This is a genomic window from Streptococcus sp. E24BD (genome assembly GCF_041807825.1).
In the GTDB taxonomy this organism is placed as follows: domain Bacteria; phylum Bacillota; class Bacilli; order Lactobacillales; family Streptococcaceae; genus Streptococcus; species Streptococcus entericus.
The window spans coordinates 1-55,353 of the sequence record NZ_JBGTZB010000009.1 but is presented as its reverse complement, the minus strand read 5'-3'; the positions used below and the strand labels follow the sequence as shown (position 1 = coordinate 55,353).

The window sequence follows — 55,353 nt, the reverse complement described above, 5'->3', positions numbered from 1 at the left end:
GACGCAAACACATCATCGATGTCTTGATTGCCATCAATATCATGAACAAGATTTTTTGCACGATAATGTGCTAAAATCGGCTCTCCTTGAGCGATATTAACATCTAAGCGACGTTTGACCGTTTCTGGCTTGTCATCTTCGCGCTGGTAGTAATCGTCCTCGTTGTAGTCCCCAGCTGGTGGGTTGAATAGTTTGTGGAATGTGGCGCCCGTTTCTTTATGGATAATGCGCCCGCTGAGTCTCTCAACTAAGCTCTCTGGGGCAACATCAATGTTAACGACCCCATCCAAGCTTAAACCAAGCTCTGCCATGGCTTGATCAAGCGCTTTTGCCTGATCAAGTGTCCGAGGGTAGCCGTCCAAGAGAACGCCATGTTCCTTGATGTCCCCTTCTGCCAAACGCTCTTTGACAATACCGTTAGTTACTTCGTCTGGAACGAGGTCGCCTTTGTCAATGTAGCTTTTAGCTAACAGACCCAGTTCCGTTTTGTTTGCCATAGCCGCACGGAACATATCTCCTGTAGACACATGCTTAAGACCAAACGTGTCAACAATTTTAGCTGCTTGAGTGCCTTTTCCTGCACCAGGCAGACCCATGATTAAAAGGTTCATCTTGTCTCCTTTATTATTTTGTTTTCAGATGAATCTGCCTTTATTGACAAACTCATCTGAAAACAAAATAGAGAGCGGGACAAGAAGCAACTGCTTCTAGCAGCGCTATTGTCGTCCCGCTTCTATGCAAGTTTCACATTGTGACTGTCCAGTCTAACCCTAAACAATCTTTCATTTCTTGCACGATATTCTATTTTGAAATACCTCTTATTCAGCTGCGTTCATAAAACCAACGTAGCGCCGTTTGAGGAGATAGCCTTCCAACTGCTTCATCCCTTCAATTCCTGTTGAAATCAAGATCAGCAAACTCGTTCCCCCTAAGGCAATATTGGATGACAGACCGAAAATCTGTTGTGCCAAAATTGGACTGAGTGCTACAAAAGCAAGGAAAATCGCACCAATAGTTGCTAGTTTTTTCAACAAACTAGACATGTACTGTTCTGTCTCACGACCTGGACGTACGCCAATGATATAAGATGCACTCTTTTGCAGATTTTCAGCCGTCTTTTCAGGGTTCACCTGCACAAAGGTGTAGAAGAATGAAAAGACGACAATCAAGACAGCGTAGAGTGCCATACCAGTTGGCGACTGATAAGACAAGGCTTCACGTAGCTTGTCCATCCAAGGCACAATCTGGTTCCCTCTTTGAAAGAAAGGCAGGATAGTTGTTGGTAGGGTCGTAATTGAACTAGCAAAGATAACCGGGATGACACCAGCAGGGTTTACCTTAAGCGGCAAATAAGAGCTACTTGATGCCCCTTTTGTTAACTTGGTGTGCTGGATAGGAATCTTGTACTCGGCCTGTTGCACGAAAGTTGTAAAGAAAACAATCAACAAAGTCGCTAATGCAAAGGCACTAACATAAATGAGTGAGGTTTGAAGCTCATCTGATTTAACGTTGACAAAATAATCCTCATGGATCGTCCTAAAGGTGTTAGGAATAGATGAGATAATCCCTGAAAAGATAATCATGGACACCCCATTACCAAAACCTTTATCTGTGATTTGCTCCCCCAACCAAGTGACGACAACACTACCCGCTGTTAACAAGCTACCAATCATCACATAGGTTTGCCAGACGGGCTTGTCAATCAAGGCTACACTTGAAAGAGCATTAAAACCAGCAGTAATACCAATCGATTGAGCAAAGGCCACAAAGAGCGAAATGTAGCGAGTTGCTTGATTCAGCTTACGACGCCCTACTTCACCCTGTTTACCCCATTCTACAAACTTGGGAACGATGTCCATCTGTAAAAGCTGGACAACAATGGAAGCCGTAATGTATGGACTGACCCCCATCGAAAAGATAGAGAAATTCGTCAAGGCATTACCAGACACCAAGTTCAACATGTTCAGGAAGGGGAGATCTGCTAATTGCTCCAAGCTCTTGACATTGACACCTGGCACGGTGATGTGAGTTCCTACACGAAATACAAAGATGATAAAGAGTGTGAAGGCAATTTTCTTGCGAACATTCTTTAGCTTCAGGGCTTCAAAGAGTAATTTGAAAAACATAAGAAGTACCTCGCTTAGATAACTTCTACTGAACCACCTTTAGCAATGATTGCTGCTTCAGCAGATTTTGAGAATTTCGCTGCTTTCACAGTGAGTTTTTTGGTCAACTCGCCATTGCCGAGAATCTTAATACCTGATTTCTCAGCCTTAACGATGCCACGATCAATCAAGACAACTGGGGTTACTTCTGTGCCATCTTCAAAAACGTTAAGTACATCAAGGTTCACCAAGGCATACTCTTTTGCATTGATGTTGGTGAAACCACGTTTTGGCAAACGGCGGAACAATGGAGTCTGACCACCCTCGAAGCCTGGGCGAACGCCACCACCGCTACGAGCTTTTTGACCTTTTTGACCACGGCCAGAAGTTTTACCGCTACCTGATGAAGTACCACGACCAACGCGGTTGCGAATTTTACGAGAACCTTCTGCAGGTTTCAATTCATGAAGTTTCATTTATTTTTCTCCTTTTTTTAAATGCTAGCGCTTCTCATCTGTGAAGGATACGCAGACCAGAAACTCGCCGATAAAACGGACTTGAAGTCGCCAGAAATCCTAGCGACTGAGTCCTATATACATCGAGACGACTATTTTTATCAAAAATTGGTCGCCTCGCAAAGGGCATCGCCCTCAGGCTTTTTACTGATTAGATTTCTTCTACTGTCAACAAGTGAGAAATTGCAGTAATCATGCCACGGATAGCAGGGTTATCTTCTTTGACAACAGTGCTATGTAATTTGCCAAGTCCAAGAGCAACAGCTGTTTTACGTTGCTCAGGCTTGCGTCCGATTGGAGACTTGGTCAAGGTAATTTTAAGTTGAGCCATGATAATCTCCTTTCTTATGCTAAGTCAGACACTGAGATGCCACGAAGAGCAGCTACTTCTTCAGCACGCTTCAATTGTTTCAAACCTTCAACAGTCGCACGAACGATGTTGATTGGAGTGTTTGAACCAAGTGATTTAGACGTGATGTCCGCAATACCTGCCAATTCGACAACGGCACGTACAGCTCCACCTGCAGCAACTCCAGAACCTTCAGCAGCTGGTTTCAACAAGACACGAGCGCCTCCAAAATCAGAGTAAACTTCGTGAGGAATTGTTGTTCCAACCATTGGCACATCAATAAGGTTTTTCTTAGCGTCTTCAACAGCCTTACGAATTGCTTCTGGAACTTCTTGAGCTTTACCAGTACCAAAACCAACACGGCCGTTACGATCACCGACAACCACGAGAGCTGCAAAGCGAAGACGACGTCCACCTTTTACAGTTTTAGAGACACGGTTGACAGCAACCAAACGCTCTTCAAGTTCGGCTACGTTTTTTTCAAATGCCATTATTAAGTATCCTCCTATTTAGAATTTCAATCCGTTTTCACGGGCTGAATCAGCCAAAGCTTTCACACGTCCGTGGTAAAGGTATCCACCGCGGTCGAAGACCACTTCAGAAATACCTTTAGCAGCTGCACGTTCAGCAACGAGTTTACCAACAACAATGGCTTGTTCTGTTTTTGTTCCCTTAGAAACAGCTTTGTCAAGAGTTGATGCACTTGCGAGCGTTACACCCGCTACGTCATCAATTACTTGAGCGTAGATGCCTGTATTAGAACGGAAAACGTTCAAACGTGGGCGTTCTGCAGTTCCAGAGAGTTTTCCGCGAACGCGACGGTGGCGTTTTTGGCGGATTTTATTTTTATCTGGTTTAGAAATCACAATTTTCACCTCTTACATTTTTTGTGCCCTAGGGCATGTTTAATAGACATAGCCGAGCGATTTAGTCAAGAAGACTGACCACTCGATTAGGCTATTATTTACCAGTTTTACCTTCTTTAAGACGAACGTATTCACCAACGTAGCGGATACCTTTACCTTTGTAAGGTTCTGGCGCACGCAAGCTACGCACATAAGCTGCTGTTTGACCAACAACTTCTTTGTTAATCCCTTCAACAGAGATTGAGGTAGGGTTCGCAACAGTGAAAGTAATACCAGCTGGTGCTTCAACTTCGTCTTGGTGAGATTTACCAAGTGAAAGAACCAATTTAGTTCCTTGCAGTTGTGCACGGTAACCAACCCCTTTGAGTTCAAGATCTTTTTTGAAACCTTCAGATACACCAACAACCATGTTGTTAAGGTTGGCACGGCTAGTACCGTGGATAGTTTTCATTTCTTTTGAATCATTTGGACGGTGCAGGCTCACTTCGTTACCTTCAACACGAATCTCGATATTTGTGTTGAACTCACGAGTCAATTCACCTTTAGGTCCTTTAACAGTTACTAAGCCAGCATTTTGTGAGATTTCTACACCAGCAGGCAAAGTAATGATTTTTTTACCAATACGTGACATATTCTTTTATTCTCCTGTTAGATTATCAAGCCGCTCAACGCGACTAGTTTTCACGGGGGTGGATTAGAGTAAACCTAGCTTCTCTCTAAAAGCTTTGACAAACTCCTGATATTCTGTCAATACATCAATAGCAGCAGGACTATAGCCAATTTCACCTAAAAGAGACACGAGATCATCTTTTGATAATTCAGCCAAGGCGTCTTCTGCAACAACCAATTTTTCATTCAATTCAGTCGCTGTCATACTTTTCTTCAAAACCAATTTCCTCTCTATTTAGCTGACCTGTTAATCAGCTAAACTGAACACAAGCCACTACCTGTGCAAAAGTGATAAACTCTCCTAGAAACCAAGGTTTCTGCGTCAAGTTTCCTATTTTTGCTTTGGTAGCTTTATGCTCTTTGTATCTTGATTTTACCAAACGTAGGCAATCACTTCTCCACCAACGTTCTTTTGACGAGCTTCTTTATCTGTCAAGAGACCTTCTGAGGTAGAGATGATAACGATACCGAGTCCATTAAGGACACGTGGAATGTCGTCACGTTTTGAGTAAACGCGCAGACCTGGTTTTGAGATACGTTTCAAGTTTGTGATAACGCGCTCACCGTTAGCACCGTACTTCAAGAAGACACGGATGATGCCTTGCTTATCGTCTTCGATGATTTCGATGTTTTTCACAAAACCTTCGCGTTTCAGGATTTCAGCAATCCCCTTTTTGATGTTTGATGCAGGCACTTCAAGCACATCGTGCTTAGCCATGTTGGCATTACGAATGCGAGTTAAAAAGTCTGCAATAGGGTCAGTCATAACCATTTTATTTTTCTCCTCTTACTAGTAGTTTGCAAGACGCACTTGCTAGTTAATGATGCCCGATTGGGCAGGGGGTTAAATGCAGCTAGTGCTGTATTTAACTCAAGCAACAACCGATTTTTTTGTGGTTGTTTAACGCTCTCACATCATGTGATTACCAAGACGCTTTAGTGACACCTGGAATCTGACCTTTATGTGCCAATTCACGGAATGCGATACGGCTCAAGCCAAATTTGCCCATATAAGCATGCGGACGACCTGTCTCACGGCAACGATTGTGAAGACGAGTTGGAGATGCATTACGAGGTAATTTAGCTAAACCTTCATAATCACCAGCAGCTTTCAACGCAGCACGTTTTTCAGCATAGCGATCAACAATCTTTTGACGTTTTGCTTCACGAGCAACCATAGATTTCTTTGCCATTATTTTTACCTCCTATATTATTTAGCGAAAGGCATACCAAGGCCTTTTAGCAATGCACGTCCTTCTTCGTCAGTGTTTGCTGTTGTAACGATAACGATGTCCATACCACGAACTTTATCAACATCGTCAAAGCTAATTTCTGGGAAGATTAACTGCTCTTTGACACCAAGTGTGTAGTTACCACGTCCGTCAAATGATTTGGTTGGAACACCGTGGAAGTCACGAACACGCGGAAGCGAAACAGTTACCAACTTGTCCAAAAATTCGTACATGCGTTCACCACGAAGGGTAACTTTTGCACCGATGGCTACGCCCTCACGAAGACGGAAGCCGGCGATTGATTTTTTAGCTTTGGTGATCAGTGGCTTCTGACCTGAAATAAGTGCCAACTCAGCAGCAGCTTTCTCAAGGTTTTTAGCGTTAGAAGTCGCATCACCCACACCCATGTTAAGAACGATTTTCTCGATCTTTGGCACTGCCATGATAGATGGGTAGCTAAATTGTTCTGTCAAAGCAGGAACAACTTCTTTAAGGTATTTTTCTTTTAAACGATTTGCCATGTTACTTCTCCTTTCCTTCGTGATTAGTCAAGCAGCTCGCCTGATTTCTTGTTGTAACGAACTTTTTTGCCGTCAACAAACTTGTAACCAACACGACCAGCTACGCCGTTTTTGTCCAAGACTTGAACGTTTGAAACATGGATAGCTGCTTCTTTTTCAACAACGCCACCTTGAGGGAGGTCGTTGTTTGGTTTTTGGTGTTTTTTAACAAGGGCTACGCCTTCAACGATAACCTTGTTAACTTTTGGAAGTGCGCGAAGAACAACGGCTTCTTTGCCTTTGTCTTTACCAGCGATTACGCGAACTTTGTCGCCTTTTTTTACAAACATGTTTTTCTCCTATATTTTCTTACGCCCTAACGGGCACCCTGCGACTAGCGCAGGGGACTACGTTTGTTTGAAATTAAAGTACTTCTGGTGCCAATGACACAATCTTCATGAAGCCACCTTCACGCAATTCACGTGCAACTGGTCCGAAGATACGAGTACCACGAGGGTTTTTGTCCTCACGGATGATAACGGCAGCATTGTCGTCAAACTTGATGTATGAACCATCTGGACGACGGGCACCCGTTTTTGTACGTACGATAACAGCTTTGACAACGTCACCTTTTTTAACAGCGCCACCAGGAGTAGCTTGTTTTACTGAAGCAACGATAACGTCACCGATGTTAGCGAATTTACGACCTGAACCACCAAGAACTTTGATAGTCAAGATTTCGCGAGCGCCGCTGTTGTCTGCAACTCTCAGACGAGATTCCTGTTGAATCATTCCAATGTTCTCCTTTCAGGCTTAGATAATGACAGCTTCTTCAACAACTTCTACAAGGCGGAAGCGTTTTGTAGCTGACAAGGGACGAGTTTCCATGATACGAACGATGTCGCCTTCTTTAGCAACATTGTTTTCGTCATGGGCTTTGTATTTTTTAGAATAGTTGATACGTTTACCATAAACTGGGTGGTTACGTTTGGTTTCAACTACAACAGTGATGGTTTTATCCATTTTGTCAGACACGACACGTCCAACAAGAACTTTACGGTTATTGCGTTCCATTGACATACTCCTTCCCAATTTATTAGTTCAACTCAGATTGCACCGTTTTGATACGGGCAATTTGTTTTTTGACTTCTTTCAAACGAGCTGTTTTCTCTAATTGACCAGCTGCTGCTTGGAAACGAAGGTCAAATAATTCTTTTTTGAGTTCGTTTTCTTTTTTAGCAAGCTCTTCTTGAGAAAGACCACGAAGCTCTTTGACAAATTCTTGAATTTCTTTAAGTTTCATTGCCTTCTCCTTATTCTGCGTCGCGCTTGATAAATTTCACTTTAACTGGTAATTTGTGACCAGCAAGACGGAAAGCTTCGCGAGCGATTTCTTCAGAAACACCTGCGACTTCAAACATCACTTTGCCACGTTTCACGGGCGCTACCCAACCTGCAGGTGCACCTTTACCAGAACCCATCCGCACACCGATTGCTTTTTCAGTGTATGATTTGTGAGGGAAGATTTTGATCCAAACCTTACCACCACGTTTCATGTAACGGGTCATCGCAATACGAGCAGCTTCGATTTGGCGGTTGGTGATCCATGAGCTAGTTGTTGCTTGAAGACCAAATTCACCAAAGTCAACTTGTTTACCGCCTTTAGCTTCGCCGCGCATTTTTCCGCGGAACTCACGACGGTGTTTGACACGTTTAGGTACTAACATGTGTTATTTACCTCCCTTAGTGTTTTTGCGAGCTGGCAAGACTTCACCACGGTAAATCCAAACTTTAACGCCTAGTTTTCCGTAAGTGGTGTCAGCTTCTTCCCAAGCATAATCGATGTCTGCACGAAGGGTGTGAAGCGGAACAGTTCCTTCAGAGTAACCTTCGCTACGGGCAATATCAGCACCGTTCAAACGACCTGAAACCTGAGTTTTAATTCCTTTTGCACCGGCACGCATCGTCCGTTGGATAGCTTGTTTTTGAGCACGACGGAAAGCCACACGTTGCTCAAGTTGCTTAGCAATGTTAAGACCAACCAAGTGAGCATCAAGATCAGGTTGTTTGATCTCAATGATGTTGATGTGAACTTGTTTGCCAGTCAATTTGTTCAATTCAGCACGCAGAGCGTCAACGTTGCTACCAGACTTACCGATAACCATACCTGGTTTAGCAGTGTGGATAGACACGATAACTTTGTTCACTGCACGCTCAATTTCGATTGTTGAAATTGATGCTTCAGCAAGCTCTTTGTTGATGAATTTACGGATTGCAAGATCCTCGTGGAGGTAATCTGCGTATTCTTTATCAGCGTACCATTTGGCATCCCAGTCACGGATGATACCAACACGCATACCAATTGGATGTACTTTTTGACCCACGTTCTTACCTCCTTATTTTTCTGACACAACCACTGTGATATGGGTTGTGCGTTTGTTGATTGGTGAAGCTGAACCTTTGGCACGTGGACGGAAACGTTTCATTGTTGGTCCTTCGTTTGCAAATGTTTCAGAAATCACCAAGTTAGCTTTCTCTAAACCGAAGTTGTTCTCAGCGTTAGCGATAGCTGAGTTCAAGACTTTCAGGATGATACCAGCTGCTTTGTTTGGTGTGAATGTCAAGATAGCGATGGCATCCGCAACATGTTTGCCACGGATAAGGTCAAGAACAAGACGTGTTTTACGAGGTGAAACACGGACTGTACGAGCCATTGCTTTAGCTGAAGTAATTTCTGCCATTGTCTCCTCCTCCTATTATTTACGACGTGTTTTCTTGTCGTCTGCCGCGTGACCTTTGTAGGTACGAGTTGGTGCAAATTCACCAAGTTTGTGACCTACCATGTCCTCTTGGATGTATACAGGCACGTGTTTACGACCATCATATACAGCGATTGTGTAGCCGATAAAGCTTGGGAAAATCGTTGAACGACGTGACCAAGTTTTGATAACTTTTTTCTTCTCGTCGTTAGCTTGAGCTTCAACTTTTTTCATCAAATGCTCATCGACGAAAGGTCCTTTTTTAAGACTGCGTCCCATTTTGTAATGTTCTCCTTTAAAATATGTACCACAGCGGCCTGGGAACTGGGCAGAGTCACAAGACCATGTTCAATGTCCAGACGATGCGCAGTTGATTGGAAATTTCGACGTAGCGAAGCTACTAGAAACTGCAATCAACTACTGCGCCAAACTGGCATTTCAATCAAACGATAATCTTGGAACTTCAAGTCCAGTAGAAACCCTACCGAGCTGGCGGAAGTCCTGAGGTTGAGTTGTTCTTGTTGCTTTTTGGATAACCAATCAGTCTTTTCAAGCTCAACCCACAGCTAGATAACGGAATTAACTCTTAGCTTATTTTTCGTTGCGACGACGAACAATCAACTTGTTAGAACGTGCTTTTTTGTTACGAGTTTTAAGACCAAGAGCTGGTTTACCCCAAGGGGTAGATGGCGCTTTTCGACCAACCGGTGCTTTACCTTCACCACCACCGTGTGGGTGATCGTTAGGGTTCATAACAGAACCACGAACAGTTGGGCGGATGCCTTTCCAACGGTTACGACCTGCTTTACCGATGTTAACGAGTGAATGTTCACCGTTACCAACTGTACCAATAGTCGCACGGCAAGTTGACAAGATCATGCGCACTTCGCCTGATTGCAAGCGAACAAGGGTGTACTTACCTTCGTGACCCAATACTTGCGCAGAAGTACCAGCGGCACGAACTAATTCACCACCGCGACCTGGCTTCAACTCAATGTTGTGAATCACTGTACCAACTGGGATGTTAGCAAGCGGCAACGCGTTACCTGTTTTAATGTCCGCTTCGGGACCAGAAACGATGCGTTGACCTACTTCCAAGCCTTTTGGCGCAATGATGTAAGCTTTAATCCCGTCTGTGTAATGAACCAAAGCGATGTTTGCAGAACGGTTTGGATCATACTCGATGGTCTTAACAATTGCTTCAACATTGTCTTTGTTACGTTTGAAGTCAATCAAACGGTAGTGGCGCTTGTGTCCTCCACCGTGGTGGCGAACTGTGATGCGGCCAGCGTTGTTACGGCCTGCTGTTTTCTTCAGTGAAACAAGCAAGCTTTTCTCTGGTTTGTTTGTTGTGATGTCAGCGAAATCCAAAGAAGTCATGTTACGACGGCCATTTGTCGTTGGTTTATAAATTTTAATACCCACGTGATTTCCTCCTTAGATTATTCCGCTTCAGCAGCGAACAACTCGATCGCTTTTGAGTCAGCTGTCAACGTCACAATTGCTTTTTTCGTTTTGCTAGTGAACCCTGCGTAACGACCAACGCGTTTCGCTTTTGGTTTCACGTTAACTGTGTTGATAGTTGCTACTTTAACACCGTCAAAAGCAGCTTCAATCGCTTGTTTGATCAACAATTTGTGAGCGCGAGTGTCAACTTCAAAGGTGTATTTACCTGCTTCAAGAGCAACCATAGACTTCTCAGTAATCACTGGCTTTTTGATAACGTCATACAAATTCATTAGGCAAGAACCTCCTCGATGGTAGAGATTGCTTCTTTAGTAACAAGAAGTTTGTCTGCGTTAACGATGTCAAGCACGCTTGCTGTTTTAGCTGTTGCCACTTTAACACCTGGGATGTTACGAGCTGACAATTCAGCGAATTTGTTACCTTCTTCAAGGATAACAAGCACTTTTGAATCGATAGCAAGAGCTGCAAGCACGTTTGCAAATTCAGCAGTTTTTGGAGCTGCGAATGAAAGGCTATCTACAGCTACAAATTTCTCTTCAGCCACTTTAGCTGAGTAAACTGATTTCAAAGCAAGGCGACGCATTTTTTGCGGCAATTTATAGCCGTATGAACGTGGAGTTGGTCCGAAAACCACACCACCGCCACGCCATTGTGGTGAGCGGATTGAACCTTGACGGGCACGTCCAGTTCCTTTTTGGCGCCATGGTTTGCGACCACCGCCTGATACGGCTGCACGGTTTTTAACCGCGTGTGTACCTTGGCGAAGGCTAGCACGTTGGCTGATAATCACATCAAAGACAACTGATTCATTTGGCTCGATGCCGAACACCGCTGGGTTAAGCTCGATGGAGCTCAACTCTTTACCAGTTTGGTCGAATAATTTTACATTTGCCATGTTAACTGATTTCCCCTTTCCTTATTATTTAGCAGCTTTGACTGCTGATTTAACGATGATAAGAGATTTCTTAGCACCTGGAACGTTACCTTTAATCAAAAGAACGTTTTTCTCTGGAATAACTTGTACGATTTCAAGGTTTTGAATCGTCACACGGTTGCCACCCATACGGCCTGCAAGGTTTTTACCTTTGAAGACACGGTTAGGCGCTACAGGACCCATTGATCCTGGACGACGGTGGTAACGAGAACCGTGAGCCATTGGACCACGAGATTGACCGTGGCGTTTGATGACGCCTTGGAAACCTTTACCTTTAGATGTACCAGTAACATCTACAACATCTCCGGCAGCAAATTGCTCAACGGTGATTTCTTGACCAACTTCCAAGCCTTCAATGTTTTTGAATTCACGAATGAAGCGCTTAGGAGTCGTGTTTGCTTTTGCAGCGTGACCTTTGGCAGGTTTGTTGCTCAATACTTCGCGTTTGTCATCAAAACCAACTTGGACAGCTTCGTAACCGTCTGTCTCAAGAGTTTTCACTTGAAGCACCACGTTTGGTGCTGCTTCGATGACAGTAACAGGGATAAATTCACCAGTTTCAGTGAAGATTTGAGTCATTCCCACTTTTTTCCCTAAGATTCCTTTTGTCATGAGAACATGTTTCCTTTTCAGATTTTATTAAAAAGTTTTTAATGAGCGTTTTTCATGCTCAAAAAAGTTTTTTAGGAGCGTTTTTCGTGCTCCGTCTCATCAAATTAAAGTTTGATTTCGACATTTACACCACTTGGCAGATCAAGTTTCATCAAAGCGTCAACTGTTTTTTGAGTTGGGTTGATGATATCAATCAAACGCTTGTGGGTACGCATTTCGAACTGCTCACGAGAGTCTTTGTACTTGTGAGTCGCACGAATAATCGTGTAGAGGCTACGCTCAGTCGGAAGTGGTACTGGACCAGCAACTGTCGCACCAGTGCGAGTAGCTGATTCTACGATTTTTGCAGCTGCTGTGTCAAGAGTACGGTGTTCGTACGCTTTCAAGCGGATGCGGATTTTTTTGTTTGCCATCTTTGTCTCCTTTTCGTCTATATAAGATATAGGCTAGCTCCCCAAGAAAACCAACACGAGTTGCGTGGCAATGCAACCGAGCGTGTCGCAACCTCTTGGCTCAAGGCTAAGGCTGTTTTTTACAGCACTCCTAGTATTCTACCAGATATGCTAGGAGATTGCAAGAGTTTCGACTTGTTTTTTTACAAAAAATATAAAACAACCTGCTTCTAATTAAAAAAGACTCACTGACTAAGTCAGCAAGTCATTGTTTGACCTTCTCCCAACTAATCCTGATAAAACAAGATGGTACTAAGGTGCTTCACAAAGTGCGTTCTAAAGGCGAGTTGCAATCGGACAGTATCGTAACTAAGCTCTGGAAAATTATTCAGTAGCTCTGTAAGAACATACTGCCCTTCTGTGTCCCAGTCGCTAATCAGCCACAAGTTCTTAGCATATAAGGCTCGCATATGTTGGACAATCGCTTGAACCTTTGAATAATGGAGTTCTAAAGTAGAAATAGTAGAATAAGTGTAATGCATGATTTTCTCCTTTTGATGTTGATGGTTTAATTATAGCGACTGTTAAAAATAAAAAACAGGACAAAACCGTCCTGTTTAAACTGTTATGATTTATGACTCGTCATTTGCCATACGCTCTTTGATCTCATCATAGGATAAAGCATGTGGCGCCTCAACTTGTTCGTCCATATCCTTAGGCATACTGCCTGTTTCATAAAGCGATTTGATTTGGGTTGCATCTAAAGTTTCGTGCTTAATCAAAGCCTGAGCAATGATTTCCAACTTGTCTAAGTTAGCGGTGATAACCTCTGTCGCCTTATCCATAGCTTCTGTTAGAAGGTGACGGACTTCAGCATCAATGAGAAGTGCTGTCTCATCAGAGTAAGACTTATCTGGTACCCCTTGTCCTGGGAGGATAGCATGATTACCCTGATACTGAACAGGTCCAAGTTTGTCGCTCATTCCATACTCGGTGACCATCGCACGCGCCAGACCAGTCGCTTGTTCAAGGTCATTTGAAGCACCTGCTGTTTGGATGTTAAACTTGAGTTGCTCTGCTACACGACCACCCATGAGACCTGCCAACTGCTCTTTCATCTCGTCCTTAGAATGAACCATCTCATCTTCTTTAGGAAGAGCGAGCATATACCCACCTGCACGGCCACGAGGAACAATGGTAACCTTGTGAACATCGCGAGCATTGGACAAGACTAGACCGACAACGGTATGACCAGCCTCGTGATAAGCAACCACCTCATTTTGATGTTTAGAGCGCTGCCTATCTTTTTTAGATGGACCAGAAATGACACGATCTTCTGCTTCATCAATATCACTGGCATCAATTTTGGTCTTGTTGCGACGTGCGGCAACTAGGGCAGCTTCATTAAGGACGTTTTCTAGGTCAGCACCAACAAAACCTGGGGTATGTTGGGCAACAACTTTCAAATCAACATCATCTGCCAGAGGCTTGTTCTTAGCATGGACACGCAGAATAGCTTCGCGACCTTTGACATCTGGTCGTCCAACCAAAACTTTGCGGTCAAAGCGTCCCGGACGCAAAAGAGCTGGATCCAGCACATCTGAACGGTTGGTCGCTGCGATGACGATGATGCTTTCGTTCCCTTCGAAACCATCCATCTCAATCAAGAGCTGGTTGAGGGTTTGTTCACGTTCGTCATTACCACCTCCCATGCCTGCGCCACGTCGGCGACCGACCGCGTCAATTTCATCGATGAAAATAATAGCACGCTCTGCCTTTTTAGCGTCTTCAAAGAGCGAACGCACACGGCTAGCACCGACACCGACAAACATCTCAACAAAGTCAGACCCTGAGATTGAGAAAAACGGAACACCTGCCTCACCAGCCACCGCTTTGGCAAGCAGGGTTTTACCTGTTCCTGGAGGACCCTCTAGGAGAATACCTGCTGGAATCCGAGCACCTAAATCCTTGTATTTCTTAGGGTTTTTAAGGAAATCAACAACTTCAACCAGCTCTTGCTTTTCTTCTTCTGCACCCGCAACATCAGAGAAGCGGATTTTGACATCGCCTTTGTTAGCTGGTTTGATTTTGTTACGACCGAAGCTCATCGGATTGCGGCCACCGCCTCCTGCACCGCCACCCATCATGGTCGTTAAGAAAAACATCATGAGGACAAGTGGCAAGAAACTCATCAAAACAGAGACCCATGTTCCCGTAGAGCTTTCAGGAATAACCTTTAAGCTAGTTTCTTTACCCTTGGTCGCTTCCTGTATGGTTTGCAAGGAAGTCTCGCTGGTCAACAGGGTAGCAGAAAACTTTTCAACCGTAATAGTTGGACTTCCAAAAAAGGAAAGTTCGCTTGTTTCTTTGACCTTTTGCGGTTCCTTATAGGTTCCGGTGACCTTAATCACACTACCGGCAGGCTGATAGGTAATGTCTTTAACTTTATCTTCCTCAATCGTTTTAATCAAGGTTGAGTAGTCTATCTTCTGGCTTGTTGTTCCATTTCCTAAAAAGAAATACTGAAATCCAAAAATCAAGGTTACAATCGTGATGATGTAAAGAAATGGATTTCTGACAAAGCCATTTGGTTTTTTATTATTCATCTAAACACTTTCTATTACTTGTTATAAACATCTTCTTTCAAGATACCGATGTAAGGTAGGTTACGGTACTTTTCCTCATAGTCAAGCCCAAAACCGACAAGAAACTCATTGGGTACTCGGCAACCAACATAGTCAGCTTGGATATCAATGACCCTAGCTTCTGGCTTGTCGATCAAAGTCACAATCTTGATAGAAGCAGCTTTCCTATACTCAAACATATCACGCAGATACCTCAGCGTACGACCAGTATCAATGATATCCTCGACGAAAATCACATCACGCCCTTCGATATTAGTATCAACGTCCTTGATAATTTTGACTTCACCACTGCTAGACACGCCACCATGATAGCTTGATACCACCATAAAATCTAACTCAACATGGGTATCGATATGCTTAATTAACTCAGCCATAAAAGGAATGGCACCTTTTAGAACACCGACCAGAAGTGGCGTTTTGCCGGCATAGTCTTCGGTCAGTTGCTTCCCTAAGCGCTTGGCTTCCGCAACAATCTGCTCATTGGTATAAAGAACTGTTTTAATATCCTGCTCTAACATCTTTGTCTCCTTGTCTTACAATCGTTACACTGAACCTCATTATATCACGTTTCGGGTCTTTTCTCAAATAAGTTTTATCACTGGTCACAACGATTTCAATCTGTCCGTGTTGTTCTATCACGAGAGCCTTATGGCGGTCATTTAGCGGTAGCTTATCATCGATAAACAGTCGCGATAGTTTTTTGTGAAAATGGCCGAGCTGAATCTTATCCCCAGCCAAAGGCGACCGTATGAGCAAGGCCGATGAATCTGGCAACAAGTAAGTGGACTCTTGATTTTCAGAAAAAGCAATCAAAAAATCATTGAAAACCACTTCTTCTCCATAGTTTAACACGATGGGTGGCTGAGGCAAATCCGTCTCAGGATTGATTTTTTCGATTCGCCAATGGCTGTAATCCTTTATCAGCCAGTAGCCATTCTTTAATGGGGCACGGTAATTAGCTTTTGTTCTTAAAACAGTCAAGACTTGTTGGTACTGAGCCTTACTCAAGGCTAAATCAGCAAAAGACGATAGGTAATCTTGCAGCAGAAAATACTGAACGGCTGGTGTTTGCTGCCTGAACACCGACACCTCTGTCGCAGACAAACCCTGGGATAAATCAGACAGGGCTGTCAAAAGTAATAAACTCTCTCGACCTAGATCCAACAAGTGCTGGTCAAGTTTTGGACTTTCCTGCCGCAAATAAGGTAAATACTCCAAACGAACACGATTTCGGGTATAAGTAGACTCTTGATTAGACTGGTCTTCAAAGTGTTCGCTGTCTGGAAAATCTGACTTAGAAAAAGAAAGCAAGGGACGAATCAGTTGCCCGTACCCGAAGGATTGAACCTCTTTTATCCCGGATAAATGCCGCAGGCGGCTCCCCCTCAACAGCCTCATCAAAATCGTTTCAACCTGATCATCACGATGATGCCCCGTCACCAAAGCAGTATAGCCCTGCTCTGCCATGATATGAGAAAAAAAAGCATACCGAAAATCACGTGCTTTTTCTTCTGAAAAAGCTCCTGAAAAATGAGCGACAAAAATAGGCAACTGCAACCGCTCCGCCAAGCTACGCAGATGGTTTTCTTCGTCAGTTGACTCAGGCCGTTGCTGATGGTTGACATGAGCAATTCCCAGCTCAATCCCCAGCTCCTCACGCCAATCATAAAGAAGATTGAGCAAGGTCATGGAGTCCAATCCTCCCGAAACAGCAACCAATACCTGTTGATGATGAGTAAAATAGCCCTTAGCCAAGAAGTGCTTTAATAGTTTTTTCTTCATTTATTTCAATAGATTGTAAACGTCATTAGCAATGGCAGTGATCTCATCATAGGAACTATGGGCGGTCAGAATAGATAAAACAAAGGGACGCTCTGCATAGACGACGGCAACATCATGACGGAATTCATCGGCATCACCTGTTTTATGGGCAACAGGGACTGCGATGTCTTTTGAGATACGGCTATCATCAAAAGCTGTCTCTGTCATATAAGTCAGCGCCTCTCCACCCTGGTGATAAAGCTCTGCCATCATCTGTCCAGCTATCTTAGCTGATAACTCCCGCTTCACCATATCCCATTCATCACCAAGCAACAACCAAATATCCGTTTGAAAAGCCCTGTTCAGCTGATCTGCAACATAGTAACCTAGCATGTTACTTGCCACATTATCTGATTGCTTGGTCACAGCCTTTAACAAGTGCTCAACGGTATAGTCCTTGCCGTCTGGTATCTTGCTAATATTCCCAGCCCCTTCAGGGTCATAAAATCCTCTAGACCGATTGACCTCTGGTATGTACTTAAAGGTATCTGACAGCTTAATCGCACCGTCATTGAGCTGTCTTTGGGTCTCATAAATCGTCGCTAGTTTGGTGATGCTGGCACCATACATCCCTTGTTCAGCATTGACGCCTGCTTCTGCACCATCATCTAAACGCTGAATGTAAATAGACAAGTTGTTTTTTTGGTACTTGTCCAATAGCAGAGCTTGAACAACGTCAATAGGATCAGTGTACAGCTCTTCGCTCGATACCCAACCCTTACCAGCAATCAGGTAATAGACCCCATCATGGGTGGTGGCTTGTTCTGTGACGAGTAGCTGCTGACGGGCTACCAAGTCTGTTTTGACTTCCTTAGCCTCGATGACGTAGGGCTTATCATAGACTGTTGCCCCTGCTCTCAGCCAAACGGTCTGTGACACCTGTTCTCTACTCAACTCCACATCATCAAACACCACCAACTGACTGGCTTCGATAAAGTGACCATCGGCTAGCTTGAAAACCGGCAAGAGGTTGTCGTTGATGATTAACTCCTTAATGACAAGAGACTCATCAGCAGATACCAGCTGACCAAACTCGGTTAGGTTTTTATCCAGATAAGCCCGTGTCTCTTGAAAGAGGCGAGGATTCTTTGGAATCGTCGAAAAATCTGATGTCCGTGCTAGAAAACTCTTTTTTTCAGCCTCGGTCAAAACGAGCTCGTGCTCTGTGCTAATGATGGTCAGAGGTGCCAAAAAAACAGGCAGAACCATCAGTGCTAACAGTTTTTTCACAGCTCCTCCTTCCTATGTGTCAGTCTGTTCTCTCAGTGCTTGGTTCTTCTCAGCTAATTCTTCCAGCTTGTCATCTGAGTAAGCCAGAAATTTTTCAATTGTTTTAATTAAATCGTCCATTATTTTGGTAATAAATCAGGCAAGAGATAGACCGTCTCACCTTCTAGTGAATAATAGTATTTGGCGCGAGCGTATTTTTCAACATATTCTTCATTTTGTAGCCGCCGTGCCAACTCTTTTTGCTTGGCCGTCTCAGTTTGGACGTCTTTATAAGTCTGCTTGAGCGTCTCAATTTCAGCTTTTTTTTCATTGAGTTTGACGTAACTGGCCACCATATTGTAGGTTGGCAGGATAAAGAGCAGGACAATCAGCACCATGGTAACACCTAAGAAACGGTGGTGTTTTTTCGTCTCCTCAGCCTGATAACGCCTCTTTAGTTGCTCGTCTTGGATAAACTCATTATTGATTTGGACAACTTTAGACGTCTTCATGATCCTCTATCCTCGTTTCGCTGATGATGTCGTACATCTTGCTCGCGTCTTCTTTCTTGGTACTGTCCAGCATCTCCAGAACACGCACGGTCAAGAGCTTGTTCCCAAAGCGGATTTCCACCTCGTCATTTATTTTCAAGTCCGTTGACGATTTTGCCAAGATGCCATTGACCTTGATTCGTCCCTTGTCTGCGACTTCCTTGGCAACTGTCCGCCGCTTGATAATCCGCGACACCTTCAAATACTTATCTAATCTCATGGGTTCACCTCCCTAACTATCCTATTTTATCACTTTTTTGGAAAAATAGCAGAGCTAAACGCAGAAAAAGTGAGCCTAAACTCACTTTTACCAGAATAATAATGCCGACACAGCTGTACCTGCAAAGAAAATCAACCAGATGGAGAAAATCAATTTTACCGTGAACCAAATATCCCCACGAACACTGGGCTCATGTTTTTTCTTATTGTCCAAGAAGTTGAGAATATCAGCATAGGTTCTAAAATCTTGACTTTTCCAGATATGAAAAATCTGCGCATGTGCATGAATGACAGGAATCGCTAACAGGCTAATTAAAAGAGTAAATTGAGTACCTGTCAACAAAAATCTTGTGGGATAAGCGATAGAAAAGATAAAGAAGGAAATACCAGCAATAAACACCCATTTTTTGAATTGTTTTTGATTTACTTGATGCTTCATCTCATCAATGTCTCCTTTTACTAAATCATCCAAGGACACATCAAAATAGGTCGCTATCAAGAGCAGGCTATTGATGTCGGGATAGGTTTGCCCCCTCTCCCAGTTGGAAATGGTTTGACGTGACACATAAAGTTTCTCCGCCAACTCTTCCTGTGATAACCCCCTTTCTTTTCTAAGTTTTCTTTTCTAAGTGACACTAGTCTGCCTTGTAGTTCCATTGTGATGTCCTCCTTGGTGATACCAGATTACCGCTTTTCCTCCCAGTTTACCACAAAATTCCTTTGTCAGGGAGGCTTTTCTGTGACAAAAGGCTTTGACAAGGGCTGTTTTTAGTGACAAAAAGGTTTACAACCTTGACAATGTTGTAAACCTTTCTCACTTGTTAAAAATTAACCTCATCTGGATTGGACTGGCTCTTCACACCGTCCAATTTATCCAGTATAGCAATATCTGCTGCGCTGAGGGTCAGACCAAAGCAGTCGAGGTTGGCTGCGATGTTGGCTGGAGTAGCTGATTTAGGAAGAGGAAGGAAGCCTTTTTGCAGCGACCACGCCAAGGCAAGCTTACCAACAGGTACCTGGTAGCGCTCTGCCATTTCCTCCACAAGAGGGTTCCCAAAAAGCGTTCCAGTTCCAAAAGGACTATACGCCTCCAGCAAGATACCATGCTGCTGACAAAGGGCAACCAACTCCTCCTGAGTAGTGCCTGGCGCTAGGAGCACCTGATTGACATGAGGGATAATATCAGCCGTCTCAAGCAAAGCCTCAATGTGGTGGGGCATGAAGTTTGACACACCAATTGCTCGGATCTTACCTTCCTCATAGAGGTCTTCCAAAGCAGACCAGACTTGGGCGTTACGGTTCCGCCAACCCTCAGCATCCTGATCACGGAGGCTCTTAGGATTTGGCCAGTGGATCAGTACCATGTCCAGATAACTGACACCCAGCTTATCCATGGACTCTAGCACAGAGTCCCTCGCACTGTCATAGTCTTGCTTATCATTCCAGACTTTGGTCGTCAAGAAAATGTCCTCACGCGCCAGATTGCTGTCTGCAATGGCACGACCAACCGAGCGCTCATTGCCATAAATCTGCGCTGTGTCAATATGCCTATAGCCTACTGCAAGAGCATTTTTTACTGCCTCATAGGCAACCTCGCCCTCTGGAATCTGCCAGGTTCCAAAGCCAATCTTTGGAATAGCAACGCCGTTTGTCAATGTATAATGTTCCATCTAAAACCTCCTGTTACTGATAGGTCTATTATAGGTTAATTGCCGAGCAGAGGCAAGAAAGTGGTATCGTAAACGTTCTTGGAATGAGTGATAATTTTCTTTTCACCAGCTATCAACCGATTAAAATAGCTATTTTGCCTTCGAGATTAAGCTAGCGTTAGAACAGCTGACCGATTGCCTAACAGCCAATCAAAAAAACCATCTACCTGCAGGCAATCAACCACAAGATAAATGGTATAGATTAGTGCAAATTTAATACAAATCAAGGTAATGATCAATTTCCCACTGGGAAACAAAGCTGGCATAGCTTGCCCACTCGATGCGCTTGGCCTCATAAAAATCGGTAAAGATATGTTCTCCCAAGGCAGAGCGAACAGCATCAGCAGTTTATCATCCGAGTAATGTTTGATTGAGGCTAGCGAGCAATGCCTTTCATTTTTGCCCCCTGAACAATCAAGAAAAGACCTAAGCTAGCCACCAAAACAAAACTAATTTGAACACCCAACACCCCAGTAAATTCACTCAGGGAAACCATACTACCTGCAAGGATGTAACCAATTGGGTGAGCCATGGCAATAAAGCCCGAATAGGAGCCAATTTTATTCTGATCCATCATGTCTGCCCGTAAGACTTGACTAGCTGGAACATTGATCATCTCACCTACCGTATAAACGACAGCTGACAACAAAATCAACCAGAGGTTTTTGAAGGTAAAGGCCGAAAAGATACCCACCGCAAAAATCGTCCCTCCTAAGACCAACTGAGGAATCAGTTTCATCGGTTTAGTCCAACGGTTAGCTGTTGTCATCAGAAACACAATCATGATTGTGTTGATTAAAACTGCTAAGCTCAGCAATTTTGCCCCAGTTATCTCAATGCCAAAGACCACCGTCGGCTGGTAGATGGTTTTGTAATGAATGGGAATATAGTTGTCAATTTGAGTCCAGACCGCCGAAAAAAGGACGACTCCAAACGTGTACACTATAAACGCGCAATCCTTAACCACCTCACCATAGTTCTTGAAGGTGGAAAGTAGCCCCTGACCGTGATGAAACACAAAATCAGCCGGCCTGGTCTCCTCAAACTTCCAGAGCATGATGAGATAAGTGACAGCCGCAATACCTGTCATGGCCAAGAGCAATTCAAAGAAGTGTTTGTCATAAAAGGCACCAGCAACACCTGATCCCAGCATCACCGCCACATTGAGAATCCAATAACTAATGGTGTAAACAAAACGACGATTCCCCTCATTAGTTAAATCAACGATCATGGCATCATAGGCAGGATGGGCAAAGTTGGAAAAAACTTCCACCGTAAAAATCCCAACAAAGGTTAATAGCGGCTGAACCTGACCAGGAATATTAGCAAATAAGGTCACCAGGTAGCCAATCAAAACACCTAGATTGCCCCAATCCGTTACTGTTTTACGCCCCAGCGAGTCTGCCAAGTGGCCGCCATAAAGAATGGCGATAAAGCTGGCCGCCTGAGTGCCCATGACTAAAAGCCCCGTCACAAAAGCCCCAAAATACTGGACGTAATACATGGACATAAAGGGAAAAATAGCAGAGCCTAAGATAATGGAAACAAACCGCAAACCTTCTCGCCATTGGAGTTGCTTGGGTAAAGAGAAAAATTCTGTCATGGTTATCTTTCTAAACTATTGTTTCTTCCCATTTTAACACAAAAAGCGGCTGAAAGCCACTCCCGCCGATTATCCTATCGTTAATTGGTTAACTGGGTTTAATACAAATCGAGGTAATTATCAATTTCCCACTGGGAAACAAAACTGGCATAGCTTGCCCACTCGATGCGCTTGGCCTCATAAAAATTGGTAAAGATATGCTCTCCCAAGGCAGAGCGAACAACATCAGATGTTCGGAGTGCTTTTAGGGCATTGTGCAAGGTTGACGGCAAATCAATAATGCCTGCCGCACGTCGCTCCTCTCTGGACATGCCATAAATATTAGTCTCAACCGGCTTAGGTGCTTCAATCTGATTAACAATCCCATCCAAACCAGCCTCAAGTAAGACCGCCATAGCCAGGTAAGGGTTGGCTGTCGGATCAACCGAACGTAGCTCCAGCCGTGTCCCCATTCCTCGGCTAGCAGGAACACGAATGAGTGGTGAACGATTGCGACCAGCCCAAGCGATATAGACAGGCGCCTCAAAACCTGGGACCAGACGTTTATAGGAGTTCACCGTTGGATTGGTAATGGCAGTGTAGCTATAAGCATGTGCCATCAAGCCACCAAGGAAGTAATAAGCGTCTTGTGACAGCCCCATTCCCCTTGGGTCTTTTGGATCTTCAAATGCGTTGCCCTGCTCATTAAAAAGGGACATGTTGCAGTGCATTCCTGAACCAGCAATGCCGTATTTGGGTTTGGCCATAAAGGTCGCATACATGCCGTGCTTACGGGCGATCGTTTTAACAACCAGCTTGAATAACTGAATATTATCACAGGCTTTCAGGACATCGGCATACTTGAAATCAATCTCGTGCTGACCGACAGCACATTCGTGATGGCTAGCTTCGACTTCAAACCCCATCTGGGTCAAGACGTTGACAATCTCGCGTCGGGTATTGTCCGCCAAATCTGTCGGTGCTAAATCAAAATACCCACCCTTATCATTGACTTCCAGGGTCGGAGCTCCTTTTTCGTCTAGCTTAAAGAGGAAAAACTCAGGCTCTGGACCAAGGTTAAAGGAAGTGTAGCCTAGCTCTTTCATATGCGATAGCGCTCGTTTCAAATTGCCACGCGGATCTCCAGCAAAAGGCTCACCCTCGGCTGTATAAACATCGCAAATCAGACCTGCCACCGCACCATTCTCATCTCCCCAAGGAAAAACAATCCAGGTATCCAAGTCGGGGTAAAGGTACATGTCAGACTCATTGATCCGGACAAATCCTTCGATGGAGGAACCGTCAAACATGGCTTTATTTGATAACACTTTTTCTAGCTGTTCTGGCGTTGCAGGAATTTCAACGTTTTTCATCGTTCCTAGAATATCTGTAAACATTAAACGTAAGAACGTGACATTTTTTTCTTCAACTTGTCGGAGAATATCCGCTTTAGTGATGGTCATAACTACTCCTCTTTGAAAATCTAACCTCTATGAGAAAACGGTGTGGATGATGTCGAAAATCGACTCTGCGACTGCAATTCATCTCGCAAAATGCGCCGCACATCATCATCTGTTAGAGATGGTTTTAGTTGAACAAACTGCTGTTCACGCTGAGCATACTCTCTCTTTATGGCAGCAATATTTAACCCCTCAGCAATAAAATCCTTGATTTCCAAGAGCCTGTCCATATCGTTCAACGAATATAGTCGTCTATTGCTGTCTGTGCGTTCAGGCGTTAACAACTCCTGATCTTCATAATAACGAATCTGTCGTGCGGTCAGGTCCGTCAACTTCATCACACTACCGATTGGAAAAACAGCTAACGACCGGCGAAATTCCTTCTCTTTCATGATGTTCTCCTCCTTAACTCATTATAAAAGTATTGCCCAAAAATGTCAATAGACTCATGTTATAATTTATGACATGAGTCTATTTTTTAAGCATATTTTTCCATGTTGCCAAATCGCCATTTACCAAAATAGTAACAAAAACTCCAACAAAAGTCTGAAAAACTCTGGTAACAACGTAGAGCGACGTGCTACCAGCAGGTGCCGCCAAGGAGATAATCAGCAAAGCAGAGACTGAACCAATGACCCCTGACACGTTTGTCAGTGCGACATTTAACACAATCGTCAACATGGTTAACACTGGCAGCAAGATAATGCCAACAAGCGGATGGTGCCCAAACCAGCCACTCACCACATAAAACACCAAGGCTAACAGCCCACCTATGGTATTGCCCAAAATACGGGATGCCCCGAAGGACAGGCTCTTATCAAAGTCTTCACGCAGACTAAAGACAGCGGTCAAGGCTGCAATCTGAGCTCCTTCCCAGTCTAGCCAGCCAAAAATGGTCAACACTAAAAAAACCGCTAAACCAGTCTTAGCCGTGCGCATGCCAATTTTCAATTTACTTTTATCAAATTTGAACCTCATATGTTCATTATACCATAACTTGGTTGGCATTGATCGTTTAGGCGACCATCTCTCTCGAACAAAAAAAGACTTGCAACGTCAAACCTGTTGAAAGTCTTGTCGAGATTTTTCAGAAAATCCGTAATGTCTAATCAGACAGTTTGCAATGCTGAGGTCATGGAAACCCATCGGCACTAAACAAAAACAAGCTACTCAAACATTATGCTGTTGCCTTTGTTGCGATATGTTCAAGTTCTTCAAGGCTTAAAGGCGGCAAGAGTAGATGGGTATCTGTTGTCTACACAGCCATTTCCCTCAACAAGAGAAGGGCAGCCTGGAAGTCGATAATCCCAATCAGGTCGTCACGGCTGGTACTAATCAGGGCTAAGCGGTAATCACTGATGGACTGACCATCTACAGCATAACTGGTCTCAGGCGCATGAGGCAAGAGGGTCAAGGTCCCTTCTGTTAGCGCAAAGCTACCAAAGGTCTTGCTATCTTGGTCTTGATAAAACTGTGGTTGAGCTAGGTAAGGATCTACATTCTGATAATCTCTAGAAACTGAATCTGGTTCTGATTTTTTGAAAAAACGGTCAAACAATCCCATATTAAATTCCTCCTTACCAAATTATACCAACTAAAAACCTGCAATCGCAGGTTTTTAAGCCTCTCATTAATCCTTACGCGACTTTCTCGCGATATCTGCCAAGATGCTCTCCACAAAGCTGTCAAGGGCAACCGTTTCGGTTTCTTTTGAGCCGTAGCGGCGGACATTAACCGCACGGTCTGCCTGCTCCTTGTCCCCGACAATCAGCTGATACGGAATCTTGCTGGTCTGTGACGCACGAATCTTGTACTGCATCTTCTCATTGCGCTCATCGACCTCAGCACGGACACCGCGGTCTTTGAGGGCTTTTGCCACTTCCCAAGCGTAATCCGCGTGGGCGTCGTTGGAAATCGGAATCACTGTTACCTGTTGTGGCGCTAACCAAGTTGGGAAGGCACCTTTATAAGTTTCAATCAAGATAGCGGTAAAGCGTTCCATGGTTGAAATGACCCCACGGTGAATCATAACAGGGCGGTGCATTTCGCCATCTGCGCCGATGTACTTGAGGTCAAAGCGTTCTGGCAAAAGGAAGTCCAGCTGAATGGTGGACAGGGTTTCCTCGTTTCCAAGGGCGGTTTTAACCTGAATGTCCAACTTCGGCCCGTAGAAGGCTGCTTCGCCTTCGGCTTCAAAGTAGTCCACATCCATTTCATCAAGGGCAGCTTTCAGCATGCCTTGAGCATTCTCCCACATCTGGTCGTCGTCGAAGTATTTTTCCTTGTCCTCTGGGTCACGTAGAGACAGACGGAAGCGGTACTCGGTCAGGTTAAAGTCTGCATAGACATCAATGATGAGTTGCAGGGCTTTTTGGAATTCTTCCTGAATCTGCTCTGGAGTGACAAACAAGTGACCGTCGTTGAGGGACATTTCCCGCACCCGCTGGAGACCTGACAGGGCACCTGATTTCTCGTAGCGGTGCATCATGCCGATTTCGGCGATGCGGATTGGCAACTCGCGGTAAGAGTGCACATGGTGCTTGAAGACCTGAATGTGGTGCGGACAGTTCATCGGACGCAGGACAAACTCTTCCCCATCTCCCATGTCCATGACAGGGAACATGTCCTCATGATAATGATCCCAGTGACCTGAGGTTTTGTAGAGGTCAACGCTGGCAAGCGGTGGCGTATAAACATGCTGGTAGCCAGACGCCAACTCCTTATCCACGATGTAGCGCTCTAGCTCACGACGGATAGTCGCCCCATTTGGCAACCAAAACGGCAGACCTTGTCCGACTTCTTGGGAAATCATGAAAAGGTCCAATTCCTTACCAAGTTTACGGTGGTCACGCTCTTTGGCTTCTTCCCGCATTTGCAGGTAGCTCCTTAGGTCTTTCTTGTCAAACCAAGCTGTCCCGTAAACCCGCTGCATCATGGCATTGTCAGAATTGCCCCGCCAGTACGCACCAGCTACATTGAGGAGCTTAAAGACCTGTACACGACCTGTTGACGGCACGTGCGGGCCACGGCAGAGGTCGACAAATTCGCCCTGACGGTAAACGGTCAAGCCCTTGTCCGCATGTTCCTTAATCAACTCCAGCTTGTATGGGTCGTCCGCAAAGAGATCCAGCGCTTCTTCTTTGGTGATTTCCTCACGGATGCATGGGTGGTTTTCTTGAACAATCTTGGCCATCTCTTTTTCGATAGCTTCCAAATCTTCATTGGAAATTTGCTGCCCCTCACCATTGTCCGTGTCATAGTAGAAGCCATTTTCAATGGCAGGACCAATCCCCAAACGCAGGTTAGGGAAGAGACGGCGAGCCGCTTGGGCAAAGACGTGAGCGGCGGAGTGGCGGAGCAAGTCCAAGGCATCCTCGTGGTCAGCCATGACGATTTCAAGGCTGCCATCTTCCTCAATCGGACGCACGGTGTCAATCAAGATACCATTGTGCTTACCAGCCAAAGCTTTTTTCGCCAAACCAGGGCTGTTAGAGTGAGCAATGTCATAAGTTGTTGTGCCTTTGGCGTATTCACGCACCGCACCATCTGGGAAAGTAATATTAATCATCGTTTAAGATATAAAGGGTGTTAAACGGACTCAGAAAAATAGGAAATCAACCACATAAGCTAGCTTCTAGGGAGATTTATCTTTTTTCCGCCGTCAGTAACCCGTATTCAGTTAGAATGAATACGAGCTTGACCCTTCAGTTCCTTTCTATATTTTTTCATTCTTTTTTAGAGACGTGAGCATTTAAGCTAACGTCAAACTAAATAAACGACGCCCTCACAAAAGGACGTCGTAACGTGGTTCCACCTTCATTTATCCATGACAAATAGCCATGAACCTCATGTTTGGCGATAAGGGAACCACCCTTTTATGTTTGCATAAAATGATACCGAGTAGTGTCAGACCTATCCTCTGCGTACTTTCCAGCAACCGCACGCTCTCTCAAAGATTTCCTAGGAATGATATGTCTCTACCCAACAGTATAGCAGGATTCGCTGATGATTTCAAGCTCTTCTGCTCATTTTATGAAACATTCTTGCCTGCATGGCCGTCATAGATGCTTTTTCTTTGGTAAATGGCGGCTACACATCTCTTGGTGGGGCTGATGAGGAAGTCTTTAAAAATTAAGAAAACAATCAGTAGCCGTTATTCAACAAAGTGAGAGCCTGTATTTTTAATCACTGAATAGTGCATATTTTGTGCAAACCACCCATCGAGCATCTGATGATAGTGCTTTTGTCCGATAAAGCGCTGCGGTGACAGCTGATTGGGTCGCGTGGCGAAAACCATGCTCTTCTAGTGCAAGGACACCTGCAATAGTCGCTCCCCCTGGGGAGCAGACAGCATCTCGCAGCTGGGCTGGGTGGTCACTGCTTTCTAGGGTCAACTCCCCTGCTCCGACAAGGGTTTGTCCTGCTAGTTCCAGTGCCAGCTGTCTGGGCAAACCATGAGTCACTCCTGCATCTGCCAACGCCTCAATAAAGGTATAGACAAAGGCTGGACCACAGCCTGCGATAGCAGTCGCAGCATCCATCTGAGCTTCTGGCAAAGGGAATACCTTACCAGAAGCAGCCAGCAAGTCCTGCACGAGCTGCTGAGCTGCTGCATCGTGACTGGAAAGAGTGGTCATCCCTTGACCGATAGCGACAGGGGTGTTGGGCATGATGCGCACCAAACGTTGAGTGGGGAGGTAATCCGCAAGCTGTGCCAAGGTCAGACCAGCTGCCATAGATACCCAGATGACCTCTGGGCGTTTCTGAATGACCGCTTCTAACTCCTCCAAAACAGTCGGCACTTGCTGGGGTTTGACCCCAAGAAAAATGACGTCCGCTTGAGAAACAAGGCCACTATTGGTCATAAGCTCCCCACCAATGCTCGCCTGCACAGCCTTGGCTTTTTCCAGATTATGCTGGCTCAAAAGGACTGTGACATCAGGCACTTGAGCGACTGCTCGAGCCAGACTAGCTCCCATATTGCCCAAACCGATAAATCCAACCTCCATCTATCCCTCCTACTGCCTGATCTGCCCATTGCCACGAATAATGTACTTGTAGGTCGTCATCTCCCGCAAGCCCATAGGACCTCTGGCGTGCATTTTTTGCGTCGAAATCCCCAGCTCACAGTCCAGTCCAAACTGCCCACCATCTGTAAAGCGGGTAGAGGCATTGACATAGACTGCTGCGGCATCCACTTGCTGGGTAAAGCGCTCTGCTGTTGCTGTATCAGCAGTTACAACGGCTTCGCTATGACCCGTCGAGTGCTGGGCGATATGGGCGATGGCCTCATCGGCGTTTGCCACTACCTTGACCACTAAAATATAATCCAAAAATTCTGTATCAAAATCCTCGGCTTGTACAGGTTGAGTGAATTGTAGATAGGACGCAGCTTTTTCATCTGCCCGAAACGCGACCTGTCCTCCAAGTGCTCCTTCTAACTCAGGCAAAAAGGTTGCCGCAAGGTCTTGGTGAACCAACAGAACCTCCGCTGCATTGCAGACAGACGGACGACTGGTCTTAGCATTGGTGACAACCCTAACGGCCATCTCAAGATCAGCAGCCTTGTCCACATAGACACGGCAAATCCCTGTTCCTGTCTCAATGACAGGCACTGTTGCCTGCTCCACGACAGCTTGAATCAGCCCTGCGCCACCGCGTGGCACCAGCAAATCCAGCTTGCCCTTGGCCGTCATCAGCTCTAGCGCAGACTGACGACTGGTATCCTCTACCAGCTCAATAACTTCAGCCGGCAGTCCCGCCGCCACTAAACCTGCCTTGAGAGCTGTCACAATGGCTTTGGCAGACGCAAAGGTCTCCTTGCCACCACGCAGAATCACCGCATTGCCACTTTTGATCGCCAAGGCTGCTGCGTCAGACGTCACATTAGGACGGCTTTCATAAATCATACCAATCACACCAAAGGGCTGTGAGCGTTTTTCAATGATCAGACCATTGTCTAACCGTGTTTCTTCCAAGGTCAGACCGACAGGATCAGGCAGGGCAATCAAGGTACGAATCCCATCTGCCATCTCCTTAATCCGCTCCGCTGTCAGAAGCAACCTGTCCTGCATGACCGAGCTAATCTTGCCTTGGGCTGCTAGCATGTCCTTGGCATTGGCTGCTAAAATCTGATCCGTGTCTGCTTCCAATTGGTCAGCCATGGCAGCTAGAGCAGCGTTTTTTTGTGCGGTATCTGCTAGATTGATGGCCAGCTTGTGGTCCACTAACGAATCGAGTAATGCTTGTGTTGTGTGCATGATGTTCCTCCTACAGGGTTACCCAGTCATTGCGATGGATAAAGACCCCTTCTGCCTGTTTGGTGGTCAACGCCTGTGCAGACCACTTCACCCGACCTTTTCCGATGAGCTGCTCTTCGTTTTCTTGATAGACAGCGACGATGTCACCAACTTCAAAATGCCCTCTGACGTCTTGAATACCGGCGACCAATAAACTGCGCCCTTCCTCTACCATGGCTTGAGCAGCTCCGCCATCAATCACAACAGCTGCGTCTGTCCGAGCATAGAAAGCTAGCCATTGCTTGCGTTGGGTCATGGCATGCTCATCCGTTAAGAAGAGAGTGCCACGATTGGTCTGTGTGACCGCTTCTAAGAGAGCTGTATCCGTTTTGGAAGAGCAGATAAAGACAGGAACACCTGACTTGGTCGCTAACTAAGCGGCCTGCAACTTGGTCGTCATGCCACCTGTACCATTGGAGGAGCCTGCACCCGCTGCCATTTCAAAGAGTTCTTGCGTCACCTGATCTACGACGGGAATATGCTGGGCATGGGGATTGCTGGTAGGATTGTCTGTATAGAGAGCATCCACATCTGTCAACAGCACCAGCAAGTCTGCCTTGAGCAAGGACGCCACCTGCGCCGACAGGTTATCGTTGTCCCCAACCTTGATTTCCTCGATGGCAACCGTGTCATTTTCATTGATGATGGGAATGGCTCGCTGGCGCAATAAGACCTGCAGAGCTTTCGAAGCGTTCTGATAGCGTCTGGAATCTGCAAAATCATCCTGCGTCAGCAAGACCTGCGCCGACACAATCCCATCTTTCATGAAGTTTTGAGTATACTCTTCAATCAGCAAGCCCTGACCAACCGCTGCGCTGGCCTGTTTTTCCGCAATCTTGGTCGGACATTTATCAAAGCCCAAACGACGAAAACCCGCCGCAATCGACCCTGATGTCACCAAGACCACCTGATAGCCTTTTTGATGAAGCTGGGCCAACTGATTGGTTAAACGGGCAATTTTAATGCGGTCAATGGTTCCATTTTCTTGGGTAATGGAGCTGGTCCCGACCTTAAAAACAATCGTAGCGTCTGTCATTCTCATCTCTCTTCTTTCCTAGCATGTGTTAAACCAGTATACCATCTTTTTAGGGGTTTTTCTAGACCTGAAAAAGAGGAGATAATAATGAACTGCACCCCAAAAGTTAAATTTTTTCATCCAACTTTTGGGGTGCTATAACTATAGAAGGAATACTCATCATGATCGGGCTTAAAATGAGGAGATTAGACACCGCAAGACCTTTCAAGACCAGATAATCATAGGGTGCAAAACCGACAATCATCAACAGATGATAGATTTCCGATAACCAATAAGTGATGACCGGTCCAATCACATAAGGCAGATAGTAATAATAGTTTTTTCTCATCAGTCCCTCCCTGATAGCCAGCAAACACAAGCAAACTGGGCTATTCCAAGAAATCCTTGATACTTGTAATCACTTTAATCGGTGCCTTGAAGACCTTGGCAGAAGTCGTTGCTGTCTTTTTGACAAGCGTCACCGGCAAGACTGCCGTTTGCTTGACAAGCTGAAGGGAGCGGTCTGCTGGACTGCCTTCCATTGTCAGAGAATACTTGTACTGGCGACAGGCTGCTTTAGCGATAATCGCATCAAGGTAGAAGCTATAGACAGCTTTGCCGAATTGCTGAGCTGAGATAGCGTTTAGTTTTTGAGTTAAATGCTTCTGTGTCATCTCTGGCGTGCTGACAAGTGCATCAATAATCGCAGCAGGCAAATCCCTCGCATCGTAGTAGAGTGTGCCAAACATCTTGTCTGTGATGAGGTCATCAAGATAAGGATTGCCGTGAGCGATGACTGGTTTACCAGAAGCCAAGGCTTCCGTATAAGTTAGCCCCTGTGTCTCACTAGTCGAAGCTGAGATAAAAAAGTCACAAGCCTTATAATACAAAGCAACCTGATTATGGTCAATCATGCCAGTAAAAATCACCGATGCCTCTAAACCTAGTTGGGTCGTCAGTTGCTTGAGGGTTGTCAGGTAAGGCCCATCTCCAACCACAACCAGCTTAACATGCGGGTACTCGCTTAACACCTCTGGCAAACTAGCTAGGATAGCCTGAATATTTTTTTCAGAAGAAATACGAGACAGGCTTAAAAGCATGGTGTCGTTCGGCTGAAACCCTAAATCCTGTCGCAAGCGGTCAACATCTTCTTGTGAAATGTCGTCGCGAACAAACTGATCCAGTTGAATGCCTGTAGGAATCGTCCGCTTCACAGGCTTAACCTCATAGCCCTCTAAAAGATTGGTGACGATACGACTTGGACAAATGATACCGTCCAAATTATTGAGATAGCCTCTAACGATATATTTGACCATCCCGGGGCGAATAATCTTGCCCTTGGCAATATAGTCAACGTAGTCCTCATACTGGGTATGGTAAGTATGAACGACAGGAATCCGCAGGGCTTTGCCAATCAATTTCCCAAGGTTACCCATCCCAAACTCCGTCTGGGTATGAATAATGTCTAGTTGGTAGGCCTTGGCAATGCGATAAGATGTCATCAACCCGCGATAGACCACACGACGATCCATGAAGGACACAAAAGGTACACTGGGCAGACGAATAATCGTCGGATCCTCGTAGCGACCGACTGCCTTATCTGTTGTCGTAAAGATATAAACCTCATGCCCTAGTTCTTCCAACTCTTCTTTTAGGGTCCGAATACTGGTCGCAACACCAGAAACCTGAGGAAAATAAGTGTCTGTAAACAAACCGATACGCATAACCTCTCCTTTATAGAGGTCAATCTGTAAAATCTAAGACCTCTTGATAAACTGCTTTTAACGCTTCACCGATACGATTGATGGCGCGGGACTGAGCGACAGCATAACCTGCCTCTCTTTTGTCTGTTTTTCCTGATAGAATAGCTGTCAACGCATCCACAAAGCCGTCCACATCTGATGCTAAATGAACCGCTTGGTGATCAGCCCACCCCTTGTAAACAGGGATGTCTCTCAAAACAGTATGCTGGCGACTAGCTAAAGCCTCCAAGACAACAATCCCTTCCGTCTCCTCCTTACTTGGGAAGAAAAACGCATCACTCCCGGTCATCGCGCCTTCAAAGATATCTCCTTTGATGTAACCTGCGAACGTCACATTTTCTGGGTGATGTTTTTCGACAATCCGTCTGACTGACCAAGGGATTACCCACTTGTTGGTCTCTCCGAACCAGATAAAACGAACATGTGGCAATCGCTCTGCCACTTTGACAAAGTCCTCAATCCCCTTACGTTTGAAGTAAAGACCTGCACACATCACCACAGGCTGGTCATCTGTCAAACCAAAATACTGACGAAAAGCTGCTTCCTTAGCAGGATCTGCTTGGTAGCGAGCAAGGTCAATCCCATTGGACACGGCATAAATCGGACGAGTAATCCCATAACGCTCAATCAAAGACTTGGAATAGGTTGTCGGCGTGATAATGGCATCAGCTTTCTGATAAAACTGGCAGAGATACCACTTGAATAGAGGACTGACCAGGTTTGAACCGATAAAAGAATCCCGAAAATCCTCCTCTGTCGAGTGCCCATGCATGATGACCTTCTTTCCAGCCCCTTGGGCACGAGCCATCAACAACCAGCTCTTGTAACCATAGGTATTGATGTGCACCAAATCATAAGAATCTTCCGGATTTTTGGTATAAGGCACACCAGCCAAATCCAGCGCGCGCTCTTGGTGCTTGATGGCACGACCAATACCTGACTTTCTGAGGTAGTGTTCGGCTTCCAAGTAAAGTAAAACATTCATAACTGTCATTATACCTCATTTAAGGTATTTTTTCACCAATTAGCCTGAAAAAACTCTCGAAAAGACCTTACAAACTTGTTCGTTTACGGAGAAATAGCAGAGCTTTTCAGCTGCGTCACACTCATTTTAGAAGATGGCAAATTATTTTTGAGGTTTGTCTTGACATGTGTATTATTTTTATATATAATCAATTTATATATAAAAATTTTATACAAGGAGGTGACAGGATGTATTTTCCAACATCAGCCACAGTCATCGAATTCTTGATTCTGGCGATTGTGTCAGACCATGATTCTTATGGTTACGACATCAGTCAGACAATCAAGCTGATTGCCAACATCAAGGAGTCGACTCTCTACCCGATTTTGAAACGCTTGGTTCAAGAGCGATACCTGACGACCTACTCTCAGGAACATCAGGGACGGACGAGGAAATACTACTCCATAACCCCAAACGGAAGGGAACAACTTGTCTATCTGAAAGCAGAGTGGCAGCTCTACACAAGCAAGATAGACGACATCATCGAAGGGAGATTGACACATGACAAGAACTGAATACCTCAAGCAGCTCGACAGCCACTTACGCAAGCTACCCCAGGCAGATTACGAGGAGGCCATGGCTTACTTTACCGAGTACTTTGCAGAAGCAGGCGAGGAAAATGAAGCCTTGGTGATGGCAGAACTGGGTACACCCAAAGAGGCCGCCAGGGACTTGATTAACAACATCTTGGATAAAAAGGTCATGGAAGACCGCTACCCACCACGCACCAAGCGGCAGATGATTTGGCTGATTATCCTAGCTATCTTTGCCGTTCCTGTTGGAATTCCTGTTATTTTGATCATTTTAGCCCTATTAGCTGCCCTTGTCGTTCTCTTTTTTAGCCTGATGGTGGCTGGTGCATCATTTTGCCTAGCCCTTTTCATCGGTGCAGGGATCTTCCTCTGGGATGCCCTGGCCTATCTTGGGCAGGGGCAACTTTTCGCCTTCGGTTTTGGTGGCGGTCTAGCCATGCTGGGCAGCGCCTTGCTCTTGGCACTTTTGGTTTATGTCTTTGGCAAGTGGACTGCTCATGGTCTTAAAACCTTGGTCAAATGGATTATCAAGAAAGGACAACGCGCATGAAAAAGATTACCCTTAAAAGTCTCTTTATCTTCGGCTTTGCTAGTCTGATTATCGGACTGGTTATGGTATTCAGTAGCTTGCTGACAGGTGGTTTTGACCAATTACGCCAGCTCAACCAACCTGTGACAGTCACCAAAACTTACACAGACTTAAAGAGCATCGATATCACTGCTACGAACAAATACATTGACGTCTACCCTTCTGATGACGATAAGATTCACCTGACCTACCATTACTGGGAAGATGAGGAAAATACCAAGGCGAATCTCTCTGATGCCAATGGTAAACTCAGCCTCTCTGACCACGGCGAACAGGAGGAGAAGATTATTCTCCAAGGTGGGCTCAACGTCATCAGTAAAATCACGAACAGCATCAATCGTGAAAATGGTAAAATCTCCCTCGCCTTGCCTAAAGGCATAACACTTGATGAGTTACGCATCGCAACCCACGGTAGCCTCTTTATCAGAGATGCGCACATTAAATCTCTTGATGTCCCTTATTCTCATTTGGATGCCCAGCAACTGACTGTTGACAAAGGGCATATCAACAACGGGACATTCTATGATAGCCACCTCAAAAACATCACCAGTGATAATTATTATTCCTTGCATTTTAACAAAACGACCCTAGATGGTGCTACCATCACCTATAACAGCGACTTTTCTGCTCAAGATAGCATCATCAAAAATAGTACCATCAAGGGAGAATATGCCCCGATGCAACTTAAAAACACGACCCTGGACAACAGCAAGATGACATTTTCGGCAGCTTCGATTTCTGCTGAAAACCTAACTGTTCTGGGTGATGTGACGATGACCACATCAGAGTATCTCGTTGACATCAGCTTATCTGAAACCAGCAAAAACAACATTGACCTAGACCTCACAACCAGCGAGTACGGTCAGCTGACCTTGGACCCTAGTCTGAAAGACATCACGGACAATGACCAAAAAGCCACTCGTAGCCGAGCAGGTAACAAAAACAAGCTAACCATTATCAATGACCATGCAGACATCAAATTGAGATAAAATCAGTCATCATCTGCCTGGCTATCACAAAGCTCTATCTTCTGTCAGAAAACAGTAACAGCAGAAGATGGAGCTTTTTTGTACCAAAAAGCGCAGAGCACATCCGGTAATTCGTCAGAACTCGCCCTCTCCTATCGACTATATAGGAGCGGGCTAAGCCTGGGACAGAGGTTCTAATTTCTCCCTCTTGGTAATTATTAACTAAGTAAGACGTAGAGGTTGAGCGCTCTAATACGCTGGGGTCATCAGCTTTTACAGCCCTGATCAGACGACATCAGCACCTTAAGGAGGAAAATCGAATGCTGCCTTTGTCATTCAAAATCATAAAAATAGCACCCCAACAGTTAGGTGTTGTATCCAACTGTTGGGGCACCATTTACTTTTGTCTCCGTCTCGTCCTTTTATCCTCATCAAGCAATAAGACGTGGTAACTATGAGCAATCCTTGACTGGTTCTGACAGCACTAGACTTGTCCTTGTTGTTCATTGAGAACTCTAAGACCGATAAAACACTACTGGTTGCTTAGGGTCCCCTTCACCTGCCAAATTATCCTTACGGCTGAACAAGCCTTAAACATTGCTGTTGCCTCCTAAGCCATACCGTTTAGAAGTAAGGAACGACCGATGGGTTAACATCCCTTATCTATCTCAGGTAAAATAGGGCTAACAGCAGGGCACTGAGACCAAGAAGAGCTAGCAAAGCCTGCTGCTTTTGTTTTTTAGAAAAAGCATACGGGTCGACACGGTTTGGCAAGATAACGGCACACAGGGCACCACCAATCGCACCCCCTAAATGTCCCCAGATGTTAATACTTGGCATAAAGAGGTTAAACAACAAGTTCACAACAATCAGGGTTTGAAAGCTCCGTCCCATCTGTTTAAGCAAGAGATTATTCCCAAAATATCCCATAATAGCCACCCCTGCAAAGATACCAAAGATAGACGATGAGGCGCCTGCTGATAGGACTTGAGGGGCTAAAGCGATGGTCAATAAACCACCAAAAACGCCTGACACCAAAAACAATAGGATATAATCTCGTTTCGACCAGACCTGCTCTGCTATTTTACCGACGATGTAGAGGCTAAAACCGTTCATCAACAGGTGCTGCAAGCCAATATGAACAAAGTTACTGGATATTATCCGCCACCACTGGCTACTGTCTACGCGAATCAAGGCGCCAAATAACCCACCAAAGGTCAAAATAGCGGTGTTGCTGGTCGCGTAAAAGGGAAAGACAAGGTTCATCACTAGATAAACCGCCACCATCATCACTAACAGTCCAGCTGTTATCGGGTAGTCTCTATAAAATTCACGGATTTGTCTCACTATAAATCAACTCCTTTACTGCTATATCGTGGGGCTCAGGTGTAAAATGGCAGAGCTGCTTTTCATAAACCGTCGCCAAGGTCATGCCCTCATAGTCTGCCAAGTAGCGGTCATAAAAACCGCCACCATAGCCGATACGATAGCCTTGACGATTAAAAAGTAGCCCAGGCACATGAATGAGGTCAATCTCAGACTTATCAACCACATCATGAGACATCGGTGATAAAATCCCCAAAGCACCTTCTGTCAGCTCATCTGAACAGTAGGGAACAAAGACCATCTCTACGTCACCGACAAGTTTCGGGACAACCACCTGTTTACCGTCTGACAGCGCACGATCAATGAAGGGAGCCGTCTGCCATTCATGGGGGAGGGATAGATAGGTTGCCACTGTCTGAGCCTGACAATAGGCATCGTGCTTAAGCAAGCTCTCCAACAGACCTTGGTCAACAAGGGCTTTTGCCTTAGGCGACCAAGCTCTAAGCCACGCCAAAATCTCCTGTCGCCGTTTCTTTTTTGTCATGTCTCTATCATAGCAGATTTTCCAATTTTTGGATAATCTTTGCTACCTTAAGCCGGTTTAAGGTTTTTTTAAGGTTTCGGATCTATAATAAAATCTTTCCTAAAACTACCAATTTCCCAAAGTGATGAGTGATAGCTAACCCCTATTACTCTCTTTTTCATAAATCTCCTAAAGTTAAGTTTTCAACAACTTAACACACCCCTTTTTAAAAGCAGCCATTCGGCTGATTTTTTTATGTCAACAAAATCACAGGTTCTATGCCAAATAAGCAATTTCTCTAAAAACGGCTGACAAAAAACACTTGCCACATCAAAATAGATGACAAGTGTTTTCTTTATCTAGTGACGTCGTCAACTAGTTGAGGCAGCTGTTCAAAAAATGTCCGACTTGCTCTACCGCAAAAGCAATAGCTCGCTCATCTGGGCTCATTTTGGGATGGTGAAGAGGATACGGGGTGTCCACGCCCAACCAGAACATGACCCCAGGAACTTTATGGAGTAGGTAGCCAAAGTCTTCACCCGTCATGGCTGGCGGGCAGTCAATCAAATTGACCCCTTCTGCCTTCTCAAAAAACGCCATCAGGTTTTTGGTCAAGTCTGGGTGATTTTCCACAGGCAGATAACCGCCTTGGTTGAGCTCGATGTCCACCGTCATGTCAAAAGACTGGGCGACACCCTGTGCTAACTGCCGCACCCGCTCCTGCATGAGCAGGCTATTCTCTTGGGTCAAGCTACGGATGGTGCCATGCAGAAAAGCCGTATCGGCGATGACATTGTTGGTCGTGCCAGCTGTCATGTGCCCAAAAGTCACCACGCCTCCCTTAATCGGGTCAACGTTACGGCTGACGACTGTCTGGACTTGGGTGACAAAGTAACTAGCCGCCACCAAGGCATCCTTGGTCTCGTGAGGAAAGGCAGCGTGTCCCCCCTTGCCTCTAAAGGTAATTTTCACCTCACAAGTACCTGCAAAGAGAGTGCCAGCGTTAGTCGCAATGTCACCAACCTTCATGTCTGGTCTGACATGAAGGGCGTAAAACTCATCTGGCAACCACTCACCAAACGCTCCATCATCATACATGAGCTTGGCACCCGCCAAATTCTCCTCAGCTGGCTGAAAGAGGAAGAGCATGTTGTTCTTGGGTTGCTGCTCTGCTATTTTTTCCAAAAGTCCCAAGGCAATGGTCATGTGGACATCGTGTCCACAGGCGTGCATCCGCCCCTCGTGCTGACTGGCAAAGTCTAGTCCCGTCTCCTTAACGATCGGTAGCCCGTCCATATCTGTCCGCCAGCCGATGGTTTTCTTAGGCGCATAGCCCCGCACAAAGACCAAAACCCCTGTCTGCCACAATTTTTGGTCGATGTACGGCTTGTTGAGCTGGCGTATCTGCTCCAGCAGATAGCTCTGTGTCATCTTCTCCTCCAAGCCCAGCTCAGGTATCTGATGGAGGTCACGGCGAATGGTTACTAAATCAAGTGTCATTTTTTATTCCTCTAGTCAAAGAGACCGACAAGCGGTCTCTGTCTTATAGTGTACGCAAGGCTTCTTCTAAAGCTGTTTTTTGTTGGGTTTTTTCATCAATTTCCTTGATGATGCGAGCTGGAACACCTGCTACCACGACATTTTCTGGGACATCTTGGGTGACGATGGCTCCTGCCGCAACGACAGAACCACTGCCAATCTGTACCCCTTCAATCACCACAGCATTGGCACCGACAAGGACATTGTCTCCGACACGAACAGGCTGGGCAGAGGCAGGCTCAATCACGCCTGCAAGGACAGCGCCCGCACCGATGTGGCTATTTTTTCCAACAGTCGCACGCCCTCCTAAGATTGCGCCCATATCAATCATGGTCCCTTCACCAATCTCAGCTCCAATGTTGATAACCGCCCCCATCATGATGACAGCATTGTCTCCGATGGTCACTTGGTCACGGATGATCGCACCTGGCTCGATACGGGCATTAATGGCCTTTTTATCCAGCAAAGGCACTGCTGAGTTACGGGAGTCATTTTCCACGACATAGTCACGGTTGGCAACCAGACCAGAGAGCAAGGGCTCAATCTCCTGCCAATCACCAAAGAGGACATTGCCTAGCTTGGTCACACTGGCTGGGACTTCTCCCGCTAGCGTCCCTTCAAAGGTGACCTTGACTGGAGTGACTTTCTTGGCTTGAGCGATAAATTGAATGATTTCTTGTGCAGACATCTTGGTTGCGGACATGATAACTCTCCATTTCGTTTTTTACCATTATAGCAGATTTTTCTAAAAGCACCAGCAAAAACGACCTCAAAGAGATCGTTTTTGACCAAGCTGTCTAAAGTGTTTAACGATGTTGACGACGATGAACCAAGCCAAGGCTTATTGAATTAGACGGAACAGATTGAGACACTTGACTACTCGTCAGTTTTCCTTAGTATCCAAGACGATGGTCACTGGTCCATCGTTGACGAGGCTGACCTGCATATCCGCTCCGAAAAGGCCTATTTTGACAGGAACATGTTGGGCAAGTTCGGCGTTGAACTGGTCATAGAGTTGGCTAGCTAGCTCTGGCTGTGCTGCTCCTGTGAAAGCTGGGCGATTGCCTTTTTTGGTCTGTGCAAAGAGGGTAAACTGTGAGACAGAAAGAACCTCGCCCTTGATGTCTTGGACGGACCGATTCATTTTGCCTGCCTCGTCAGCAAAAAGTCGCATGTTGGCGATTTTTCGCACAGCGTAGGCGATGTCTGCGGTGGTATCATCTGGAGCAATCCCAACCAACAGGAGCAGACCTTGCCCGATAGCTGCTCTGCTATGTCCCTCAATCGCCACCGAAGCAGTTGCCACGCGTTGAATAACAATTTTCATGTCCCCTCCTTAACCGTTGGTGCGTTTGACGGAGTAGACGTCTGGCACCATCTTGATTTTATCTGCCACAGTAGTTAGGGTGGCGAGGTTTGGAATGCCAAACTTGATATGAACGTTGACGAACTTCATGTCCTTGGTCGGCTGGGCGTTGACCGCCATCAGGGTCTTGGTGGCATTGTTGAGAATTTGCAGGATATCGTTGAGAATGCCTGGGCGATTGAAGCCGTAGATGTCAATGTCAGCCACATAGTCCTTGCTGGTATTGGTGTCGTCCCATTCCACCTCAATCAGGCGCTCTTCATACCCCTCCTGTCCCTTGATGTTGTTGCAGTCGGAGCGATGGATGGCAACGCCACGCCCTTTGGTGATATAACCCTCAATAATATCACCTGGCACGGGATTACAGCACTTGGCGATCCGCATAAGGAGACCTGATGCGCCTTGGATGATGACACCGTTCTCGCTCTTGACCTTTAGGACGTCACGTTTGGTTTCATGCTTGACTTCGCCGCCCTTGACCAGCTCCTCAGCTTCAGCTCTGGCTCTGGCTTTTTCTTCCTCACGGCGCTCTTTTTCGGTCAATTTATTAAAAACAGCGACAGCTGAAATTTCTCCAAAACCAACAGCAGCATAGAGGGTCTCCTCGTTACGATAGTTGAGCCGTGGCAAAATCTCATCAATATGCTTTTTATCCAGGTATTTATTGGGCACATAGCCGTTGTCCTGCAAGGTGGTCACCAGCATCTCGCGCCCTTTGTTGATGGATTGTTCCTTATCTTGGTTTTTGAAAAACTGCCTAATCTTGTTTCTGGCCTTGTTGGTTTTGACCATCTTTAGCCAGTCGCGACTAGGACCAAAGGAACTCTTATTGGTGACAATCTCGACCACGTCACCTGTTTTTAATTTATGGGTCAAGGGCACCATTTTCCCATTGACCTTAGCCCCGATGGCTTTTTCTCCAACTTCTGTGTGAATATCGTAGGCAAAGTCAATGGGACCAGAGTCCTTAGGCAGTTCACGCACCGCCCCATTTGGTGTGTAGACATAGATGCGCTCCGAGAAGATGTCTTCTTTGACAAAATCAACAAATTCCTTGGCATCACTGGCCTGACTTTGAAATTCGGATAATTGCTTAATCCAGTTGATGCCGATAGCGGTTTCTTTGGTGTCGACCTTGTTGGTCATCCCTTTTTTATAGGCCCAGTGGGCAGCAACCCCGTACTCCGCCACGCGGTGCATTTCCTTGGTTCGGATTTGCACTTCAATAGGACCCGTCGGCCCATAAACTGTTGTATGGATGGACTGGTAACCATTGGCCTTGGGCGCAGCCACATAATCCTTAAACCGACCCGGCATAGGCCGCCAGAGTTCATGAATATAGCCTAGCATGGCGTAGACATCGCTGGTCGTCTCCATCAAACACCGGATGGCAATCAGGTCAAAAATCTGATCAAACCGCTTTTTCTTGTCATGCATCTTGCGGTAGATGGAGTAGATGTGTTTTGGGCGCCCATAGATTTTGCCTTGAAGCCCTTGTTCGCTGGTGTAGTCTTGGATTTTTTGGACGATTTGCTCGACCTGCTCTTCACGCTCCTTGCGTTTCTCGTTCATCAGGTGCTTGATTTTGTAAAATTCTGGCTCGTTAAGGTAGCGAAAAGCCAAATCTTCCAACTCCCACTTGATGCGACTAATCCCCAAACGATGAGCAAGCGGAGCGTAAATTTCCATGGTTTCTCGGGAAATCCGCTCCTGCTTATCTGGTCTCAAGTGTTTAAGGGTCTTCATATTATGCAAACGGTCTGCCAACTTGACCAAAATCACTCGCAAGTCTTTTGACATGGCAATCAACATCTTACGGTGGTTTTCTGCCAGTTGCTCCTCGTGAGATTTGTACTCAACCTTACCTAGCTTGGTGACGCCATCAACGATGCTAGCAACCTCCTGACCGAACTGCTCTGCCATATCCTCAAGGGTAATGTCAGTGTCCTCGACCACATCGTGGAGGAAACCGCAGGCAACGGTGACGGCATCCAACTTGAGGTCCGCTAAAATGCCAGCCACTTCGATAGGGTGGTTATAGTAAGGCTCTCCAGATTGGCGGAACTGCCCGTCATGAGCTTTTTCCCCGTACCGATAGGCTTTTTCGACCAAAGCAATCTCCTCTGGTCCCATATAGGTCTTAATTTGATTAAGGACACTTTGTCCTTTGTTATCCTTGTTTGCCATCACGCACCCTCTCTCTTTCTAAACGTTGTTCTTGTTCGTAAATCAGCTGTCCGATAACTGCTGCCAAATCATCCAGCTGATAAGCCCTTGCCAGAGGGAGATAGACCGTTCTTGTCTCCTCAAGTTTCTCTGCTTGCTCAGGTTTTTCATGCCTGATAGGGTTTGTAGGTTGTGGATACGGTCAGCCAGTTTAACAATTAGCACCCGTTTGTCGACATCTGTTGCCTGTTTAATCTTGTCGATGGTGCAGGTCTTACAGCAACTGAACTTCGTCACTCCATCAACGATAAAGGCCACCTCATCACCAAAGTTCTGACGAATTTGTGCCAACGTATAGTCCGTGTCTTCAACCACATCATGAAGCAGGGCTGCCACTACCGTCACCGCATCATGTTCTTTATCCGCTAAAAAACAAGCCACTGCCAGGAGTGACTAAAATAAGCCGTCACCCCATCATCTCGTGTCTGTTTGACATGTGCCTCATTGCTGATATGCAGTGCCAACAAGACCTTGCCGACTTCCCAAAAATTGAGATAAGTGTTAACCTGCTTCAACAAATAAACTTCTTTGTGGTGGTTTAGCACAATTACTCCTCTTTCAAACTTGTTTTTCCTTCTATTTTACCTGTTTCTCAAAAAAAGTGCAAAGACTTGACCGATTTTTAATGCTAACCCTAAAACTTCTAACAAGGCTTTAAAATCCGTCAATATTCTGTTTTCAACCGTTATCAATTAAACATATTGCCAATTTTATCTTATTCGTGTATAATAATCTTACCGTTTTTGAAAAGGAGATTGAAAATGTCTAAATACTACCGCACAAAAACTGCTGTGCTTTTAGCTACTCTTTTAGCTACTGCCAGCACAAGCCTTGTCAAGGCTGGGGAAAATCAGCCAACAAACCCTGAACAGAACAATACGGTTAATGCAACGCTAAATCAACCATCAACACAGACGGATGATCAAGCAGCAGCTTCATCAACCAGCACCGCTCCTCAAAATGCAGAAACAGCTGCTGCCGCAACGAACGGTAAGGAGTTTATCGCACCAGTTGAAGGGCAAACTGTTGATGTTCGCATCCTGTCTACGACTGACCTCCACACCAACTTAGTCAACTATGACTACTACCAAGATAAGCCATCTCAAAACCTTGGATTAGCTAAAACCGCTGTGCTTATTGAGGAAGCCAAAGCAGAGAATAGCAACGTTGTTCTTGTTGATAACGGTGACACCATCCAAGGAACACCGCTGGGGACTTATAAGTCTACCGTTGACCCTATCGAAGCTGGCGAGCAACACCCAATGTACAAGGCGCTAACTGCTCTTGGTTTTGACGCCGGAACACTTGGGAACCACGAGTTCAACTATGGTTTAGATTATTTGGACAAGGTTGTAGCGACTGCTGGTATGCCTCTGGTAAACGCTAATGTCCTAGACGCACAAACCCACCAGCCACTCTATGACACGCACAAGATTCTCACCAAAACGTTCACAGACAAACAAGGAAATCCTGTTAGCTTAAACATTGGTATCACAGGCATCACACCGCCTCAAATCCTCAACTGGGACAAATCTCACTTGGAGGGCAAGGTCATCGTTCGTGACGCTGTTGAAGCTCTGGAAGAACTTGTTCCAAAAATCAGGCAAGCAGGCGCTGATATTGTACTGGTACTCTCCCATTCAGGTATCGGTGATGATGTCTATGACAAGGGAGAAGAAAATGTTGGCTATCAAATCGCAGGCATTTCTGGGGTTGATGCCGTTGTGACAGGGCATTCTCACGCAGAGTTCCCAGCAGGAGGCAAGGGGTTCTACAGCCGTTATCCTGGTGTCGATGACGTTAACGGTTTAATTAACGGCACTCCAGTTACCATGGCAGGTAAATATGGTGACCACCTCGGTGTCATCGACCTCAACCTCACCTACACTAATGGCAAATGGCAAACAAATACTGCCAAAGGCGCTATTCGGAAAATCGACACCAAATCGGAAAATGTTAACGCACAAATCTTAGCTATTGCCAAGGAAGCACACGAGGGAACAGTCGGCTATGTTCGCCAACAAGTTGGCACAACAACAGCACCGATTACAAGCTATTTCGCCTTGGTCAAAGATGACCCATCTATCCAAATCGTTAATAACGCCCAAATTTGGTATGCTAAACAAGAGCTGGCAGGAACACTAGAAGCTAATCTCCCAATTTTATCTGCCGCAGCCCCATTCAAAGCTGGAGGTCGGAATTTTAGTGATGTGACCAATTACACTGATATCCCTGCTGGTCCTATCGCTATCAAAAACGTGGCTGATCTCTACCTCTATGACAACGTGACTGCTATCTTAAAATTGACAGGCGCTGATATTAAAGAATGGCTAGAGATGTCAGCTGGGCAGTTCAACCAGATTGACCCAAGCAGCAAAGACCCTCAATACCTTGTCAACGCAGGCTATCGCACTTATAACTTTGATGTAATTGATGGATTGACCTATCGCTATGACATCACACAACCAGCCAAATACGACCGCAACGGTAAGCTGATTAATGCAGATGCTAGTCGTCTCCGTGATGTCTCTTATCAAGGACAACCGCTAGATGAGCAGCAAGAATTTATCGTGGTGACCAACAACTACCGTGCTAACGGCAACTTCCCTGGCGTGGTCAAGGCAACCCTCAATAAACTGCTCAATTTAGAGAATCGCCAAGCCATTATCAACTACATCATTTCTGAAAAGACAATCAACCCATCGGCTGATAATAACTGGGGCTTTACCGACAGCATCAAAGGGCTGGATGTTCGCTTCCTCTCTGCCGATAGTGCTAAAAACCTAGTGACTAATGCCAAGGACATTACTTATCTCAATCCAGCCGATAAGAATGACGGCTTTGGTGAATTCCGTCTGGTTTATATCGAACCAAAACCACAGCCAAAACCAAATCAGGAACAAGAGGCTAATAATCCATCTATTCCTGACAACAAGCGGCAACTGGATGACATCGAGCGACAAGAGATTCGTGCGATTGTTACCAAGGCCTTTAATGCACCTCAAGCACAGGCAACCCAAACAAGCACCTCTGCTCAGCAATTACCAAAAACAGGCGATAGCAACACCGCCTTGCTAAGCTTGTTAGGGGTACAGATTTTGGGAAGCCTTGGCCTACTAGCCCGCCGGCCTAAGCAGGACTAAGAACTCGTAAAAACGACAAGAAGATTCTTTCTTGCCGTTTTTATGTTATACTATTTTAGTAGGAGGTTAGGGGCATGACAAAGCCGATTTTACTGAAATTTCTGCGTGAGCTCTTGCTGGGATATTGTTTGCTGTCTCTGGTTGCTCTGGGAATTATACTTGTGCATGGTGAGCCTAGTTTTCACTTCAATCGACCACTGGGCGGTGGAATTTGGATGATAGCTATCCTCAGGCATCTCCCTTATAAGGGCTGGGGTAAGTTTTGGCTTGGACTTGGGGTGCCAATTTTAGTTGCTTGGCTATGGCTTGCCTTTTTTCCACAGGGGCTGATGGTCTCGCGTGTTCAGCTTATCGGGCTTAGTCTAGCTTATCTAGTAACTGGTGGACTCTGTCATGTTTACTTGCAGAAAGGAAGAAAAAATAATGACTAAACGAATTGCCTTAATAATCGCTCGTGAGGTTTTTCTGGGAACGTCTCTATCACTCTGTCTCATCGCCCTCTTGATGGTCGCCAGAGGAGACGAGAGTTATTTACTGCGTTTCTTGTTCAGTACAATTTTCTTGGTAACAGCTGCTTTCAGACATAGCACCTATACAAACTGGAAAAAATTAGGGCTAATCATTTTACCCATTATGGCTTTAGAATTTATCTGGTTTTCCTTAACCTCTGGCTTAGTCATGACCTTGGGACAGGTGCTTCTATACGGTCTGGTACGGGCTGGTCTAGGGCTGCTCTGTCCACTGGGGTCTTCGGACGAACTCCTAAGGGTAAGAGCCCTATCTCTGGTCTCACAGGCTCGGTAGAAGTCCCTCTAGTCACTAATCACTCGTTTCAAGAAACTGGACTTATCGTCCATCTGCTCTGCTATTTTCCCAAAAAGAAAGGATACCTATGACAACTATCGACTACATCACACAACTGACCGCTATCCCATCGCCGACAGGGTTTACGCGCCACATCATGGACTGGGTGCAAACCGAGGTCGAGGGGATGGGCTATGCAGCAACTCGAACACCAAAGGACGGGCTGCTCGTCACCATCAAGGGGGCAAATAATGACAAGCACCGCCTCTTGACGGCTCACCTCGACACGTTAGGCGCTATGGTACGGGCCATCAAACCTGACGGTCGCCTGAAAATAGCCCTAGTCGGTGGCTTTACCTACAACGCTATCGAGGGTGAAAACTGTACCATTCATGTGGCGAAAACTGGTCGTCAAATATCAGGTACAATCCTGCTCCACCAGACCAGTGTCCATGTCTATCGTGACGCTGGTAAGCTGGAACGTCAGCAGGACAACATGGAAATTCGACTGGACGAGAAGGCGAGAACGGCTGAGGAGACACGGGCTCTTGGTATTGAGGTGGGTGATTTTATTTCTTTCGATCCACGAACGGTGGTGACAGAGACCGGCTTTATCAAGTCCCGCCATCTGGATGACAAGGTTTCCGCAGCCATTCTTCTCAATTTGCTCAAGACCTACAAGGCTGAACAAGTTGAATTGCCTTATACGACGCATGTTTACTTCTCCTCTTTTGAGGAGGTGGGGCACGGGGCCAACTCAAGCATTCCTGCGAAGACCATCGAGTACATCGCTGTTGATATGGGCGCCATGGGAGATGACCAGCAGACGGACGAATACACGGTCTCTATCTGTGTCAAAGACGCGTCAGGACCTTATCATTACGGGCTGCGCCAGCATTTGGTTGCCCTTGCTGAAAAGGAACAAATTCCCTATAAGCTGGATATCTACCCCTACTACGGTTCGGATGCTTCGGCAGCCATGTCCGCAGGGGCTGAGGTCCGTCACGGGCTTCTAGGAGCTGGTATCGAGTCCAGCCATGCTTACGAGCGTACCCACACCGATTCTATCCAAGCTACCGAACGACTGGTTGATGCCTATCTCAAGAGTGAGATGATTGATTAACATTGCTCAGCCTGCCACTCGATTATCTGACAAGAAAGGATAATCTAATGACCCCTCTTATCCTCATTCGAGGCAACGCTGGTAGTGGAAAAACCACGCTAGCAACCGCCCTCCAACAGCAACTGGGCGAAAATACCCTGCTCCTCTCTCAAGATCTCCTTCGCCGCACCATGCTAAATGCCAAGGACGGCACAAACACGCCGACTATCCCACTCCTCATGAGCTTGCTGGACACAGGCAAAACACTTTGTGACACCATTATCATCGAGGGGATATTTCGCTCCGACTGGTATGCACCAGTCTTTGATAAGATAGCTGAGCAGTTTTCTGACCAACTCCACGCTTATTACTACGATTTACCTTTTGAGGAGACTCTCCGCAGGCACCAGACCCGAGCCAAAGCAGCTGAATTTGGTGAAGAAGCCCTTCGCCGCTGGTGGGTCGACAAGGACTACCTCCCCCAGATACCTGAAACCCTGCTCCCACAAAACCTAAGTTTAGAGGAGGCTGTTCAACTCGTCTTAGCAGAGGTGGCGACAACATCGATTTAGTCATCTGATTGTCTCATCAATTAAGGAAAAAAATGAAACTATTAAAATCAATACTCGCTTTTATTAGCTTTATGGGCTTAGGATTTGTCGGTGGCTGGCTGATTTCAGGTTTTTTACCGACAAGCCGTCAGACCATTGATGTCCCTGCCAGTCAAGGATGGCTACTATTGCCGCTAACAATCATCTGCTTTTTACTGGCTGGTATCTTACAAATTGCCATTCATGAGGCTGGGCATGTCTTTTTTGGTTGGCTGACAGGTTATCGCTTCCTCAGTTATCGCCTGCTCAATCTCCACTGGCAGCGTATTGATGGCAAACTAAAACTCTTTCGCCATAGTCTCGCTGGAACTGCTGGGCAGGCTTTGATGACACCACCTCAACCTGTTGAGGGCAAAATCCCCTATGTCCTCTATAATCTCGGTGGAGGCTTGGCCAACCTCATCACCTTGCCACTCTGCTATGGTCTGACTTATTTCCTTCCTCAATTTGCTCTACTTTGGGACACGCTAGCTTTCTTTGGGTTAATCGGTGCCCTGACAAACTTGATCCCACTGGGCAAGACGTTTCCCAACGATGGCTATAACATCTACTCGATTGCCAAGCACCCGAAAGTCTCGCTCTACTTTTATGCTCAACTGGCCGTTCATGCCAAGATGGCACAAGGCGTGCCCTATCAGGACATGCCAAAAGATCTCTTTCTCATCCCAGAAAAAGAAGACATCACAAATCCCATCATTTTTAGCGCCAGCCTGAACTGGGTCAATCGTCTGATGGCTCTGAATCAGTTTGAGGAGGCACGAGATTATCTGAACAGCTTGGCTATTGCCCAACAGCCCCTCTCTCAGATTTATCAGGTTCTAGGGAAAATCACGCTGAGCTATCTGGAGCTGCTCTGTCAACAGGAGACCCGTGTGTCTTTTGACAAAGAGGAGTGGAAGCTGATTGGCGCTCTGAGCAAATCCCAGCCGATGGTCACCGTCTTTGCCTGTGCCTACCATTCCTTAGTTACTGGCAATGATAAAAAGGCGGAGCAGGCCTTAGCGCAGTTTACTAAACTGGCAAAAACCTACCCCTATCCTGTCGACTATGCCGATGAAGCATCGCGCTAACAACGATTTCAGGCACTAAAGGAAACAAGATAAAAATTCAGCGAACAAATCGCTGAATTTTTTTAGTCTACATAAAGTTTTGATTTATTACTCAACCAGCTATACAGGAGACCGATTAAAATCCCTCCACCGACATAGTTGCCCAGAGCTGCAAAGAGGAAGTTAGATAAGACGCTAAGAACAGTCATCCCCTCAATACCACTTCCAAAAGAGAAGAACGACAAGGAAAAGAGAGAGAAGTTAGCGATCACGTGCTCGTAGCCTAAGAAGGCAAAGATAAAGATAATGAAAATCAGAGCAATCACACGTCCTGCATCATCCTTCATTCGCATAGAAACGAAAACAGCAATATTAACAACCATATTGGCGAAAATACCTTCTACAAACTGGGTCAGGGGAGTTTCTGCCAACTTGGCCACTGCCGCCTCGATTAAATAACTATCGGCTTCCACATGCCCCGCTTGAAATGGTGTGGTCAGAGATAAGAGAAAAGTGATAACAACCGCACCAACAAAGTTAAAGAAGATACAGGTAGCTAGAATTTTGAGGGCCGTTTTGAATGGAATCACCTTACGATGGACAGCTGAGGTCATGTACATCATGTTGGATGTCCCTAGCTCTGCATTCATATAGAGAATCATAACCAAACACCAGCCAAACATCAAGGCATAGCTAAATTTCCCGAGACCGTCAACGATATGATTGAGCTTGTCCGCTGTATAAACTGAAATGGCCAGACCAATTGCCAAGTAAACACTTGCCATAATCGCACGAACGGCGTAGCCCCAGAAATTGGTCTCAATCAAATCAGCCTTTTTCTTAATGCTTTTGTCAATGTTATAAATCAGTGTATCCTGATGTTCTGCCATATTACAGCCCTCGTTTTCTTTATCATTTTTTTCACAATACCTAGTATAGCAAAAATTATGCCAAATAGTAAGCCTTTTTAGCAGAAAAAGAAGAAATTATACTGAAAGCGATTCGCTAAACCATCACGAGAGAAAAATAGGACTTGCTAAGAGAAAATTATTTAGCCTGAGTTTCTAAGCCCTGTCGCAATGCCATTGATGGTCGTATGGATCTGCTTGAGCGCTGTCTCATCCAGCCCCCCTCGTCGGAGACGTTTAATCAACTCGATTTGGACATAATTGAGGACATTGAAGTAAGGGAGGCGGTAGTCTAAACTCGCCTTGAGGAAGGGCAAATCTTCCAACAATTCCTCATGCTGCTCAATCGCTAAAATCATGTCCTTGGTCAACTGCCACTCGTCCAAAATCAGATTGAAGACCTCACGCACCTCAGGAGACTCACACATCTGAGCATACTGGAAGGCGATGTTCATGTTGGATTTGGATAAAACCATGTCAACATTTGACAACAGTGAGTTAAAGAAGGGCCATTTTTGATACATGTCTTGCAGTTTAGACAGATGGCTAGGGTCTTTGTCAATAAAGCGTTTAAAGCTAGAACCAACCCCATACCAACCTGGCAACATGACTCGGTTCTGTGACCAAGAAAAGACCCAAGGAATAGCACGCAAGCCAGAAATATCAGTGATGGTCTTACGCGCCGCAGGACGAGACCCGATATTGAGGCTTGAAACCTCACGAATCGGACTAGCCGCAAAGAAATACTCGTAAAAATGCTCATGTCCAAACACCAAATCACGATAGCTATCGTAACTGTCTGTCACAATCTCGTCCATCGTATCACGGTAATTGTCAATCTGTGTTTCATCCGTAATCATCTGCGTCACCATACGATTCAAGGTCGCAGACAGTAACATTTCCAGGTTGTAGTAGGCAGTGTCTTTATTGCCGTACTTATTGCCGATCACTTCACCTTGCTCAGTGACCCGAATACGATCTTTTATCGACCCAAAGGGTTGTGAGGTGATGGCATCATAGGATGGTCCACCGCCACGACCAACAGTTCCACCGCGACCGTGGAAGAAGGTGATAGCAACCCCGTGAGCATCTCCAATTTGAGTCAGTTCATTTTGCGCCTTGTAGAGCGTCCAACCTGAGGCAAGATAGCCACCATCCTTGTTGGAATCAGAGTAGCCCAACATGATTTCTTGATAGCCCTTGTTTCCTGCAATCCAAGTCTTAGCCACATCTAGGGACAGGTAACGTCGCATGATGTCGCCAGCATTGTCCAAATCCTCGATGGTTTCAAAAAGCGGTACAATCTGAATACGGGCAAAAGCCTTATCGACCAAACCAACTTCTTTTAACAGCACAGCAAGTTCTAGCAAATCCGAGACGCTTTCTGAGTGCGAAATGATGTGTTGTTTAATAATGTCCTCACCCATCTTATCTTTGAGCTCGCGAGCTGTTTGGTAGATGGCTAGTTCCGAAATGAGTAGGTCAGACTTTTCTTGATTGGTCGCAGACAAAAGACGCGGATCGTGTTCCAACTGATAAAGCAAGACCCGACATTTATCCTCCTCAGACAGAGCGGTATAGTCTGACTCGATATTGGCCGAGCGGAGCAGCTCTGCTACGCATGCTTCATTGATTGATGAGTCTTGACGCATATCGATGGAGGCGAGATAAAAGCCAAAAATCTCCACAGCCTGCAAAAGTTCTGAAAAGTCACCGTCTACAAGGGTTACTCCCCCGTGAGCCTGCAGCGATTCTTTCAAAATCACTAAGTCTCGCTGAAAGGCATCAGACGTCTCATAACGCGGCGACGCCTCTCCCTGGTCTAACAAGTAAGCAAGAGTATTGACCAACTTTTTCTCAATATAGGTCAAGGCACGACGGTAAAGTTCTTTTTCACGGAACTCTGATGAGTCTGTCGACAGCTCTGCCATGGCCTGCAAGACGGCGGAAGCCCCCACGTAGTTCGTTGACAGTGAGAAAATTTTGTAAAGGCTGGCGATTTTATCCAAATAATAGTTTAAAATTACCTCGGCTTGTGTTGTGGCAGACAAGCGAAGCGTATCAGCTGTCACAAACGGATTGCCATCACGATCCCCGCCGAGCCACATCCCCATCGTGATCGGCTTAGGGTTATCCAGTTCAATGCCTCTATCAGCTGCCAGTGCCTTGTACTGCCCCACCAGACTAGTGATGGCTTGAATCAATGATTGGTTGTAGTACTCCGTTACATTGCTGATTTCGTTTTTAACCTTGAGCTTTTTCTCTCGGATAATGTCTGACTGCATGATCAGCTCGATATGGCGACGAAGATCAGCTAGCCACTTGTCTTGGTTGACCAAACCTGCTTTGACATCGCGATATTTTCGTAATAACAGATGAATCTGATTGGTCAACCCCAGCATGGTACGACGCTGTACCTGAGTTGGATGTGCTGTTAAAACTGGAACAACATTGACCTGCTCTAAAATCCGTTTGGCATCGTGGTCTGAGGCAACAGCGTCCAAAGTCAGCGACAGTTTCCCCAGATAATCCTGATTGGTATTATTTTGGTAATTGACCTCATAAGCTAAGTCGACATCCTCTGAAATATTGATCAGTAAGGGCAAAATCGAAAAATAACGGGACACAATTTCCATCTGCTGGGTGTCCAAACTAGCCACCTCGGCCTCCAAACCTTGGTAGGCTTGCCGGCGAGACAAGTCTGTCAGGCGTTCAATCACCTCAAACTGCTCATCACCAATCATTCGGCGTGTCACATCCTCCAGCAGTTGCTGCAAAATGGCGACTTCCTCCTGAACAGCAGCCTTATTGTTATTACTTTCGAGTTTCTTGATGGTCATCCGTCGCCTCACTTTCTTGGTTTTGGACATGGCAGAGCTTGCCACTAAGTCTTTTCATTTTACCATATTTTTAGGAAAAAGAGTAGAACTGGGGAAATGATGGATTTTTTGCTATAATAGTCAATGACTAACGATAAAGGAGACAACACAAATGAAACAACATGCCCGTTCAGAATTTCCAGAAAATGAACTCTGGGACTTAACCGCTCTCTACAAAGACCGCGAAGATTTTCTAAACGCGATGGAAAAGACCTTAGAGGACATCAACCTCTTTAGCCGCAACCATCAACACTTGCAAACGGTTGACGAGTTCACCGCTGCTCTGATGGAACTGGAGCAGATTTATATCGCCATCAGCCATATCAGCGCTTATGCCTTCATGCCTCAGACAACGGATTATGGGGCAGAAGAGTTCGCTCAGCTTGCAGCGGCAGGGAGCGAGTTCATGACCAAGGCACGGGTTGCCTTATCCTTCTTTGATACAGCCCTTATGTCCGCTGAGCTGTCAGTCCTAGACGAGCTAGAGAAAAACCCTCAGTTCAGCTCAGCCATTCGCCAAGCAAAACTCCAGAAAAAACATGCTCTAACCCCTGAAGTGGAAAAGGCACTAGCCAATCTGCGCGAGGTTTTTGCTGCCCCTCACGACATCTATACGAAGATGCGGGCAGGCGACTATGCTATGGCAAGTTTCGAGGTTGATGGTAAAACCTATGAGAACAGTTTTGTGCTTTATGAAAACTTTTATCAGAACCATGGCAATGCTGAGGTGCGTGAAAAAGCCTTCCGCTCCTTCTCAGAGGGTCTTCGCAAGCACCAACATGCTGCTGCTGCTGCCTATCTTGCTCAAGTAAAATCCGAAAAACTCGTGGCAGATATGCGTGGCTATGACAGTGTCTTTGACTACCTGCTAGCTGGTCAGGAAGTTGAACGTCAACTGTTTGACCGCCAGATTGACCTGATTATGAATGACTTTGGACCGGTAGCGCAAAAATACCTCAAACATGTCGCTAAGGTTAATGGTTTAGAGAAGATGACCTTTGCGGATTGGAAACTCGACCTTGATAGCGCCCTCAACCCTGAGGTATCTATTGACGACACCTACAATTTAGTGATGAAAGCCTGCGCTCCTTTGACAGAAGAATACACCCGCGAAATCACTCGTTATCAAGAAGAACGCTGGGTTGACTTCGCTGCCAATACCGGTAAGGAATCTGGAGGTTACGCCAACGACCCTTACCGTGTCCATCCTTATATCCTGATGAGTTGGACTGGTCGGATGAGTGATGTCTACACCCTGATTCACGAAATCGGTCACGCTGGTCAGTTTATCTTCTCAGATAACCACCAAAGTTACTTTAACTCTCATATGTCAACTTACTTTGTCGAAGCCCCATCGACGCTTAACGAGCTGTTGCTCAGCGATTATTTGGAAAATCAATTAGATGACCCTCGTCAAAAACGCTTTGCCCTTGCTCACCGCCTAACTGACACTTACTTCCATAACTTTATCACCCATCTTCTTGAGGCAGCTTTCCAACGTCGAGTTTACACCTTGATTGAAGAGGGCAAGACGTTCGGGGCAGAACAGCTGAATGCCATTATGAAAGAGGTCCTAAGCCAGTTCTGGGGAGATGCTATTGACATTGACGATGACGCAGCGCTCACTTGGATGCGTCAAAGCCACTACTACATGGGCTTGTACAGCTATACTTATTCAGCTGGACTTGTCATTTCAACCGCTGGCTACCTCAATATCAAAAACAACCCAAATGGTGCCAAGCAATGGTTGGACTTGCTCAAATCAGGGGGTAGCCAAACACCACTCGACTCCGCCCTGATTATTGGTGCTGATATTTCTACAGATAAACCATTGCGCGACACCATCGCCTTCCTAGACGAGACTGTTGAGCAGATTATGGCTTATTCAGCCCTATTAGGTCAAAGCTAAGCTGATTGTCTCCGAGGCACCGTTTCACAGCCTTAGACACCCCAGTAAACAAAAGAGGCTCTTTGTCAACTGTAGTGGGTTGACCAATTTAACACCGAGAGAGGACAGTTCTTGTCTTCTCTCGTTTTATGTTTATGGCAATGAAAATGCGAGTTTTGTCTTTTCAAAGTTTCTGAAACCA

Annotated in this window: 65 protein-coding genes and 2 pseudogenes (1 of these 67 only partly in view); 10 read left to right on the top strand and 57 right to left on the bottom strand. The window is 45.7% G+C overall.

Annotated features, from left to right (window positions below):
* The 47 genes and pseudogenes from ACERC5_RS03530 to ACERC5_RS03300 form a co-directional block, all read right to left on the bottom strand.
* Nucleotides 1-611: the 5' portion of an adenylate kinase gene (locus ACERC5_RS03530; RefSeq protein ID WP_373658534.1), read on the bottom strand. The gene continues 25 nt to the left of window position 1, outside the view; the window shows 611 of its 636 coding nt (coding positions 1-611); the start codon lies at nt 609-611; its stop codon lies beyond the left edge, outside the window.
* Nucleotides 612-818: 207 nt separating this feature from the next.
* Nucleotides 819-2,126, bottom strand: a complete 1,308-nt coding sequence (secY, locus tag ACERC5_RS03525) for a preprotein translocase subunit SecY (protein ID WP_018368213.1) — start codon at nt 2,124-2,126, stop codon at nt 819-821.
* A 14-nt stretch (nt 2,127-2,140) separates the two neighbouring features.
* The gene (rplO, locus tag ACERC5_RS03520) at nt 2,141-2,581 is read right to left on the bottom strand and encodes a 50S ribosomal protein L15 (RefSeq protein ID WP_373660164.1); all 441 of its coding nucleotides are present in this window, start codon (nt 2,579-2,581) and stop codon (nt 2,141-2,143) included.
* A 190-nt stretch (nt 2,582-2,771) separates the two neighbouring features.
* Entirely contained in the window at nt 2,772-2,951 is a 180-nt protein-coding gene (gene rpmD / locus ACERC5_RS03515; protein ID WP_373660163.1) for a 50S ribosomal protein L30, read from the bottom strand.
* Nucleotides 2,952-2,965: 14 nt separating this feature from the next.
* Nucleotides 2,966-3,460 (bottom strand): 30S ribosomal protein S5, encoded by a 495-nt coding sequence (gene rpsE / locus ACERC5_RS03510; RefSeq protein WP_018368210.1) that lies wholly within the window; start codon nt 3,458-3,460, stop codon nt 2,966-2,968.
* Nucleotides 3,461-3,478: 18 nt separating this feature from the next.
* Nucleotides 3,479-3,835, bottom strand: coding sequence for a 50S ribosomal protein L18 (gene rplR / locus ACERC5_RS03505; protein ID WP_026216602.1), 357 nt, complete (start codon nt 3,833-3,835; stop codon nt 3,479-3,481).
* A gap of 94 nt (nt 3,836-3,929) precedes the next feature.
* On the bottom strand, nt 3,930-4,466 hold the full coding sequence (gene rplF, locus ACERC5_RS03500; RefSeq protein ID WP_373660162.1) for a 50S ribosomal protein L6: 537 nt from the start codon (nt 4,464-4,466) through the stop codon (nt 3,930-3,932).
* A gap of 63 nt (nt 4,467-4,529) precedes the next feature.
* Nucleotides 4,530-4,721, bottom strand: a complete 192-nt coding sequence (locus ACERC5_RS03495; protein ID WP_373658529.1) for a hypothetical protein — start codon at nt 4,719-4,721, stop codon at nt 4,530-4,532.
* 156 nt (nt 4,722-4,877) lie between these two features.
* Nucleotides 4,878-5,276, bottom strand: coding sequence for a 30S ribosomal protein S8 (gene rpsH, locus ACERC5_RS03490; RefSeq protein ID WP_373658527.1), 399 nt, complete (start codon nt 5,274-5,276; stop codon nt 4,878-4,880).
* A 151-nt stretch (nt 5,277-5,427) separates the two neighbouring features.
* The gene (gene rpsN / locus ACERC5_RS03485; RefSeq protein WP_018368205.1) at nt 5,428-5,697 is read right to left on the bottom strand and encodes a 30S ribosomal protein S14; all 270 of its coding nucleotides are present in this window, start codon (nt 5,695-5,697) and stop codon (nt 5,428-5,430) included.
* 17 nt (nt 5,698-5,714) lie between these two features.
* The gene (gene rplE / locus ACERC5_RS03480) at nt 5,715-6,257 is read right to left on the bottom strand and encodes a 50S ribosomal protein L5 (RefSeq protein WP_018368204.1); all 543 of its coding nucleotides are present in this window, start codon (nt 6,255-6,257) and stop codon (nt 5,715-5,717) included.
* A gap of 23 nt (nt 6,258-6,280) precedes the next feature.
* The gene (gene rplX / locus ACERC5_RS03475; RefSeq protein ID WP_373660161.1) at nt 6,281-6,586 is read right to left on the bottom strand and encodes a 50S ribosomal protein L24; all 306 of its coding nucleotides are present in this window, start codon (nt 6,584-6,586) and stop codon (nt 6,281-6,283) included.
* A 73-nt stretch (nt 6,587-6,659) separates the two neighbouring features.
* Complete coding sequence (rplN, locus tag ACERC5_RS03470) at nt 6,660-7,028, bottom strand: 50S ribosomal protein L14 (RefSeq protein ID WP_018368202.1); 369 nt, start codon at nt 7,026-7,028, stop codon at nt 6,660-6,662.
* Nucleotides 7,029-7,049: 21 nt separating this feature from the next.
* Nucleotides 7,050-7,310 carry a 30S ribosomal protein S17 gene (gene rpsQ / locus ACERC5_RS03465; protein WP_000440801.1) on the bottom strand — a complete coding sequence of 87 codons (261 nt, stop codon included), beginning with the start codon at nt 7,308-7,310 and terminating at the stop codon, nt 7,050-7,052.
* A gap of 22 nt (nt 7,311-7,332) precedes the next feature.
* On the bottom strand, nt 7,333-7,539 hold the full coding sequence (gene rpmC, locus ACERC5_RS03460) for a 50S ribosomal protein L29 (RefSeq protein WP_018368201.1): 207 nt from the start codon (nt 7,537-7,539) through the stop codon (nt 7,333-7,335).
* Nucleotides 7,540-7,549: 10 nt separating this feature from the next.
* The gene (gene rplP, locus ACERC5_RS03455) at nt 7,550-7,963 is read right to left on the bottom strand and encodes a 50S ribosomal protein L16 (protein ID WP_018368200.1); all 414 of its coding nucleotides are present in this window, start codon (nt 7,961-7,963) and stop codon (nt 7,550-7,552) included.
* A gap of 3 nt (nt 7,964-7,966) precedes the next feature.
* Complete coding sequence (gene rpsC, locus ACERC5_RS03450) at nt 7,967-8,620, bottom strand: 30S ribosomal protein S3 (protein ID WP_018368199.1); 654 nt, start codon at nt 8,618-8,620, stop codon at nt 7,967-7,969.
* Between the two features lie 12 nt (nt 8,621-8,632).
* Nucleotides 8,633-8,977, bottom strand: a complete 345-nt coding sequence (gene rplV / locus ACERC5_RS03445) for a 50S ribosomal protein L22 (RefSeq protein WP_018368198.1) — start codon at nt 8,975-8,977, stop codon at nt 8,633-8,635.
* A gap of 15 nt (nt 8,978-8,992) precedes the next feature.
* Entirely contained in the window at nt 8,993-9,274 is a 282-nt protein-coding gene (gene rpsS / locus ACERC5_RS03440) for a 30S ribosomal protein S19 (RefSeq protein ID WP_000533766.1), read from the bottom strand.
* A 312-nt stretch (nt 9,275-9,586) separates the two neighbouring features.
* Nucleotides 9,587-10,420 carry a 50S ribosomal protein L2 gene (gene rplB, locus ACERC5_RS03435; protein WP_373658522.1) on the bottom strand — a complete coding sequence of 278 codons (834 nt, stop codon included), beginning with the start codon at nt 10,418-10,420 and terminating at the stop codon, nt 9,587-9,589.
* A 17-nt stretch (nt 10,421-10,437) separates the two neighbouring features.
* Nucleotides 10,438-10,734 (bottom strand): 50S ribosomal protein L23, encoded by a 297-nt coding sequence (locus ACERC5_RS03430; protein WP_018368196.1) that lies wholly within the window; start codon nt 10,732-10,734, stop codon nt 10,438-10,440.
* Nucleotides 10,734-11,357 carry a 50S ribosomal protein L4 gene (gene rplD / locus ACERC5_RS03425; RefSeq protein WP_018368195.1) on the bottom strand — a complete coding sequence of 208 codons (624 nt, stop codon included), beginning with the start codon at nt 11,355-11,357 and terminating at the stop codon, nt 10,734-10,736. The genes ACERC5_RS03430 and rplD overlap by 1 nt, the downstream gene beginning before the upstream one ends.
* 24 nt (nt 11,358-11,381) lie before the next feature.
* On the bottom strand, nt 11,382-12,008 hold the full coding sequence (gene rplC, locus ACERC5_RS03420; protein WP_373658521.1) for a 50S ribosomal protein L3: 627 nt from the start codon (nt 12,006-12,008) through the stop codon (nt 11,382-11,384).
* 104 nt (nt 12,009-12,112) lie between these two features.
* A complete protein-coding gene (gene rpsJ / locus ACERC5_RS03415; RefSeq protein ID WP_018368193.1) occupies nt 12,113-12,421 on the bottom strand; it encodes a 30S ribosomal protein S10 in 309 nt (102 codons plus the stop codon).
* A gap of 266 nt (nt 12,422-12,687) precedes the next feature.
* Complete coding sequence (locus ACERC5_RS03410) at nt 12,688-12,942, bottom strand: hypothetical protein (protein WP_018368192.1); 255 nt, start codon at nt 12,940-12,942, stop codon at nt 12,688-12,690.
* A 90-nt stretch (nt 12,943-13,032) separates the two neighbouring features.
* The gene (gene ftsH, locus ACERC5_RS03405) at nt 13,033-15,006 is read right to left on the bottom strand and encodes an ATP-dependent zinc metalloprotease FtsH (protein WP_373660160.1); all 1,974 of its coding nucleotides are present in this window, start codon (nt 15,004-15,006) and stop codon (nt 13,033-13,035) included.
* Between the two features lie 14 nt (nt 15,007-15,020).
* Nucleotides 15,021-15,563 carry a hypoxanthine phosphoribosyltransferase gene (gene hpt, locus ACERC5_RS03400; protein ID WP_018368190.1) on the bottom strand — a complete coding sequence of 181 codons (543 nt, stop codon included), beginning with the start codon at nt 15,561-15,563 and terminating at the stop codon, nt 15,021-15,023.
* The gene (gene tilS, locus ACERC5_RS03395; protein WP_373658519.1) at nt 15,544-16,827 is read right to left on the bottom strand and encodes a tRNA lysidine(34) synthetase TilS; all 1,284 of its coding nucleotides are present in this window, start codon (nt 16,825-16,827) and stop codon (nt 15,544-15,546) included. The genes hpt and tilS overlap by 20 nt, the downstream gene beginning before the upstream one ends.
* Nucleotides 16,828-18,096 carry a serine hydrolase gene (locus ACERC5_RS03390; RefSeq protein ID WP_373660159.1) on the bottom strand — a complete coding sequence of 423 codons (1,269 nt, stop codon included), beginning with the start codon at nt 18,094-18,096 and terminating at the stop codon, nt 16,828-16,830.
* A 12-nt stretch (nt 18,097-18,108) separates the two neighbouring features.
* Nucleotides 18,109-18,216 carry an SP_0009 family protein gene (locus tag ACERC5_RS03385; protein ID WP_373658516.1) on the bottom strand — a complete coding sequence of 36 codons (108 nt, stop codon included), beginning with the start codon at nt 18,214-18,216 and terminating at the stop codon, nt 18,109-18,111.
* Complete coding sequence (locus ACERC5_RS03380) at nt 18,216-18,587, bottom strand: septum formation initiator family protein (protein WP_373658515.1); 372 nt, start codon at nt 18,585-18,587, stop codon at nt 18,216-18,218. The genes ACERC5_RS03385 and ACERC5_RS03380 overlap by 1 nt, the downstream gene beginning before the upstream one ends.
* The gene (locus tag ACERC5_RS03375) at nt 18,574-18,846 is read right to left on the bottom strand and encodes an RNA-binding S4 domain-containing protein (RefSeq protein WP_373658514.1); all 273 of its coding nucleotides are present in this window, start codon (nt 18,844-18,846) and stop codon (nt 18,574-18,576) included. Before ACERC5_RS03375 ends, ACERC5_RS03380 begins: the two co-directional genes overlap by 14 nt.
* 87 nt (nt 18,847-18,933) lie before the next feature.
* A complete protein-coding gene (locus ACERC5_RS03370) occupies nt 18,934-19,428 on the bottom strand; it encodes a helix-turn-helix domain-containing protein (protein ID WP_373658513.1) in 495 nt (164 codons plus the stop codon).
* A gap of 238 nt (nt 19,429-19,666) precedes the next feature.
* Nucleotides 19,667-20,515 (bottom strand): aldo/keto reductase, encoded by an 849-nt coding sequence (locus ACERC5_RS03365; protein ID WP_373658512.1) that lies wholly within the window; start codon nt 20,513-20,515, stop codon nt 19,667-19,669.
* A gap of 252 nt (nt 20,516-20,767) precedes the next feature.
* Nucleotides 20,768-20,896, bottom strand: a pseudogene (locus ACERC5_RS03360) (hypothetical protein); the annotation flags it as partial.
* 34 nt (nt 20,897-20,930) lie between these two features.
* Nucleotides 20,931-22,157, bottom strand: coding sequence for an MFS transporter (locus ACERC5_RS03355; protein ID WP_373658511.1), 1,227 nt, complete (start codon nt 22,155-22,157; stop codon nt 20,931-20,933).
* Nucleotides 22,158-22,255: 98 nt separating this feature from the next.
* A complete protein-coding gene (gene glnA, locus ACERC5_RS03350) occupies nt 22,256-23,599 on the bottom strand; it encodes a type I glutamate--ammonia ligase (protein ID WP_373658510.1) in 1,344 nt (447 codons plus the stop codon).
* 20 nt (nt 23,600-23,619) lie between these two features.
* Nucleotides 23,620-23,988: a MerR family transcriptional regulator gene (locus ACERC5_RS03345; RefSeq protein WP_373658509.1), complete on the bottom strand. Its 369-nt coding sequence runs from the start codon at nt 23,986-23,988 to the stop codon at nt 23,620-23,622.
* A 79-nt stretch (nt 23,989-24,067) separates the two neighbouring features.
* Nucleotides 24,068-24,574: an aromatic acid exporter family protein gene (locus ACERC5_RS03340; RefSeq protein WP_373658508.1), complete on the bottom strand. Its 507-nt coding sequence runs from the start codon at nt 24,572-24,574 to the stop codon at nt 24,068-24,070.
* A gap of 277 nt (nt 24,575-24,851) precedes the next feature.
* The gene (locus tag ACERC5_RS03335; protein ID WP_373658507.1) at nt 24,852-25,160 is read right to left on the bottom strand and encodes a DUF4299 family protein; all 309 of its coding nucleotides are present in this window, start codon (nt 25,158-25,160) and stop codon (nt 24,852-24,854) included.
* 66 nt (nt 25,161-25,226) lie between these two features.
* A complete protein-coding gene (thrS, locus tag ACERC5_RS03330) occupies nt 25,227-27,164 on the bottom strand; it encodes a threonine--tRNA ligase (RefSeq protein ID WP_373658506.1) in 1,938 nt (645 codons plus the stop codon).
* A gap of 613 nt (nt 27,165-27,777) precedes the next feature.
* Entirely contained in the window at nt 27,778-28,605 is an 828-nt protein-coding gene (gene proC / locus ACERC5_RS03325; RefSeq protein WP_373658505.1) for a pyrroline-5-carboxylate reductase, read from the bottom strand.
* 9 nt (nt 28,606-28,614) lie between these two features.
* Nucleotides 28,615-29,856, bottom strand: a complete 1,242-nt coding sequence (locus tag ACERC5_RS03320) for a glutamate-5-semialdehyde dehydrogenase (RefSeq protein ID WP_373660158.1) — start codon at nt 29,854-29,856, stop codon at nt 28,615-28,617.
* Nucleotides 29,857-29,866: 10 nt separating this feature from the next.
* A pseudogene (gene proB / locus ACERC5_RS03315) lies at nt 29,867-30,931 on the bottom strand (glutamate 5-kinase).
* A 106-nt stretch (nt 30,932-31,037) separates the two neighbouring features.
* Nucleotides 31,038-31,259 (bottom strand): hypothetical protein, encoded by a 222-nt coding sequence (locus ACERC5_RS03310; protein ID WP_373658503.1) that lies wholly within the window; start codon nt 31,257-31,259, stop codon nt 31,038-31,040.
* Between the two features lie 40 nt (nt 31,260-31,299).
* Nucleotides 31,300-32,634, bottom strand: coding sequence for a glycosyltransferase family 4 protein (locus tag ACERC5_RS03305; RefSeq protein WP_373658502.1), 1,335 nt, complete (start codon nt 32,632-32,634; stop codon nt 31,300-31,302).
* Between the two features lie 19 nt (nt 32,635-32,653).
* A complete protein-coding gene (locus tag ACERC5_RS03300) occupies nt 32,654-33,658 on the bottom strand; it encodes a glycosyltransferase (RefSeq protein WP_373658543.1) in 1,005 nt (334 codons plus the stop codon).
* A 227-nt stretch (nt 33,659-33,885) separates the two neighbouring features.
* Here ACERC5_RS03300 and ACERC5_RS03295 point away from each other — a divergent pair, with 227 nt between their 5' ends.
* Genes ACERC5_RS03295 through ACERC5_RS03285 form a run of 3 tightly spaced genes read left to right on the top strand, consistent with a single transcriptional unit; the run spans nt 33,886 to nt 35,808 of the window.
* Nucleotides 33,886-34,212 carry a PadR family transcriptional regulator gene (locus ACERC5_RS03295; protein ID WP_018368077.1) on the top strand — a complete coding sequence of 109 codons (327 nt, stop codon included), beginning with the start codon at nt 33,886-33,888 and terminating at the stop codon, nt 34,210-34,212.
* Nucleotides 34,199-34,780 carry a DUF1700 domain-containing protein gene (locus tag ACERC5_RS03290; protein WP_373658501.1) on the top strand — a complete coding sequence of 194 codons (582 nt, stop codon included), beginning with the start codon at nt 34,199-34,201 and terminating at the stop codon, nt 34,778-34,780. The genes ACERC5_RS03295 and ACERC5_RS03290 overlap by 14 nt, the downstream gene beginning before the upstream one ends.
* Nucleotides 34,777-35,808, top strand: a complete 1,032-nt coding sequence (locus ACERC5_RS03285) for a DUF4097 family beta strand repeat-containing protein (protein ID WP_373658500.1) — start codon at nt 34,777-34,779, stop codon at nt 35,806-35,808. The genes ACERC5_RS03290 and ACERC5_RS03285 overlap by 4 nt, the downstream gene beginning before the upstream one ends.
* A 642-nt stretch (nt 35,809-36,450) precedes the next feature.
* Here ACERC5_RS03285 and ACERC5_RS03280 read toward each other — a convergent pair.
* From ACERC5_RS03280 to ACERC5_RS03245, 8 genes are all read right to left on the bottom strand, one after another.
* On the bottom strand, nt 36,451-37,134 hold the full coding sequence (locus tag ACERC5_RS03280) for a rhomboid family intramembrane serine protease (protein ID WP_373658499.1): 684 nt from the start codon (nt 37,132-37,134) through the stop codon (nt 36,451-36,453).
* Entirely contained in the window at nt 37,118-37,657 is a 540-nt protein-coding gene (locus ACERC5_RS03275) for a 5-formyltetrahydrofolate cyclo-ligase (RefSeq protein ID WP_373658498.1), read from the bottom strand. The genes ACERC5_RS03280 and ACERC5_RS03275 overlap by 17 nt, the downstream gene beginning before the upstream one ends.
* 354 nt (nt 37,658-38,011) lie before the next feature.
* A complete protein-coding gene (locus tag ACERC5_RS03270) occupies nt 38,012-39,136 on the bottom strand; it encodes an N-acetyldiaminopimelate deacetylase (RefSeq protein ID WP_373660157.1) in 1,125 nt (374 codons plus the stop codon).
* Between the two features lie 43 nt (nt 39,137-39,179).
* Entirely contained in the window at nt 39,180-39,878 is a 699-nt protein-coding gene (gene dapD / locus ACERC5_RS03265; RefSeq protein ID WP_373658496.1) for a 2,3,4,5-tetrahydropyridine-2,6-dicarboxylate N-acetyltransferase, read from the bottom strand.
* A gap of 180 nt (nt 39,879-40,058) precedes the next feature.
* Nucleotides 40,059-40,502 carry a D-aminoacyl-tRNA deacylase gene (dtd, locus tag ACERC5_RS03260; protein WP_373658495.1) on the bottom strand — a complete coding sequence of 148 codons (444 nt, stop codon included), beginning with the start codon at nt 40,500-40,502 and terminating at the stop codon, nt 40,059-40,061.
* A 9-nt stretch (nt 40,503-40,511) separates the two neighbouring features.
* Nucleotides 40,512-42,728: a bifunctional (p)ppGpp synthetase/guanosine-3',5'-bis(diphosphate) 3'-pyrophosphohydrolase gene (locus tag ACERC5_RS03255; RefSeq protein ID WP_373658493.1), complete on the bottom strand. Its 2,217-nt coding sequence runs from the start codon at nt 42,726-42,728 to the stop codon at nt 40,512-40,514.
* Between the two features lie 42 nt (nt 42,729-42,770).
* On the bottom strand, nt 42,771-43,148 hold the full coding sequence (locus tag ACERC5_RS03250; RefSeq protein WP_373658492.1) for an HD domain-containing protein: 378 nt from the start codon (nt 43,146-43,148) through the stop codon (nt 42,771-42,773).
* Nucleotides 43,133-43,312 (bottom strand): hypothetical protein, encoded by a 180-nt coding sequence (locus ACERC5_RS03245; protein ID WP_373658490.1) that lies wholly within the window; start codon nt 43,310-43,312, stop codon nt 43,133-43,135. The genes ACERC5_RS03250 and ACERC5_RS03245 overlap by 16 nt, the downstream gene beginning before the upstream one ends.
* A gap of 216 nt (nt 43,313-43,528) precedes the next feature.
* On the opposite strand from ACERC5_RS03245, the gene ACERC5_RS03240 reads away from it, so the two are divergent.
* The 6 genes from ACERC5_RS03240 to ACERC5_RS03215 all read left to right on the top strand — a co-directional run bounded on the left by ACERC5_RS03240 (nt 43,529) and on the right by ACERC5_RS03215 (nt 49,497).
* Nucleotides 43,529-45,910 (top strand): bifunctional 2',3'-cyclic-nucleotide 2'-phosphodiesterase/3'-nucleotidase, encoded by a 2,382-nt coding sequence (locus ACERC5_RS03240; RefSeq protein WP_373658488.1) that lies wholly within the window; start codon nt 43,529-43,531, stop codon nt 45,908-45,910.
* A gap of 74 nt (nt 45,911-45,984) precedes the next feature.
* On the top strand, nt 45,985-46,341 hold the full coding sequence (locus tag ACERC5_RS03235; RefSeq protein WP_373658487.1) for a hypothetical protein: 357 nt from the start codon (nt 45,985-45,987) through the stop codon (nt 46,339-46,341).
* Nucleotides 46,334-46,714, top strand: a complete 381-nt coding sequence (locus ACERC5_RS03230; RefSeq protein WP_373660156.1) for a hypothetical protein — start codon at nt 46,334-46,336, stop codon at nt 46,712-46,714. The genes ACERC5_RS03235 and ACERC5_RS03230 overlap by 8 nt, the downstream gene beginning before the upstream one ends.
* 88 nt (nt 46,715-46,802) lie before the next feature.
* Nucleotides 46,803-47,837, top strand: coding sequence for a M42 family metallopeptidase (locus ACERC5_RS03225; protein WP_373658485.1), 1,035 nt, complete (start codon nt 46,803-46,805; stop codon nt 47,835-47,837).
* 47 nt (nt 47,838-47,884) lie between these two features.
* Entirely contained in the window at nt 47,885-48,388 is a 504-nt protein-coding gene (locus tag ACERC5_RS03220; protein WP_373658484.1) for a kinase, read from the top strand.
* A gap of 32 nt (nt 48,389-48,420) precedes the next feature.
* Complete coding sequence (locus ACERC5_RS03215; RefSeq protein WP_373660155.1) at nt 48,421-49,497, top strand: hypothetical protein; 1,077 nt, start codon at nt 48,421-48,423, stop codon at nt 49,495-49,497.
* Between the two features lie 62 nt (nt 49,498-49,559).
* Here the strand turns inward: ACERC5_RS03215 and ACERC5_RS03210 are convergent, their stop codons facing one another.
* Together ACERC5_RS03210 and ppc are read right to left on the bottom strand one after the other, a co-directional pair.
* A complete protein-coding gene (locus ACERC5_RS03210) occupies nt 49,560-50,366 on the bottom strand; it encodes a formate/nitrite transporter family protein (RefSeq protein ID WP_373660154.1) in 807 nt (268 codons plus the stop codon).
* A gap of 161 nt (nt 50,367-50,527) precedes the next feature.
* Complete coding sequence (gene ppc, locus ACERC5_RS03205; RefSeq protein WP_373658542.1) at nt 50,528-53,224, bottom strand: phosphoenolpyruvate carboxylase; 2,697 nt, start codon at nt 53,222-53,224, stop codon at nt 50,528-50,530.
* 151 nt (nt 53,225-53,375) lie between these two features.
* On the opposite strand from ppc, the gene pepF reads away from it, so the two are divergent.
* Nucleotides 53,376-55,172, top strand: coding sequence for an oligoendopeptidase F (pepF, locus tag ACERC5_RS03200; protein WP_373658481.1), 1,797 nt, complete (start codon nt 53,376-53,378; stop codon nt 55,170-55,172).
* Nucleotides 55,173-55,353 lie beyond the last annotated feature (181 nt).

What these genes read in the sequence shown, in the direction of transcription:
- rpsS (WP_000533766.1), bottom strand. Translation starts at nt 9,274, where the DNA reads ATGGGACGCAGTCTTAAAAAAGGACCTTTCGTCGATGAGCATTTGATG.
- ACERC5_RS03305 (WP_373658502.1), bottom strand. Translation starts at nt 32,634, where the DNA reads ATGCGTATCGGTTTGTTTACAGACACTTATTTTCCTCAGGTTTCTGGT.
- ACERC5_RS03310 (WP_373658503.1), bottom strand. Translation starts at nt 31,259, where the DNA reads ATGAGAAAAAACTATTATTACTATCTGCCTTATGTGATTGGACCGGTC.
- ACERC5_RS03410 (WP_018368192.1), bottom strand. Translation starts at nt 12,942, where the DNA reads ATGCATTACACTTATTCTACTATTTCTACTTTAGAACTCCATTATTCA.
- ACERC5_RS03380 (WP_373658515.1), bottom strand. Translation starts at nt 18,587, where the DNA reads ATGAAGACGTCTAAAGTTGTCCAAATCAATAATGAGTTTATCCAAGAC.
- ACERC5_RS03320 (WP_373660158.1), bottom strand. Translation starts at nt 29,856, where the DNA reads ATGCACACAACACAAGCATTACTCGATTCGTTAGTGGACCACAAGCTG.
- pepF (WP_373658481.1), top strand. Translation starts at nt 53,376, where the DNA reads ATGAAACAACATGCCCGTTCAGAATTTCCAGAAAATGAACTCTGGGAC.
- ACERC5_RS03220 (WP_373658484.1), top strand. Translation starts at nt 47,885, where the DNA reads ATGACCCCTCTTATCCTCATTCGAGGCAACGCTGGTAGTGGAAAAACC.
- secY (WP_018368213.1), bottom strand. Translation starts at nt 2,126, where the DNA reads ATGTTTTTCAAATTACTCTTTGAAGCCCTGAAGCTAAAGAATGTTCGC.
- rpsH (WP_373658527.1), bottom strand. Translation starts at nt 5,276, where the DNA reads ATGGTTATGACTGACCCTATTGCAGACTTTTTAACTCGCATTCGTAAT.
- rplX (WP_373660161.1), bottom strand. Translation starts at nt 6,586, where the DNA reads ATGTTTGTAAAAAAAGGCGACAAAGTTCGCGTAATCGCTGGTAAAGAC.
- ACERC5_RS03255 (WP_373658493.1), bottom strand. Translation starts at nt 42,728, where the DNA reads ATGGCAAACAAGGATAACAAAGGACAAAGTGTCCTTAATCAAATTAAG.
- ACERC5_RS03240 (WP_373658488.1), top strand. Translation starts at nt 43,529, where the DNA reads ATGTCTAAATACTACCGCACAAAAACTGCTGTGCTTTTAGCTACTCTT.
- ACERC5_RS03290 (WP_373658501.1), top strand. Translation starts at nt 34,199, where the DNA reads ATGACAAGAACTGAATACCTCAAGCAGCTCGACAGCCACTTACGCAAG.
- ACERC5_RS03335 (WP_373658507.1), bottom strand. Translation starts at nt 25,160, where the DNA reads ATGGGATTGTTTGACCGTTTTTTCAAAAAATCAGAACCAGATTCAGTT.
- ACERC5_RS03275 (WP_373658498.1), bottom strand. Translation starts at nt 37,657, where the DNA reads ATGACAAAAAAGAAACGGCGACAGGAGATTTTGGCGTGGCTTAGAGCT.
- rplV (WP_018368198.1), bottom strand. Translation starts at nt 8,977, where the DNA reads ATGGCAGAAATTACTTCAGCTAAAGCAATGGCTCGTACAGTCCGTGTT.
- ACERC5_RS03225 (WP_373658485.1), top strand. Translation starts at nt 46,803, where the DNA reads ATGACAACTATCGACTACATCACACAACTGACCGCTATCCCATCGCCG.
- ACERC5_RS03210 (WP_373660154.1), bottom strand. Translation starts at nt 50,366, where the DNA reads ATGGCAGAACATCAGGATACACTGATTTATAACATTGACAAAAGCATT.
- rplN (WP_018368202.1), bottom strand. Translation starts at nt 7,028, where the DNA reads ATGATTCAACAGGAATCTCGTCTGAGAGTTGCAGACAACAGCGGCGCT.
- rplF (WP_373660162.1), bottom strand. Translation starts at nt 4,466, where the DNA reads ATGTCACGTATTGGTAAAAAAATCATTACTTTGCCTGCTGGTGTAGAA.
- ppc (WP_373658542.1), bottom strand. Translation starts at nt 53,224, where the DNA reads ATGACCATCAAGAAACTCGAAAGTAATAACAATAAGGCTGCTGTTCAG.
- ACERC5_RS03385 (WP_373658516.1), bottom strand. Translation starts at nt 18,216, where the DNA reads ATGGACGATTTAATTAAAACAATTGAAAAATTTCTGGCTTACTCAGAT.
- ACERC5_RS03345 (WP_373658509.1), bottom strand. Translation starts at nt 23,988, where the DNA reads ATGAAAGAGAAGGAATTTCGCCGGTCGTTAGCTGTTTTTCCAATCGGT.
- hpt (WP_018368190.1), bottom strand. Translation starts at nt 15,563, where the DNA reads ATGTTAGAGCAGGATATTAAAACAGTTCTTTATACCAATGAGCAGATT.
- ACERC5_RS03340 (WP_373658508.1), bottom strand. Translation starts at nt 24,574, where the DNA reads ATGAGGTTCAAATTTGATAAAAGTAAATTGAAAATTGGCATGCGCACG.
- rplE (WP_018368204.1), bottom strand. Translation starts at nt 6,257, where the DNA reads ATGGCAAATCGTTTAAAAGAAAAATACCTTAAAGAAGTTGTTCCTGCT.
- rplC (WP_373658521.1), bottom strand. Translation starts at nt 12,008, where the DNA reads ATGACAAAAGGAATCTTAGGGAAAAAAGTGGGAATGACTCAAATCTTC.
- rpsQ (WP_000440801.1), bottom strand. Translation starts at nt 7,310, where the DNA reads ATGGAACGCAATAACCGTAAAGTTCTTGTTGGACGTGTCGTGTCTGAC.
- rplO (WP_373660164.1), bottom strand. Translation starts at nt 2,581, where the DNA reads ATGAAACTTCATGAATTGAAACCTGCAGAAGGTTCTCGTAAAATTCGC.
- rplP (WP_018368200.1), bottom strand. Translation starts at nt 7,963, where the DNA reads ATGTTAGTACCTAAACGTGTCAAACACCGTCGTGAGTTCCGCGGAAAA.
- ACERC5_RS03270 (WP_373660157.1), bottom strand. Translation starts at nt 39,136, where the DNA reads ATGACACTTGATTTAGTAACCATTCGCCGTGACCTCCATCAGATACCT.
- rpmD (WP_373660163.1), bottom strand. Translation starts at nt 2,951, where the DNA reads ATGGCTCAACTTAAAATTACCTTGACCAAGTCTCCAATCGGACGCAAG.
- ACERC5_RS03230 (WP_373660156.1), top strand. Translation starts at nt 46,334, where the DNA reads ATGACTAAACGAATTGCCTTAATAATCGCTCGTGAGGTTTTTCTGGGA.
- ACERC5_RS03365 (WP_373658512.1), bottom strand. Translation starts at nt 20,515, where the DNA reads ATGGAACATTATACATTGACAAACGGCGTTGCTATTCCAAAGATTGGC.
- rplD (WP_018368195.1), bottom strand. Translation starts at nt 11,357, where the DNA reads ATGGCAAATGTAAAATTATTCGACCAAACTGGTAAAGAGTTGAGCTCC.
- ACERC5_RS03235 (WP_373658487.1), top strand. Translation starts at nt 45,985, where the DNA reads ATGACAAAGCCGATTTTACTGAAATTTCTGCGTGAGCTCTTGCTGGGA.
- glnA (WP_373658510.1), bottom strand. Translation starts at nt 23,599, where the DNA reads ATGACCATCACTAAAGCGGATATTCTCCGACAAGTTGAAGAAAAAAAT.
- ACERC5_RS03215 (WP_373660155.1), top strand. Translation starts at nt 48,421, where the DNA reads ATGAAACTATTAAAATCAATACTCGCTTTTATTAGCTTTATGGGCTTA.
- ACERC5_RS03355 (WP_373658511.1), bottom strand. Translation starts at nt 22,157, where the DNA reads ATGACAGAATTTTTCTCTTTACCCAAGCAACTCCAATGGCGAGAAGGT.
- ACERC5_RS03300 (WP_373658543.1), bottom strand. Translation starts at nt 33,658, where the DNA reads ATGAATGTTTTACTTTACTTGGAAGCCGAACACTACCTCAGAAAGTCA.
- ACERC5_RS03285 (WP_373658500.1), top strand. Translation starts at nt 34,777, where the DNA reads ATGAAAAAGATTACCCTTAAAAGTCTCTTTATCTTCGGCTTTGCTAGT.
- ACERC5_RS03375 (WP_373658514.1), bottom strand. Translation starts at nt 18,846, where the DNA reads ATGAGATTAGATAAGTATTTGAAGGTGTCGCGGATTATCAAGCGGCGG.
- rpsN (WP_018368205.1), bottom strand. Translation starts at nt 5,697, where the DNA reads ATGGCAAAGAAATCTATGGTTGCTCGTGAAGCAAAACGTCAAAAGATT.
- ftsH (WP_373660160.1), bottom strand. Translation starts at nt 15,006, where the DNA reads ATGAATAATAAAAAACCAAATGGCTTTGTCAGAAATCCATTTCTTTAC.
- rpsJ (WP_018368193.1), bottom strand. Translation starts at nt 12,421, where the DNA reads ATGGCAAACAAAAAAATCCGCATCCGCTTGAAAGCGTACGAACACCGT.
- rpsE (WP_018368210.1), bottom strand. Translation starts at nt 3,460, where the DNA reads ATGGCATTTGAAAAAAACGTAGCCGAACTTGAAGAGCGTTTGGTTGCT.
- dapD (WP_373658496.1), bottom strand. Translation starts at nt 39,878, where the DNA reads ATGTCCGCAACCAAGATGTCTGCACAAGAAATCATTCAATTTATCGCT.
- ACERC5_RS03430 (WP_018368196.1), bottom strand. Translation starts at nt 10,734, where the DNA reads ATGAATTTGTATGACGTTATCAAAAAGCCAGTGATTACTGAGAAGTCT.
- ACERC5_RS03295 (WP_018368077.1), top strand. Translation starts at nt 33,886, where the DNA reads ATGTATTTTCCAACATCAGCCACAGTCATCGAATTCTTGATTCTGGCG.
- thrS (WP_373658506.1), bottom strand. Translation starts at nt 27,164, where the DNA reads ATGATTAATATTACTTTCCCAGATGGTGCGGTGCGTGAATACGCCAAA.
- proC (WP_373658505.1), bottom strand. Translation starts at nt 28,605, where the DNA reads ATGGAGGTTGGATTTATCGGTTTGGGCAATATGGGAGCTAGTCTGGCT.
- dtd (WP_373658495.1), bottom strand. Translation starts at nt 40,502, where the DNA reads ATGAAAATTGTTATTCAACGCGTGGCAACTGCTTCGGTGGCGATTGAG.
- rpmC (WP_018368201.1), bottom strand. Translation starts at nt 7,539, where the DNA reads ATGAAACTTAAAGAAATTCAAGAATTTGTCAAAGAGCTTCGTGGTCTT.
- tilS (WP_373658519.1), bottom strand. Translation starts at nt 16,827, where the DNA reads ATGAAGAAAAAACTATTAAAGCACTTCTTGGCTAAGGGCTATTTTACT.